Raw genomic sequence first — 55,763 nt, forward strand, 5'->3', positions numbered from 1 at the left:
ACCACTTCTAAATTCTTTCAATATTTCATTGAAATCAAAGTTTATCTCTTGTTCCATTGTCAATCCTTGATATTATTTTATCAGATTGACACGGAATTTCTAACACTCCCATTTGATTTGATTTTTCCATTTAATCAACGACCATTTTATCCTTACATTGCCTACTTGATTAGTAATGTTTTTAATTTGGATATGCTTATGTCTTTTAGAATTTTGAATTTAAGTTTTAATGTTCTAAATGTATATTTAATTTTATACATATTTGTTAAAATATTCAATTTTAACAAAATAAATATATCTTTCGTAATTTTTTGGTTTATTTTTCATTATTTAGGATCTTTTAGAGTACTTAATAACTATCCATATTTAGTAGACAGTTTATCTCTTTCAATAAGTTTATTATTGTTTATAAGTTTAATATTTAAGAATTATAAAACATTTTTTATTATTGCAATTTTTGGTGTAGGTGTAAAGGAACAAGTTTTACCAGTCGTATTGATTTTATTAATATCTATATTTTTAAAATCAAAAATTTATATGAAAGGATTAAATAAAAAAGAATTTACTTTTTTATTTATTACAATTATTTTTTGTTTTATAATTAATTATTATATTAAGCATTATGGATTTTCAAATATTGAACCAGGTTCTAGCATAAAAACAATTTTAGGATGGGGATATACACATTTAACTAATCCATTAGACTTTGTAAGATATCTTGTAGCAATATTTTTAACATTTGGTTCTTTTATATTAATATACTTTATTAATTTTTCTTATAAAGATTTTATAATTAATATTAAGGAAGATTCTTATATGTATTCTTTTTCGCTGGCATTTTTATTTTTTATTTTTGCTTTTCTTGCAGCAAGTGATATGGAAAGAGTCCTGTGGCAAGCATTTCCATTCTTTTGTATTTTCTTTTTAAGTAGTATGGAAAAGTTGAATAAATTTTATATAGCTTTTGGCTTTCTTTTGTCTATTCCTATAATGAGATTAGTATCGCTTATTCCTGAAGCAAGCCAACCTTTACCTTTAATTCGAAAAAGTGATTTGTATATGATCAATGATAAAACTCCTGGTGACACTGTGGGATTATATTCTTGGGTAGCAGAGTACATGGAAATTGGTCAAGTAGCATCATGGGGAATATATATGATATTTATATATTTAATTTTAAATAAAATATATAATTTAACTAAAAATGACCCTAGCCCTCTTTGACTTCGACGGAACTATAACAACAGATGATAGCCTTTTAAAGTTTATTCGATTTGTAGTTGGGGATAGAAGATTTTTACTAGGTCTTGTAGTTTTATCTCCAATGCTTGTTTTATACAAACTAAAGCTAATACCAAACTACAAAGCCAAACAATATATGCTATCTTGGTTTTTTAAAGGTATGAGCAAAGATGCTTTTTTAAAAGTAGCAAATGAATACTCACTGGTACATATAGATAAAATATTAAGACCAAAAGCTATAGAAAAAATAAACTGGCATAAAAATCAAGGTCATAAAATGGTAGTTGTTTCAGCTTCTATTGAGTGTTGGCTTATACCTTGGTGCGAAAAAAATGGTTTAGAACTTCTTGCTACAAAGCTAGAGATAAAAGATGATATTGTAACTGGAAAATTGCTAAGTAAAAACTGCTATGGAGTTGAGAAAGTAAATCGTATTAAAGAACTCTATGATTTAGAAAATTTTGATTATATCTATGCTTATGGTGATAGTAGTGGAGATAAACAAATGCTTGAAATTGCCCATGAAAAGTTTTATAAACCCTTTAGAGATTAAATTAAATAGTTAAAAACTTCAAAGATTAAATTAAAACAAAATAAGAAATAAATTTATTTAAAAGATAAATTAAATGAATAATTTACCAGAAGCATTTATGAAACTCACAAAACCACAAAATAAGCAATAAATTGTTAATATATCTTTTTTAAATAAAGGATATTTTTTTGAATAAACTATATTATAGTTATGAAATGTGTAAAGAAGATACTCAAAAACTAGTAGATATTTCTAAAAGTTTTAAAGCGGATGCATTTTTAAGTATTGCAAGAGGTGGATTAACTCTATCTCATCTTATGTCACAAGCACTTAATCAAAGAAATGTTTTTACTATAAATTCAATATCTTATGATAGAAAAAATCAAAAAGATAGTATAGAGATTTTTAATATTCCAGACTTAAAATCTTATAAAAAAGTTTTGATTATTGATGATATAGTTGATAGTGGTAAAACGATGATAGAAGTTTTTAAAATATTAAATGAAAAATTTCCAAATACAGAGTTTAAATTGGCTACACTTTTTTATAAAAAAACAGCTTTGATAAAACCAGATTTTTATATAAAAGAGACAGATATGTGGATTGAGTTTTTCTGGGAAGTTGATATACAAATTAAAGAAGAGAGATAGATATGATTTTTGATAGACGAGCTAGAATTTTTTTAGCAATTACAGCTTTACTTATGGCAAGCGCAATAGCTTTTGGAGCTTTTGGAGCTCATGGATTAAAAAATATTTTAACTGCAGAGATGTTGAAAGTATTTCATACAGGCGTTGAATATCAGTTTTATAACACTTTTGGATTGTTTATGGCAACAGTTTTGACAATGTTAAGACCATACAATAAAAAATTAAAAGTTGCTCAAATATTAATTTTAATTGGAACACTTATTTTTAGTATATCTTTATATCTTCTTACAATTTTAAATCTTCCAATTTTAGGTGCAATTACACCAATAGGTGGAACTTTACAAATTATTGCATATGTTCTTTTTGCTTATGCAATATTAAAAGATAATCAATAAAAGGAGAAAATAAAAATGGCAGTAAAAGAACATTCACTAGATATTTCAGCAAAACTTGATATGCAAGAGATGAAAAATGCAGTTATTCAAGCACAAAAAGAGATAGATAATAGATACGATTTTAAAGGTATAAGCAAAGAGATAGATTTAAATGTTGGAGCAAAGACTTTAACTCTTATTTCTTCAAGTGATAATAAAATTGATGCAATGCTTGATATTATGATTTCAAAAATGAATAAAAGAGATATAAGTATAAATTCACTTGAAGAGCTTAAAAAAGAGGATAGTAGCGGTGGAAATAGAAAATATAGCTATAAAATAATTGATAGTATAGAAAAAGATGAAGCAAAAAGAATTCAAACAGAGATTAAAAATTTGAAACTAAAAGTAAGTGCTGTAAATCAAGGTGATACAATAAGAGTTACTGGAAAAAATATTGATGATTTACAAGCAGTTATGAGACATTTAAAAAGTTTAGATTTAAAAGCTCCTTTGGTTTTTGATAATTTTAAATAGTGGATTTTTATGAATAACATTATTGAAGATTTAAGAATCAGTCCACTAAAAGAGACAAATTATATAAAACCTTTAAAAGTAAACTTTACTTTAAATGGTATAAAAAAGAGCTGGGAAGCAGTAAGAAGCCATGATAGTGTGGCTGTTTTACTTTATCACAAAGAAAAAGAGTCATTTTTATTTGTAAAACAGTTTAGAGTCCCTGTCTATTTAAATGATAAAAATATCACTTATACTTATGAACTTTGTGCTGGTCTTGTAGATAAAAATATGACTCTTGAAGAGATTGTAAGTGAAGAGATAGATGAGGAGTGTGGTTATAAAGTTGATAAAAAAGATATCAAAAAAATCACCTCTTTTTTTACAAATGTAGGAATTAGTGGAGCAAAACAGCATCTATATTTTGCAACAATTTGTGAAAACCAAAAGCTTCATAGCGGTGGAGGAATAAATGATGAGCAAATAGAGTTGTACTTTTTAAATAAAGATGATATGGATAGTTTTATTTTTGATGAAACAAAAGCAAAAACTCCTGGATTAATTTTTAGTCTATATTGGTTTTTGAAAAATCAAAATGAGCTTGAATTAAAATGAAAATTCTTATTTTATCTCTACTTATAATTTTAAACTCATTTGCTGAAGAAAATCCAAATGATATGGATATTAATAACTCTTTTATTACTAAATATGAGTATGGAAAAATGTTATATAACAACCCTAGAGGAATAGGGTGTAACAACTGTCATGGAGATGATGCAAGAGGTAAAAAACTTGTTGAGTTTAAGCATGTTCAAAATCAAGAAGAGTATTTTTGCTCTTTAATTGCTCCTGATATAAAATATATAGAGTATGATGTTTTTTCAAAAAAAGTTAATTTGAAAAAAAATGATAATCTCAAATTTGAAAAAGATCAAGTTTGTGATAAATTAATCTATAAAGCAAATGTCATGCCTACATATTTTATGGTTGAAGAGGAGATTGAAGCTATTTATTACTATATTCAAAATATGAAGTAGATAAATATAAAAAATAGTATTTTATTTAACTATTTTTTCACAAATATCTACTATTATTTTAAAATCAAAATCTTAAGGAAAAATATGTCTATTTTTAAAAAAACTTCAACTATCTTTTTTATCTCTTTAGCTTCAATCTTTTTTGTCTCTTGTAGTTCTAAAACTCAAGATATAAATGAGATAGCTGTAACTGAATGTACAATTGCGGGAGCAAAAGCTCCACTTTGGGCTTGTGGGAATTATAGTGAAGAGAACAGATTTGTTGCAGTTGGATCTGCTCCTATGTCAAAACTAGGGCATGATTTTAGTAGAAGAGAAGCTTTGGCAAATGCTAGAACAAATTTAGTAAATGATATAGAACTAGAAGTAAAAAACAGAGTTGAAAGCTACATGAATTCAACAGGATTAAAAGAGAGTGAAAGTATAGAAAGAGTTGTAACTATGGTATCAAGACAAACTTCATCTATGACTTTAAAAGAGTCAAAGCAAATAAGTTCTTGGGAAAATCCAAATGATAATTTTATATATATTTTAGTTGCAATTCCAAAAGCAAATATAGAAAAAACAATCAATAGTGAAGTTCAAAAAGCACTAGATTCTTTAGATAAAATATAGGAAAAGAATATGAGATATTTATCTATTTTTTTGATTTTTTTATCAATATTTTTTAGTGCTTGTTCTTCAAAAGATAATACTTTAATAGATACAAAAACTCAACAGCAAAATGCAAAAGAGGCTTTAAGAGGATTATGAGATTAAAATCATCACTTTTTTTTATATTTGTTGTTTTTTTTATCTCTGGATGTAGCCAAAAAGTACTTATAAATAGTACTAAACCAGCTATTATTGATAGAGCTTCAAATACAAAAAAGATTGCAGTTTTAAAGTTTGAAAACGACAATGTAGGACTTTCTACAAAAATTGAATCAGCAATATATAGTGTAAAAGTAGATGATAAATCATATTTTACAGTTATTAGTAAAAATAATAGAGAAAATATTTTAAATGAACAAAAATTTCAATATTCAGGACTTGCAAATAAAACAAACAGTGTTGAAATAGGAGAACTTTTAGGTGCTCAAGCATTAATTAGTGGAAAGATTGATAGTGCAAATGTACAAAGAGATAACTATTATGAAACAAGATATAGATGTGTTGATAGAAAATGTCAATATACACAAGAGTATAGAGTAGCTTGTACAAATGCAAAGTATTCATTAATAGCAAATATTTCAATGATTGATGTACAAAAAGGTGATGTAATATATACAAATAATTACACAAGAAATAGAAGTTATAAAAAGTGTTCAGATGAAAGCGGTGGGTTGCCACAAGAAAATGTAGTTTATGATAGTTTTGCAAAGAGTATTGTAGATGAATTTTTGCCATATATTGCTCCTACAAAGCAAAGTTACTATTTAGAGCTTTTTGATGAACCTGATATTTCATATACAAAAGAGCAAGATCTTCTTTTAGAAAATGGTTTAGAGTATTTGAAACTTGGAGAGTTGGATAGAAGTATGGAGATCTTTAGTAAACTTTTGGATTCAACAAATGATAAATGTTATGTTGCTTCGTATAATTTAGGTGTTATAAAAGAGAGTTTAGGAGAGTATGAAAATGCAAAAGAACTTTATGATTTATCTGATAAATTAACACTAAAACCAAATAAAACTGTAATAGAAGCCATAACTAGAATAAAACAGAGAATTGAAGAAAGAAATAGATTAAACAATCAAATAGAAGCTGAAAAATGAAATATTTATTTCCTATATTTTTTTCAATTTTTTTTGTAGCTTGTTTTGGAATAAACAAAGATGAAATTTCACAAAATAACTCTTTAAAATATCCTTCTTGGTACTTAAACCCACCTTTAAATGACGGAAATATGCTTTATGGAGTTGGAGTTGCGAATACAAAACAAGAGGCTATTTTAAATGCTTTAGATGATTTATCTTCAAGATTAATGCTAACAATACAATCAAATCAAGAGATAAGTTTAAAATCTTTTAGAGATTATAGAGAGTATGTTTCTAAAACTACAATTTTTAATATAAATACAAAGAGTGAAAAATTAACTTTTAAAGATTATAAAATAGAGGATTTTTATAGTTTTCAAAAAGAGATTTTTTATTTGATTAGTATAAAAAAGAGTGATTTAATAAATAGTTTAAATAGTCAAATATCAAATCTTTATGATGAATATGAAATTTTAAAAAGAAGCAATGATGATATTTTAAACAAAAATATAAAATATAAATATCTTTTAGAAAAATTTTATATTAATCTAAACAAAGCAGAACTTTTAGAGAGTTTACAAAATAAAAATATGAGTGAAAATAGATATATAAAAACTATTCAAAAAATAGAAGAAGAGATAAAAAGCAGTATTTCAAAAATAAGTTTTTTTATAAAAAGTGATGATAATTCAGAAATTTTTAAAGAAGTTTTCAAAAATAGCTTAAACAAAAAATCATACAAAGTTGTAGAAAAAAAAGATAGTGAAAATATTTATGAGATAGATTTGAGTTCAAATCAAAGTAAGATTAGACCATCTGGTTTTTTTATTATTGAAAATATTTTAAATATTAAAGTAAAAGATAAAAATAATAGACAATTATCTAGTAAAACTATTGAACTAAAAGGTGCATCATCAAATAACTTTGATGATGCAAAGATTAATCTAATTCAAAAACTAAAAAAATATGAAGAGCAAAATAGTATTTTGCCATTTGAATAAGTAGTCCATATACAAGGGCTTTTTTGATATAATCCACAAAAAATATAATTTAAAAGAGAAAATATGAATGCAATAACAAGAGTAAAAGAAGCAATAGAAGAGATAAAAAAAGGCAATATGGTAATAATGCTAGATGATGAAGATAGAGAAAATGAGGGAGATTTAGTATATTCAGCAGCATTGAGTACTCCAGAGCTTGTAAATTTTATGGTAACTCATGCCAAAGGTTTGGTTTGTGTGAGTGTATCAAGTGAAACAGCAAAAAGGCTTGAACTTTTTCCTATGGTTTCAAATAATACATCATCGTATGAAACAGCTTTTACAGTTTCGGTTGATGATGTAAATGCAGCTACTGGAATTAGTGCAATTGAAAGAGATAATACTATTAAGATTTTAGCAAATCCAATATCTAAAGCTACAGAACTTGTAAGACCAGGGCATATATTTCCACTTATTGCAAAAGATGGTGGAGTATTAGTTCGAACAGGTCATACAGAAGGAAGTGTTGATTTATGTAAGTTAGCTGGATTAAAAGGTGAAGCTGTTATTTGTGAAATTCTAAAAGAAGATGGAACAATGGCAAGAAGAGATGATTTAGATATTTTTGCTGCTAAACATAATTTAAAACAGATTTATATATCAGATTTAGTTGAATATAGACTTGCAAATGAAACTTTAGTTTGTGAAGTTTCTAGTAATGAGATAGAATTCTTTGGTAAGGAAGCTATAAAAAAAGAGTTTAAAGACCATCTTGAAAATATTCATACAGTTATTCTTTTTGGAAAAGAAGAAGATGTAAATCATGTAAAATTTCATACAATAAGACCTGATATTAAAATATTTTTACATGATAATAAACTAAATTCTATGTTAAAAACTATAAACTTTTTACAAAGTAAAGGTGGAGTTTTAATATTTTTAAATAACTCAAATAAAAATCAGGAACTAGAAAAGAACTATGGAATAGGGGCTCAAATACTAAACTCTTTAAAAATTAAAAAAATTAAGCTAATGACAAGTGGAGGAAAACACTCTTTTGTAGGACTTCAAGGTTTTGGTTTAGAGATTTTAGAAGAGATACAAATAGAGGGATAAAAATAATTTTAATTTATAAAATAATTAAATTGTAAATAGTATGAGAGACTTGTGACAAAAATGTGACAAGTTTCTGATAGAATTTTCACAAGGCATAAAAATAGTATTTATACAAGGGAATTAAGATAAAAATGGGGATTTTTACTAAATTTAAACTTACAGAGGTATTAATTACCTTTTTCTATCTCGCTAATATAATTTCTATAAATAAACTACAAAATTTAAAAGTAATCAAATATTTTGCAAATTCAATAAATTATTATAATTTTTTAAAAAACATTAATTTATATAGAGAAATAAAATGAATGATAAAAACCTAGAACTAATATCAGATAAAGATGGATTTTTATTTGAGATAAATGATGAAAGTACTTTAATATTTAAAATTACAGAAATTATAGTTGGCATTAGTATTATTGTTTTTATGTTTTTATTAGGTGCAAGCTTACAAGATACAGGAGTATATAGTTTTAAAAATGCAATAGTGTTAATTATTATTATGTTTGTTTATTTGATTATATTTTTAGTATTTTCTTATAAGAAAAGAAAGATATTATTTTATAAAGATAGATTAGTTCTTCGCATAGGTAATATAAATAAAATAAATATAAGAATAATAGATATTGAGGAGGTATATAAAATACTACCATATCATTTATTATCTAATAACAATTCAAAATTTAATGAAAAAATAAAAAGATGGAATATTATAAGGAAAATTTTATTTACTATATCTTTCCCTATACTTATTTTTATATCTATTCTTTCTTATTTAGTAGATATTATTTTTTACAGAAACTTCGACTTAAAAAGGTATAGATTAATAATTATAGGAAAAACTGATAGTAGTTTTTTGATTGTGACATATAACAAAAATAATGAAGAAAATATAAAAAAATATTTTAAAAATAACATTAATATAAATTTAGAAGAATTAAAACCAAATTATTGGTTTTTCATACCACAAAAAAACAAGAAAGGGTAAAAAATAGCAACATCAGTATTAGAAACTATAATAGTAACACCAGATGATAAACCTGTAAAATAAAATAGTACTTTATTAAAAAGAAATTTTATTATAAATATATCTATATAAAAAAAGCTAAGGATTTATATCCTTAGCTTTTTGCTTATCTAAAACAAAATTTTATTATAACTGTGGACCAGCAGCTGTAAAATCATATTCACTCTCAAGAGTTAAATATTTTTTAAAGTTTTCTATATACATCTCTGCTAATTTTCTTTTTGCTTTGTCATACTCTAGTGGGTCAGACCATGTATATCTAGGAGTTAATACATGAGTATCTACGCCTTTTAGTGTTTTTGGAATTTGTATATTAAATATTGTCATATTTTGGAATTCAGATTCATTTATAGAACCATCTAAAATAGCATTTATACAAGCTCTTGTATTTTTAATACTCATTCTTTTTCCAACACCATAAGGACCACCTGTCCATCCTGTGTTTACTAAAAATACATTTACATTGTGTTCATCTATTTTTTTACCTAAAAGTTCAGCATAAACAGTTGGATTTAGTGGTAAAAATGCCTCTCCAAAACAAGAAGAGAAAGTTGCCATTGGCTCGTTTATTCCTCTTTCAGTTCCTGCTACTTTTGCAGTATAACCACTTAAGAAGTAGTACATAGCTTGTTGTTTATCTAGTTTAGCAACTGGAGGTAAAACACCAAAAGCATCAGCACATAAGAATATAATATTTTTTGGATGCCCACCTCTCATAGATGGAGTGTGATTTTCTATATGATCTATTGGGTAAGAAACTCTTGTATTTTCTGTTTTTGATTTATCAGAATAATCTACAACTCCATTTTCATCTGCAACAACATTTTCTAAAATAGCACCTTTTTTAATAGCACCAAAGATTTCAGGTTCACTTTCTGGGTCTAGATTAATTACTTTTGCATAACAACCACCCTCAAAGTTAAATACTCCATTATCATCCCAACCATGCTCATCATCACCAATTAATGCTCTATTTGGATCTGTTGAAAGCGTAGTTTTTCCTGTTCCAGAAAGTCCAAAGAATAGTGCAGTGTCACCATCTTTTCCAATATTTGCAGAACAGTGCATTGGAAGTTTTCCTTCTAGTGGAAGCCAGTAGTTCATCATAGAGAACACACCTTTTTTCATCTCTCCAGCATACCAAGTCCCACCAATAATAGCTTGATTCTCTTCCACATTAAATATAACATAAACTTCTGAGTGTAACCCATGACTTACATAAGCCATATCAACAGTTTTACATGCATTGTAAATTGTAAAATCAGGTTTAAAGTTTTCAAGCTCCTCTTTTGTAGGAAGGATAAACATATTTTGAATAAAATGAGCTTGCCAAGCAACTTCAGTAATAAATCTTACTGCTCTTCTTGAATCTAATGAAGAACCACAAAAAACATCTGTTACAAAAATATCTTTATTGCTTAGTTGTTTTTTTGAGTTTGCAAGTAGATCAACATAAACCTCTTTTGAAACTTTTCTATTTATATCTCCCCAAGCAATATATTTATTTGATGGGTCTTGATTTACAAAGAACTTATCTTTTGGACTTCTACCTGTAAAAATACCTGTATCAATCATTAAAGCACCAGCTGAAGAGATTTTTGCTTTCTCGTTTTTTACTGCGAAATCGATTAAAAAATCGACATCCGAATTTCTAAATATCGTACCAATGTTTTCTAAACCTAATGAGTCTTTAATATTAGACATAATTCAAATTCCTATTCTAATTTTTAATGCGAAATTTTATCCAAAAAAATATAAAACTTTCTGAAAGATGAGTAAATTTCATAACAAATTGAATATTTCTTATTTTTTATAAAAAAATATAAAAAAAAGCAAAAAAATAGTTGAAAAATATTTCAAAATGTAATATAATTTCAAAAATAATTCAAAAAAAGGAATAAAATGTTTATAGTTGAAGATATTCTTAATAAGTTAAAAAATATTTTAAAAACTGATAGTAAAACAAAAAAAGTTTTTGATAAAGAGTTAGCTGAGGCTTTAGATTTAACTCAAGCAAATTTTGCAACAATGAAAAATAGAGGAAAAATTCCATATACAAATATTTTAAATTTTTGTGCAAAGAGAAAAATTTCAATAAATTGGCTTTTGTATAACCAAAATCCAAACTCTTTAATAGATAGCACTGATAGATACTGGATAAAATATTATCCAACGGTAAATGTAAGTGCTGGAGGTGGAGCTTATGATAGTGAAGATTATTGTGAAAGTTTGGAGCTTCCTGATTGTTTTTTAACTATGTTAGGTGAAAAAGAAAATCTTAAAAATATAGATGCTATCAATGTTGTTGGTGATTCAATGGAACCTACACTAAACTCAAATAATATAATTTTTGTTGATAAAACTAAAAATGATATAAGTAGGGATGGAATCTATGCCTTTACAACAAATCATGGTCTTTTTGTAAAAAGAGTCCAAAAAAGAGTAGATGGACTTTTAGATATTATTTCTGACAATAAAGATTATCCTGTTCAAATTTTAAAAAAAGATGAACTAAATATTTTAGGAAAAGTTATTAGTTCATTTGGAAAAATATATTAAAATAGAGCTTGTAATTTTTGAGAGTTTTGTAGAAATTCAAAACTCTCTTGGTTTGTAAAACCTATTAAATAAACACAGTTAAATTTCAAATTTTTTAAAATATTTTTTAAATCTTCTATATTATTTATAATTATCTGTTCTTTTTCATCTAAAAAAGATATTTTATATTTTGAAACAAATATAGTTTTTGCATATTTAAATTCATTTTTTAGATATGTAATTTCTATAGGAATTAAATTTTTATTTGTTTGGCAAATTATAAAACTATCACTTTTCCCACTCTCTATTGGTTGAAAATCTTTATCAATAAATATTGCTTTAAAGTTTGAATATAGTTTTAGTTTTGAAATATCAATATTTCCTTTAAAAAAATCATAAATATTCAAAAAACTATTCAAATATATTTTAGATAATCTTAATTTTGAAAAGTATATATCCTTGTATGAAAAACTAAGTTCAAATAAAGAGTGTTTTATTAGATTTTTTATACTATTTTCATCTAATTTTTTCTCAAACTCTTTGATATCTGGATAGATGCTCTCTAAAAGTTTCTTATTTTTTGATATTAAAATATCACCATCTTTAATATCATCAATAAATTTAAATGCTTTTTCTATATTTTTAGAGATTAGAAAAATAGGTTTTGTATGATTGTTTTGATATAACTTTAACATATCAAAAGTTTCATCAGTACAAAAATAGGATTTAATTTTTAGAGTAGATAGTTTATATCTTACTATTTTTAATAAAGCTAATTCTAGATTTTTTACTTTTATAAAAGCAATTTCATTATCAATTACTTCAAAATCTTTTTCAAATATAACTGCATAAGCTCCATTTTGTAAAGCTATTTTTAAATCTTCAATATTTTTTGCAATAAACATATCAGAAGTTTTTACTTTGTTTGCATCACTGCTTATATTGTTTATAAAAGAGATAGATGGAGAGTTTAGAAGTTCTCCATCAACTATATCAACTATTGAAGAGATTTTCACTAGCTTATTTTTGTACCAATTTTTTTAGGTTTTTCAGGTCTTATTAGGCTTAATCCATTTTCATCTTTTGCTGCTAAAAGCATTCCTTCACTTAAAAGACCCATTAGTTTAGCAGGTTTTAAGTTTGCAACAACACAAGCTTGAGTTCCAACAAGTTCAGATGCACTATAAAATTCTTTTATTCCTGCAACAACTTGTCTTGGACGATTTTCACCTAAATCAACTTGAAGTTTTAGAAGTTTTGAAGATTTTGGAACTTCAACAGCTTCTATGATAGTTCCAACTTTAATAGTTGTTTCAAAGAATTTATCAATAGTTATAAGATTTAAATCTCCTAAATCAAGAGCTTCAGGCTCAACTTTTGATTCATATTTACTTTCATCTTTTTGTAAAACTGTAATATCTGAAACATCTGGTTGTGCTAGTAAAATATCTTCAACTCTTGGAAATAGGGCATCTATTTTTGTTATTTTTACATCACTTAAAAGTTCATTATTTAATATTAATTTATTATAATTTTGAGTTGATATTTCAATACCTAAACAAGTTGCAATATCTTTTATTTTATGTGGCATTACACTATCAAGAAGTAGAGCAACTTTTGCCATAATGTTTGTAATTAGAGCAACTAAAGCCATAGCTTCATCGTTTTTACCATCTTTTATTAAATTCCATGGTTCATAGTCATTTATAGCTTTGTTTCCAATAGTTAAGATTTTCCAAATCTCTTCTAGGTATCTATTTATTTGCATATTATAAATATAGTTTTCTAGTGTCGATACAATACTATTTACTTCATCAAGCTCTTTTTTATGGAATTTAAGAACATCTTTTGAGCTTACACTAAAGTCAAAATATTTGCCACTCATTCCCATAATTCTATTTAGTAAATTTCCTAAATCATTTCCTAAATCAGAGTTTATTCTATCTAGTAGTGCTTTTTGTGAAAAATCTCCATCTTGCCCAAAAGGAACTTCTCTTAAAAGGAAATATCTAAATGCATCTAATCCATAAGCATCTGCTACCTCTTTTGGATTTACTACATTTCCTTTTGATTTACTCATTTTTTCACCATCTCTAGTCCACCATCCATGAGCAGCAATATGTTTTGGTAGAGGTAAATTTAAGCTCATTAAAAATGCTGGCCAATAAATAGCATGGAATCTTAAAATATCTTTTCCAACTAAATGAATATTTGCCGGCCAAAAATTCATATTTTTTTCAGTCGTTCCATATCCTAAAGCTGTTGTGTAGTTTAAAAGTGCATCAAGCCAAACATACATAACATGTTTTGGTTCATTCATAGATTCAGGAAGCTTAACTCCCCAATCAAAAGAGGTTCTAGAAATTGAAAGATCTTTTAATCCGTTTTTTACAAAATTTACAATCTCATTTTTTTTAGCTCTTGGTAATATGCAATCAGGATTTTCTTCATACCATTTTAAAAGTTTATCTTCATATTTTGATAATTTGAAAAAGTAGCTCTCCTCTTTTACAACTATAGTAGATCTACCACACTCTGGACAAAACTCTCCATCTGCAAGTTGAGATTCTGGAAAAAATGTCTCACAAGGAACACAGTAAAAACCTTCATATTCACCTTTGTAAATATCTTGATTTTGATACATCTTTAAAAAAGCTTGTTGAACACCAACTTTATGCTCTTCATCTGTTGTTCTAATAAATTTGTCGTAAGTTATATCAAAATCATCCCAAAGCGCTCTAAATTTTCCAGAAATCTCATCTGCATACTCTTTTGGAGTTTTTCCTCTAGCTTCAGCACTTTGAGCAATTTTTTGTCCGTGTTCATCAGTTCCTGTTAATAAATATGTATTATGTCCAATTAATCTTGAGTATCTTGCTAGCATATCAGCTATTATTGTTGTGTAAGCATGACCTATGTGTGCTACATCATTTACATAATAAATTGGAGTTGTTATATAAACATTTTTACACTCTTTTTGCATTTTCTACCTTTTTTCTTAAAATTCAAATCCACCACTTGAGCCTTTATTCATTGACTCATAAACGGCTACTACATACTTTTTTCTTAAAACACACTCAAAAAATTGACCACAAGGTTTACAAGAGTTTAGATTTTTTGAGTTTTGGCAAGAGTTTAGTTCTTGTAAAATATCTTCAAGTCTCTCTTCCCATTGGTCTAAATCTTTATTTTCATTAGACATTTTTACTATAAACTTCCAAAACTCTGTTTATTTCGATATTTGATCCAAAAAAACAAGGAGTTGTATCATGAATATGAGTTGTAGGAACTTCTAAAACTCTCTTTTCTCCATCAACAGCAGCTCCTCCAGCTTTTTCAAAAGCTAATGCAAAAGGGAAAACCTCAAAAAGTTGTCTTAATTTCCCTTTTGGTCTATCAGTAGTTCCTGGATAAGAGAAAAGTCCACCACCTTTTAGTAAAATTTGATGTAAGTCAGGAACCATTCCACCGCTGTATCTTAGTCTATATCCATCATTAAAAATATCATCAATTAGCTTTTTATGAAAAGGTGCCCAGCAGTTTTGAGTAGAACCAGGAGCATTTAATTTACCTTTTTCATTAAGTTTAATATTTTGAATAAATTTAAACTCTCCATTTAAAAGTCTGTACATTTTCACATCACTTGTAGCTACAACCATCTCAACTCTTGGACCAAAAACTACATAAATAGAAGCTATTATATTTTTTGCATTGAATTCATTTTTATATATTCCATAAATTGAACCAACACTTAAGTTTACATCAACTAAAGATGAACCATCTAGTGGATCGTAAGCTATTAAATATTCACCAGTTTCATTTATATTTTTTATACTATCTTGCTCTTCACTAACTATTGCTTTTACACTTGAAAGTTTTGAAAAAATCTCTTCAATTATCTCATCACTTTGAATATCTAGTTTAAGTTGAGTATCTCCCGTACTATTTTCGCTTTGAGATTTTCCAGTATCGCCTGTCTCTATTAGATGTTTTATTTTTATACTTGCTTCTTCTATTGCTTTTATTATCTCTTGCATCTATACCCTTTTTGCGTTTTTATCTATCCACTTTATAATTTCAAGTGGGTCATTTAAATCTAAAATATCAAGACTTTTTGGAATATCTTTTTTATTTATACTATCATCAATAGCCAAAGCATTTGAAACCTCAAAATAGCTATCATCTAGCTTATTTCTAAAAATAGAGATTCTAGGAAGTTCTAAAGTTTTAAGTCCTTCAACTAGCAGATAATCAAAATCATTAAAAATAGATATTAACTCATCAATAGTTGAACTATCTTTTTTAAATATAGTTGTTTTATTAGGGCTTACAACTGCAACATCTGCTCCTGTTTGTGAGAACTTAAAAGAGTCTTTTCCCTCTCTATCAAACATAGCTTTATCTTTTGGGTCGTGCTTTACTATGCACACTTTAAAATCACTATCCTGCAAAATACTTGCAACTTTAACAATAGCTGTTGTTTTACCACTATTTGATGGCCCTGAAAATGCCACTACTAATCTTTTTTTATTCATGGTTAGGATTTTATCCAAAGAATTGTTAAACTCTATTTATATAAAAATATATTTTAAAGTGTAGTTTTTGTATAATCGTTCCCTTATATATGAGGAGTTTTAATGAAAAAAGGTTTATTCTTAGTTGCAATTTCAATTTTATTTGTAGCTTGTACACCAAAAAATAGTGCATTTAGATATTTTGATAAAGGTGATATTGAAACAAATGCAGTTAGAAATACAAAAAAAGCTGATATTATAAAAAATGATGCAATAGAAGTTACATTTATGGCAACATATTTAAATAAATTTGATCCAAAAATAAGCCCAAAAGAAGAGAATTTTTTGATTTATATCTATTTTCCAAATTTAGAAGAACAGATAGATTTTACTAAAAATGGATATGAACTTCTTTTAAATGGAAAAACTCCAATATCTATTGAAAAATTAGATAGAGATGATAAAAAGTATGAAGATATGATGCTTAGAAACTTTTGGGGTAGCTACTATTTAGTAAAATTTAGTAATCAAGAGTTGGTACAGAATTTAAATATAACTCTAAAACCAAAATCTAGTGATGCCACACTAAATTTTGAAAAATAGAAGATAGTGAGATTTTATTCTCACTATTTAAATAGTTGTTGTATATATAAAAATTAGCCAAAACTTTTTTTCCATACTCTCTTGTTTCATTATATGAAATCATCTCCATGCTTAAAAATGGTTCAAACTCTGATTTATTTTTAAACAAACCTTTTTGCAATTGACTTCTAGCATATCCAGCTCCACCATTGTAAGCATAGGCGATAAAAAGAGGATTACTATCAAATTGTTTAATTAATGAGTCAAGATGAAAACTTGCATATTGTATATTTTTTTCAGGTAAAAATTGATCATAAATATTGTAATCATCACCTAACTTACTTGCTATATCTTTTGATAAAAATGGCATAATTTGCATTATTCCCATGGCACTTGAAAATGAGATTGAAGATGGAATAAATCTACTTTCTTGTTTTGCAATAGAGTAGATTAAAACTTTTTTATATATTCCATAATTGTTTAATAAATCCTCATAAGGAGTTATAAAATATTGATTTCTAAATCTATTATATCTTTCAAGAATAAAAGCTAAATGTGGTTCCATACTTTTTTGAGTAAAAAGATTTGAATATTTTTCCATCTTTGCATCATCTAAATTTTTTTTGCTATCTTCTGTAACTTCTAGCCAGCTAAAAGCATCGTAAATATCATAAGAACTAGGTTTTATTTTCATATCAATTTTGAAAACTAGATTATCTGGAGTTATATTTAAAAGCTCTTTTGCATATAAAGAGTAGATATTTGCCTCAAAACTTTTTGCTAATTCTTCAAGATAAATAGTATTTTTTGATAGTAAATATAGCCAAAATATTGCTCTATCTTTATCACCTCTTAAAAGTGCTATATCATAAGAGTTGGCAAAAAACTGCTTTGCACTCTCGAATTTACGATTATTTACAGCATTTATACCTAATAAAAATTGAAGATTTGTTGTTAACATTTTTTCAGTTTTTAGGTTATCAAGAGATTTTTGTATATTATTTAATTTTTTATCATAAACAACAGTTCGTAAAAATTTTTCAAAATCTTTATGCATAGCAATTTTATGTAAAAAAGTTGGATTTATAGATTGATTTAAATATTTATATCTATATGCATCACTAACTTCAAAAAAAATTTCTAAAAATTTATCAGTAGAGCCATTTATAAGTTTTTTATAAATATCATTTGATGATATAAGTATAAGATTGTTTTTTAAAGTAGGGTAAGTATCAAGCTTTGATATAAAAAAAGCAAGATCTTCTTTTGATAAGTCAGATGCTTTTTTAAGTGAAGCTAAACCAAGAGCAATACATCTTGAATCGCTATTTTTAAGTTCTAAAATAGAAGCATTGTAGCAAAACCTATCTTCTGGAGATATTTTTTCATTGAATTTTTGTTTAAAGGCTTTATCAAGAAGAGCATTTCTTCCATTTCTCATATCATAAGCTTTTTTTGCATTTTCATAACTTAAATCTTCATTTTCAAGATATTGTAATATAAAAAAATCTTTAGCACTTGATTTTGGTTTTTCTACAAGCCATTCATAAGTTATTTTGAAATCTTTTTGCATAAAATCTGTAGTTATACTATTTGCAAAAAGATTTAGACTAAGTGAAAATAAAAGAGATACTTTAAATATTTTTAACATAAATCTATAGAAGAACTTTTTGTAAAAATGTCTCTAAAAATATAAGAGCAAAAATCAAAATAAGTGGAGCCAAATCCATTCCTCCAAAAGTTGTTGGAATATATTGTCTCATTTTTGCATAAACAGGCTCTGTTAATCTATAAAGCATTTGAACTATTGGATTGTATGGATCTGGTCTAACCCAAGTTAAAAGTGCTGAAATAATAACAATCCACTTGTAAAGAAAAATAACACTAAAAAAAATAGTTAAAAATGAGCTAATAAGTGCATCTATCATTTTGTAATCTCCCCAATATAGTTTTTAATAAATGGATAAATATCTGTTAGATTTGGTCCATTTTCAACACCTGTTAGAATATATCTTAATGGTTTAAATAGATTCTTACCTTTAAGTTCTGTTTTTTGAACAACATAATCTTTTAAATCATCATAATTTTCAAAATATGGTGCATTTTTTAACACTTCTTTGATAGTTTGACTCTCTTGTTCAAAACCTTCAAGAGTAGATTTTTGAGAAAAAATATTATTTAGTTTTGATTTTATCTCTTTTATTGTACTTGCTTCTTCTAAATATAGTTTTGCTAATTTTCCAATATCATTATCTGCAAAACCTAAAATTTTTGATAGTCTCATATCGTCTAATAGTTCTATATGTTTTCTATTTATGAATCTTAGCTTATCAATATCAAATTTTGCTCCACTTTTTGAGACATTTTCTATTTTAAACCATGAAATTGCCTCTTCTAGAGTAAAAATCTCTGTTGGAGTTTTATTTCCCATAAGCACAAGGTAGTTTGCAATTGCACTTGGTAGGAATCCTTCATCAATTAGCCACTTTACACTACTTGCATCATCTCTTTTACTCATTTTTTTACCAGTTTGTGCATTTAAAATGATTGGTAAATGAACATATTTTATCTCTTTTGTATAGCCTAAACTCTCTCTAATGTGTATCTGTTTTGGAGTATTTGAAACATGATCTTCTCCTCTGATTACCATAGATATATCCATTAGCATATCATCAACACTACACGCATAGTTATATGTAGGAGTTTTATCTTGTCTTAAAATAATAAAACTATCAACATCAAAAGGAGCATATTCAAAATCACCTTTTAAAAGGTCAGTAAATTTTATATTATGATTTGGTTTTTTAAGCCTTACTGTAAAAGGTGCATTTGTATTTAAAACAGTTTCATCACTTAAATTCTCACAAAATCCATCATATCTAAAAGCGATACCTTTTTTTATAGACTCTTCTTTTAACTCTTCAAGTTTGCTATCACTACAAAAACAAGCAAAAGCCTTCTTTTGAGTCATAAGTTGAAGAGCCATTTTTTGATGATACTTTAGATTTTCACTTTGATAAAAAACAGATTTATACTCTATTGAAAATAGATTTAGAATCTCTAAAATCTCTTTATCTTTTCCTTCAATATTTCTCTCTTTATCAGTATCTTCAATTCTTATAATAAGCCCTTCATTTAACTGTTTTGATACAATATAGTTAAAAATTGCAACTCGCAAATTTCCTATATGCATATCTCCCGTTGGGCTTGGTGCAAATCTTAGCATAAACTATTTCCTTACAATAAAAAATGTTAAATTATTTAACTCAGTATGAGTTTTTATATAGTTGTTTAAATCTTCTAAACTTAAATTTTGTATTTTTTCTAGTTCAAGTTTTGGATAATCAAGACTTAAACCTTTAAAATCTAGCATAAATGCTCTATTTAATCTTTGTGCTAAAGTTTCAGTTCTTAGTGGTTCACTTCCTAATAAGAAATTTTTTGCAGCATCAAGCTCTTCTTGAGTTACTCCACTTTTTACAAAATCATCAACTAAACTTTTTACAATATTAATAGCTTGAGAAGCACTCTCATTTTTTGTTTGTAAATATCCACTAAAACTTGAGTAAAGCCTATTAATTCCAATATTTGCATAAGCACTATATGCTAAACCTCTTTTTACTCTTATCTCTTCCATTAATCTTGATCCAAATCCAGAACCACCTAAAATAAATGAAGCAACTTTTGCCTTGTAATTATCTTCATCTTTAGCTTTTGCATTAAAATTTGAACCAAAATAGATATATGCTTGTTCTGTCTGTTTTAAAACTTCTTTTTCCTCTTTTTTAGATACAAACTCTATTTTTTGAATATCTTCTTTTTCTCCAACTTTTAGCTCTTTCAAAAGAGGTTTTAAAGCATTTTCTAGCTCAATGAAACTAATATCTCCACCTGCAACAATAGTTAAATTATTTAAAGTTAAAGAGTTTTTTAAAAATTGTTCTATATTTTTTAGTTCAATTTTTGAAATAGACTCTATTGTTCCACTAGCAGGATTTGCCAAAGCAGTTCCACTATAAAGAAGAGCATTTAAACCCTTACTTGCTACATCATCAAAGTAGTTCTCTTTTCTTTTTAAACTACCAATAGCCAAAGTTTTTACTTTTTCTAATGAATTTTCTGATAAATTTGGAGATTGTAAAAGTTCATTTAATGATTTAATTGCAAGATTTGATTTCTCTTTTAAGCTTGAAAGTTCTATTGTAAGAGTTTCAAAACCAACAGCACTATGAATAGTAATAGCATTGTCATCTAAAATCTCTGAAAATTTAACACTTCCTAATTTTTTTGTTCCTTCATTTAAAACTCTAGCTGATAAGCTAGCAAGTCCTAAATTTTGATTATCTTTTATATATCCAGAATTTTTAAAAATTAGTTGTAAATTTAAAATTGGAAGCGATTTTTGTTCTTCAAAAATCACTGGAATATCAACATTATTTATATTTATATGTTTTATTGTTGCACTCATTAAACTTCCTTGTAATAGTAAAAAAATATATAAAATATATCTTGTTTTCATTTTGTTAGAATCTCTCTAATATATTATAAGCAGTATCTCTTTTTGCAGGAATTTCGCCTATATCTTTTATTAATCTTATCATTTCATCTTGATTCATTCTATTTGCTGCACCAGCTGCTTTTACAACATTCTCTTCCATCATAGTGCTTCCTAAATCATTTGCTCCAAACTTAAGAGCCATTTGTCCAATATATGAGCCTTGAGTAACCCAAGAGCTTTGAAGATTTGCAAAATTATCTAAATATAGTCTTGAAACTGCTAAGAGTCTTAAATATCTATTTGAAGATTGTGTTTTTATTTCGGGATGTTCTTCCATTAATTTTGTATTTTCACCTTGAAAACTCCACATAATAAATGCTCTAAATCCACCAGTCTCATCTTGTAATTTTCTAATCAAATCCCAATGTTCAATAATCTCTTCATCTGTTTCAACAGTTCCAAACATCATTGTTGCAGTTGTTTTCATTCCAATAGAGTGTGCTAGTCTATGAACTTCTAACCACTCTTGTGTATCCATTTTTTTTGGAGCAATTATATCTCTTACTCTATCGCTTAAAATCTCAGCTCCAGCTCCTGGAATTGAGCTTAAACCTTTTGCTTGAAGTCTTTTTAAAACTTCTAGTATTGAGATTTTTGAAACTTTTGCTATAAAATCAATTTCAATAGATGAAAAACCGTGAATTGTAATTTGTGGATATTTTGTATGAATGTGGTTGACTAACTCTTCATAATAATCAATTTTCAAATTTGGATGAACTCCACCTTGAAAAAGTATTTGAGTTCCACCAATTGCTAAAAGTTCTTCTATTTTTTCATCAATTTCATCAAATTTTAAAACATAACTATCATTATCTTTTTTGTGTCTAAAAAAAGCACAAAACTTGCAATCAACCCAACATACATTTGTATAGTTTATATTTCTATCTACTATAAAAGTAGTTAGTTTTTCTTTATGAAGCTCATCTTTTTTTGCACTTGCCATCTTCGCTAAATCTAACAAAGATGCATTTTTTATTAAATCAAGTGCATCTTCTTTACTTAATCTTTTTTTTAAATCAAGCGATACTTTTTTTGTCATTAGAAACTAGTTCCAAAAGAGAACTCAAAACTTGATGTGTCATCACCTGGTTTATCACCAATTGGTTTAGCAAATATTAATTGTAAAGGACCCATTGGAGAAATCCACTCTAGTAAAGCTCCTGTTCCTGATCTTTTTATCTCACTAAAGCTATTTTGACCTATCATACCATAATCATAAAATAGTCCCCATCTCATTTTTGCAGATGGAACTAGAGGGAAACTAATTTCTGCTTGATTTGACCACATTTTTTCATAAGGGTCTTGATAATATCCAGATTCATTATTTGGGAATGCATAAGATTTATATCCTCTTAAAGTTTTTGGACCTCCAAGATATAAAGAGTCTCCTTGATTTATTTGACCTTCATCTATTAACATTTTTGCTTGAGTTTTAAATCTTAAAATCCAGTCAAGCTCTGTTAAATCTTCTAAAGAGTAGAAATATCTAAAATTTACCCCTGGTTTAATATATTTTGAATCTCCACCAACTCCTGCATATTCAACAGAAGCCCCAGCTTTTATACCAGCTGTTGGAAAATAAAAATCATTTGTACTATCATAGTTTATGTAAGGTGTAATAGAGCTATTTGTATAGTCTTGATCTGTATATAATCTTTGACCAGCTGGTGCTGTAAATCCACTTTGATAATTATAAACCTCTTTTATGAAATCAAGTCCATATCTAGCACCAACATATGTATTTCTTACTACCTCTTTCCCCGCTGCAACAGAGAAACCTTTTGTTTTTACATCAGAATCATAGTGACTTCTTCTATACTCAATTTTTGTTGAGTGAGCTTCAACTTCACCATTATAGTCGCTATCATTTATAGCAGGATTTTTAAGAGCTACTTCGTATCTATTTGATCTTTTTGATAAATCACCACTTAAAGAGAGAGTAAGGCCACTTCCAAAAATATTTGTATCACTTACAGATCCGTTTATCATTAATTTATCATAAGAACCATATCCCCCACCTAGCATAATACTTCCAGTTGGTGCTTCTGTTACTTTTACAGATAAATCCATTTTATCTTCACTTATTCTTTTCTCTTCAATTTGAACATCTTCAAAGAAGCTAGATCTTTTTAACTTACTTTTTGCATCTTTTAAATCTGTAAGATTATACATATCACCAGGTGCTAAATATACATCTCTTCTTACAACTCTATCAAGAGTTCTTGCATTTCCAGATATTTTTACATCATTTATATATACTTGTTGCCCTGGAACAACACTAAAAATAACATCAACTCTATGCTCAGCTTCATTTTTCTTTAAATCAAATTTAACTTCTGCATAGGCATAACCCTTATCAGCAACCAAAGTTCTAATATACTCTTGATCATCTCTTAATTTTTTAATATTAAATGTTCTATCAACTTTTAATTTTAAATCTGAATAAATCTCTTCAGGATCTACAATTGAAGAGTCCAAAAAGATTTTTATATCATTTGTAGTATATTTTTCACCCTCTTTAACAAAGAAGTCAAGTTTTGCTTGATTTGAAGCAAAATCTATATCTAAAAATGGCTCTTTTACATCTGCATCTAAGTAACCTTTTTCAAAATATAGGTCATTTATTCTTCTTGCATCATATTTTAGTTGATCAATTTTCATTTCACCATCACTTTGACCAAACCACCAAGAAGCAAACTCTTTCTCTTTATTTGCAGTAACTTTTTTAAAGTCACTTCCATCTAGTTCACTAGCACCGTGATATTTTGCTTCTCTTATGATAATCTCATCACCTTTATTTACATTAAAAGTAAGTTTTATAGAAGAATCATTTAATTTCTCTGTTTCAACTTCAACAACAGAGTTTATAAACCCTTCACTAGATAACATTCCTAAAAGTTGTTCTTTTGCCTCTTTAACTCTTTTTTCACTATACATAGAACCTTTGTTTAGCTTTAATACTTTTTTAATAGCATCTGTATCTTCACTTCTAGTTTTATAACCTTTTATATCAACATTTGCAATTGAAGGTTTCTCTTTAAAGATAATTTTGATATTTCCATTATCATTATCTATTACTATATCATCAAAGTAACCATAGCTGTAAAATTTAATTAATGCTTCATTTAGCTTGTTACTATCTAAGCTATCACCAGCTCTCATTCCCAAAGTCTCTTCTAAAACTTGTGGCGATACTTTACTTACATTTAAGTATTCAATAGATTTGATGCTACTTGCACTCAAAACAGTAGCACAAGCTAAAGATAAAAAAGTTATTCGATTTTTCACAAATGTCCTTGTTGTCAAAATAAAGCAATAATATACCGAAATATAGTTTATATAAATCTAAAGTAAGCTATAATTTTGGCAAAATTACTAAAAAAAGGTTAAATTTGAACATTGGAATTATTGGTTTAGGACTTATGGGTGGTTCTTTGGCAAAGGCTGTTAAAAGATATGGTATTTCAAAAAAGGTTTATGGATTTACAAATAGTGAAAAAAACAAAAAAGAGATAGAAGAGTTAGGACTTGTTGATGAGCTTGTTGATTTGGAAACTTTAAAAAAAGTTTCAGACGTTATTATTTTATCTATTCCTGTTGATGCTATTATTTCTATGTTTCCTAATTTTTTAGATATAAATGAGAAAACAACTATTATAGATATGGGTTCAACTAAAGAGTATATTGTAAAAAATATTCCTCCTAAAATAAGAAAAAATTTTATAGCAGCACATCCAATGACAGGAACAGAGAAAAATGGACCAAAAGCTGCAATTGATAATCTATATGAGGGCAAAACTGTAGTTTTATGTGATTTGGAAGATAATGCAAATATGCATGTTAATAAAGCTTTTAAGATTTTTCAAGAAATAGGCATGAGAATTGTGGTTATGAATAGTCATGAACACGATGTAAATGCTTGTTACATATCACATTTACCTCATTTAATATCATTTTCCTTAGCAAATACTGTTATGAGTCATCAAAATCCAAAAGAGATTATTGCACTTGCTGCTGGAGGATTTAAAGATATGAGTAGAATTGCAAAATCAAGCCCAAGAATGTGGGGAGATATTTTTAAGCAAAATAGAGAAAATATGCTAGAAAGTATTAAATCTTTTGAAGATCAAATGAATGAAGCTAAAAAAATGATTGAAGAAGAGAGATATGAAGATTTAGAAAATTGGATGAAAAAAGCAAATAGTTTACATGAAATATTATAAGCTTTGATATATATCATCTTATAAGTAAAAAAGATTAAATATAATCCTTTTTATTTAAAAAGGATAGCTATGTTTAATTGGTTATTTAGAAAAAAAGAGAAAAGAAAAAGAGAAAAAACTTATGTTTGCAAACATTGTAAGCTTACATGTGAAACTTGTACTACAATGTTTTGCTACTCTTGCTACTCAAATCCTGGAAATCCTTGTCCTAGATGTAAAAAAACAAATCTTATGGAAAAAGAGTAGTCTATTTTGTCTTTAAGATAAAACTCTTCTATTTTCAACTTTTTTGATATCACTAAAATTATCTAAATAGTCCAAATAACAAACAAGATATTTTCTACTTAAATCAAATCTCTGTTTAAAGTTAAAAATCTCTATAAAACCATCTTGTTTGATAATCTCTCTCATAGATTTTATAATCTTATTTAAACTTTGGCTATGAATAAAAAGATTGTGTTGAAGCCTTATTACATCTTTTTTTGCTGTAAGTGATTTTAAAATATCATCTCCAAGTTTTCTATCAATATCTAAATCATCATAGATATTATAAGGTGCTGTTGGAGTTATATCTTCACTTTTCAATCTATCTAAAAATATATTTTCAAGCTCTTTTGTAATATCCTCTTTTATATTTGCATTTTTATAAAGTTGCCCCTCTTTTACTAAAAAGCCATTTTGTACCAAATCAGTTAAAGCACTATTTATAAACTCAATACTAGCCCAAGGAACTCTTAAATTTATAGATGAGCTTGAAAGTAGGGCATAAGAGTTTTTTATATAGATATTTTTTATAAATTCAACTATCTCATCTTTTGTTTTTATGGGATAGATAACTAACTCTTTTTTATCTACAAAAACATCTTCTAAAGAGTTTGCAAACTCTAAAGACTCATCATGACTTAGAGCAAATCTTTGAGTTGAAGATACTACTCCTAAACCTCTTTTATGAGCTTCTAAAAGTATTTTAAAAGCATTTTTAAAATCTTTTTTATAAAGATTTTTCAAAAGATCTCTTTTTTGATTTTTATTCATTGGGTCATATATTGGATTTAAAATAACCCCACCACAAATAGTATCATTTGCACTTCTTAAAATAACTTTTTCTCCAAAAACAGTAAATATCTTTTCATCCGTTTTTAGTGTTGCAAAACCATCTTCAAGTGATGTTAAAGAGTCAAAAAGTAGAACTTTTACATCTATTTTTTTAGCTCCAATAAACAAAGTATATGTTTGATTATGGTTTAGTTTTTTGTTTTTTAAACATTTAAAAGAGATATCAATTGTATCAAAACCTCTTAAAAACCCCTTTTTTGTAATAATATCTCCTCTTTGAAGTGAGTTTATATCAATTGAAGCTAGGTTTAGTGCAGCTCTAGAAGAGATATTTGCTTCTATTGCGTTTTGATTATGTACTTGAATATTTTTTATTTTTGTCTCTTTTTGTAAATGAGGAATAAAAACCTTCTCTTCAAGCTCAATTTTTTTACCTAAAACAGTTCCTGTTACAACTGTTCCACTACCTTTTACACTAAATACTCTATCAACATAAAATCTAAAAAAGTTCTCTTCATTTTTTGTGCTATTTGAGATTGTAAATAGAGTATTTTTTAAATCTTCAATAGATTTTTCATCATAAATAGATACAGCTTTTATAAATTTGATATTAAATTCAAACTCATTTAAAAACTCTACAATTTTTAACTCTTGCTCTTTTAATGTTTTTTCATCAACTAAATCTTTTTTTGTAATTACTAAAATAAGATTTTTTATTCCCAAAAGTGATAAAATCTCAATATGCTCAATAGTTTGTGGCATAAGTCCCTCTTTAGCACTTACAACTAACATTACATAGTCAAATCCAAAAGCTCCAGCAATCATATTTTTAATAAGTTTTTCATGACCTGGAACATCAATAAATGCAATATTTCTCTCAGCTCTTGTAAGATTTGAGAAGCTTAAATCTATTGTTATTCCTCTTTGTTTCTCTTCATTTGTGCTATCACCTTCAAAACCATTTAAAGCGCGAATTAGTGCAGTTTTTCCATGGTCAATATGACCAGCAGTTCCAATTATAATATTAGACATTTTTAAACTCTTTTTTTAGTATCTCTTCAATAATAGCTATATCTTTTTCTAATATTGTTCTAAAATCAAGCAGTACTTTGTCATTTTCAATTCTACTTATGATTAGATTTTTTCTTAAAATTTTTTCTATCTCATTTGCTTTTAGGTTTTTATATTCAAGGCTTAAAGCAATAGTAGGGATTTTTTTATTTGGAGTTGTACCACCACCAACCATTGTAGAGCTTTTTATTACTTCACATTTTATAAAGTTATCTATACTATTTTTTAAAATATTTGCTCTTTGTTCTAAAATTTCAAGTTTTGTATTTAGCATTTTTAGAGTTGGAATTTTATCTAACTCATTTTTTAAATAGATATTCAAACTCTCTTCTAAAAGTGCTAAAGTAATTTTATCAACTCTTAACATTCTTAAGAGTTGGTTTTTTTTCAATTTTGCTATTAACTCTTTTTTCCCAACTATAATTCCAGCTTGAACACTTCCTAAAAGTTTATCTCCTGAGAAACTAAGCAAACTTGGATTTGATTTCATAAGTTCAAGAATAGAAGGCTCATCTTTGCTTAAATTAAAAGGTAAATCAAAAATATGTCCACTTCCCATATCAAAATAGTCTATTAAGCCATTTTTTTGTGCTAGTTTTGATATATCTTCAAAGCTAACTTCACTAAAAAACCCTTCAATACTATAGTTTGATTTATGAACCTTCATAAGCATAGCTGTATTTTCATTTATAGCATTTTCATAATCTCTTAAATGAGTCTTATTTGTAGTTCCAATCTCTTTTAATATAGCTCCACTTTGAACCATAACCTCAGGAACTCTAAAACTTCCACCAATTTCAACAAGCTCTCCACGGCTAAGAACTGCCTCTTTATTTTTACAAAATGTATTAAGGATTAGAAAAACAGCACTTGCATTGTTGTTTACAACTAAAGCATCTTCACAAGAAGTGAGTGCTTGTAGAGATTTTGTGATGTGTTCGTATCTCTCTCCTCTTTTTCCCTCTTCTAAACTATATTCAAGATTGTTATAAGATGTTGCTATTGTTATTGCATTTTTAAATAGGCTCTCATCAAGCAAACTTCTTCCTAAGTTTGTATGAACAATAATTCCAGTTGCGTTTATAACTGGTTTTAGTGAAGATTGTGTAAGATTTTCGTACTTTCTTAAAACATTTGAAATAAGAGTTTGTTCATCAAAACTATCTATCTTTTTATTTAATATTTCAACTCTCAGATTTTCTAAAACTTCTTTTGTGATTTTTGTTATTAAAGTTTTTGATAATCCTTCAAAAGCTTTGTTTGTGATAAACTTATCAACCTTTGGAATGGATTTTAGTAACATTATAGACCTTTTATACTATTTTAAAGAGTATTATTATACTATTTTAATCTTATGGAGAGTTTGTGTATCTGGTGAGCACCACAGGCTTCAACCCTGATTGGCGGTCTTTGTGTAAATACCGCGGGAGGTTCGATTCCTCCACTTTCTCGCCATAAAGAAAATTGTAAAACTACGATAAAATAGCACTTTTAGTGCTAATACTTTTAAGAATAATCAAAAAAAATCTAATTTAAAATCTAATTTAAAAAGTTAAAAATGTACTATTTTAAACCTTTTTTATGTCAAGTTATGCCAACATTGTTGGGAAAATTGTTGGGAAGAAAAAGGCACTCATGGGATTAGAAAAAACAGGTACACCAGGTGTATACAAAAGAGAAGGAATTAAAGATATTACTTATTACATCAGATACCGAAAAAATGGTAAAGTTGTAGATGAAAAAGTTGGCTCAAAATCAGATGGAACTAATATAACAAAAGCTAAAAAAATACTATTGAAAAGACAATTAAATACAGAAGAAAATGAAGTAGTAACTACAAGTTTATCTAGAAAATCATTAAATGAATTAGCTTCTATTTATTTTGATAAATTTGATTTGTTGGAACAAAAAGAAAAAGATTTAGAAAAAGAAGATAAACAGCATAAAGATAAACCAGCTATAAATAGAGAAAAAAGTATGTATAAGATATTTTGGCAAGGTTGGGATTTGTCTATTTTAGAATTTAATAAGATACAACAAAAACATTTTGTAGATAGAATTAATGAGATTAGAAATTTTACATATATAAAAAATAACAAAGAGGTAAAATATTCAAATAAATATATTTTTAATGCAATAATATTAATTAAAAGTATGATTAATCATACAAATGTGGATTATAATCCACTCTTAATCCATCCTAAGAAAAGTCTCAAAGAAGAACAAGATTTAAAAGATATCTATAAAGATTTAAAAAAGAAAATAGAACCTAGGACAAGCTATTTTGAACCTGATGAGATAAAACTACTATTGGAAACTTTAAAAGAAAAACCTAGTCATTTCCAAGGTTATATTATTTGTCTCATTATGGCTACAACTGGAATGAGACCTGATTCAGTTTTGAACTTAAAAATAAAAGATTTTGACATTAGAAGTAAAACCATAAATACTTATGATTTTAAAAGAAAGATGTATTACAAGTGTAACTTAACTCAAAAAGTAGAAGAAGAAGTTTTAAAACTATCTATCAATAGAAATGCTGATGAATATTTGCTAGTTTCAGAACATACAAAAGGGCTTACAAAACTTCCAAATGTTCCAAAATATTTAAACAAAACGATTGATCAACTATTTAATAATAATAGGTTTAATAATAATAAAAATGTCTTATACACATTAAGACATTCATTTGCTACAAATCTTGTTAAAGGGAAAAAGGGAATTGATGGAAAATATATAATTGAGCCTGTGAGTATATTTAAAATACAGAAGCTTTTAAATCATGCTAATATTGAAACAACAATAAAACATTATTTAAAATTTGCACCTGATTTTGCTATTGATTCCATAGCAGCTTTTGAGAAATATATTTTATAATTTCCCAAGAGCTGTAATATATTTTGCAAGATTTTCAAGTGGAAATAAAACAAGTCCACCATTTTTAGAATAAGAAGGTAGAGCAGATTTCTCTTGAATCCTTCTATTTAGTGTTCTTATAGAAATACCAAGCTCATTTGCTACTTCTTGTTTTGATAACATCATTTTATTATACTTTTTGTATAAAGTTACAAATACTAAATTGCTTTCATTTGCACTCATTTTTCCCTCCTTGCTTAACTTCTTCAACCCAAAAACAAGTATATTTATCATGTTTTAAAGATTCTTTTTGTGCTGCATCTGCAAAATCATCTGCTTCTTTTTTTGTTTTAAAAGTTTTAACTACAAAAGGTGGAGAAAAGATATCACCTTGAAGTACATAGTATTCTTTATTTATTCCACTAAAATCACCTTTACATAATCTAGTTACTTCATTTAGCATATATTTTCCTTTTCTAAAGAGAAATACTTAAATGCTTCATCAAACATTTCTTTTATAGTAGTTTTTTCTGAATGAAAAACACTATTGCAATATGCTTCTTCATAAAACCAAACAGCCATCTGTTTTGACTTATAATTTGTATCTATTTGCACCTTAAATCCCCAACCACCTTTTCCAACTTGATACCCTTTTACTAAGCAATAATCTAATATTACTTTTTCAAGTTCTGCAAATCTATCATCAAACTGTTCAACAACTTCAAAATACTCTTCAATCTTACTATCTCTTGTCATCCAATTAAATTCAAAATCCAATAAATCAGAAATTCTTTGATGATGTAATTTCATTCCATATTTATGATGATATTGAGCAACTTGAAATTCATCACCTTTTTCAAGCAAAAAGTATTGATTGTATTGCCAGTCTTTTTTTAGCTTTAGTTTTGTTCCAAATTGCATTTTATATCTCCTCGCAAAAATAGTTTTTACTACTCTTGAATTTATTAAATTCATCAAAAGAATAAATCTTTTTAGTATTACTTCCGTTTCTATTTTTATAAAGTTCAAAACCTTGTTCTCTTTTTATAAATACAATATGAGCATTTTCTATTTTTTCAGTAACGCTCATTGAAGCCATTTTTTTTAAACTTTTAATTATTAATATTTTTGACATTTTATATTTCCTTTTTTTTATTTTTTTGTTTAAAAATTCTGAAAGTTTCTTTTTCCGTAGAAGTATAAGAACTCCAGTTATAGGGAATAGAAACAAAACAACCTATATCGCATTTTTTATCCGAATCTCTATCCCCACAATTATCTTTAGAATTTGCATGGCAACAAAACCTATCTTCATAATATGCACAACTGCCACAAGTTAAATTTATTGGGTAAACTTTTTTTCTAACTAATTTATATTTATCAACTGATCCTATTGATTGATACCAGGCTTTTCTCCATCCTTTTTCAGGAATAAAGCCAAATAAAATAAATTCCCCTGTTTTAAATTTTTCTGTTAATTCTTTGTTTTGTTTAGGTTGTCTTATATCAAAAATAAATTCACAAACAACCTGTGGTTTTGTATTTCTCATTTTTATACCTCTTCAATAGTGATTTTGTATTTTTTATCTTTTTTAAAAGTTGGTGTTAAACCTTTTTTTGCATTTGTAAAATAAAAATTAGCTTCAATATAATCAAATTTTAGAGAATATTCAAAATCATCAACTACTCCATAATCAACAATCTTTTCAAAAGTTTTTGTAATATTTTCAGTAGTAAGTTGTTCATCTTTTACTAAATCATCAACTTTAAAACTTGCTTCTAAATTTCCCGTGTGAAAATTTTCATTAAATGTTTCTACTTGATCAACTAAATCTTTTTCAGCATCTTCATATTTTTGCAATACAATATTTGTTTCTTCTTTCTCGCTTTTAGGTTCTTGCATATTTTGATATCTTGATAGTTCTATAGAGAATCTATAAATTTTATTTTCTAAAAGATTGGATGCTACCTTAATCCAATTATCACCTAAACCTTTTAAAACATTTAAATTTTTTTTAGTAGTTTTAAGTGTAAACTGTAAATTATCTGGAGATTGAATAATCCCTTGTTCTTTATTTATTTGTTCTATTATGCAATAGTATGTTTTATCTTCACTAAACGGTTCATAACATCTTCCATCTAGTAAAAAATTTAATTCAGTTAGCATACGATAGTTATAAACAAAACTAAAAGTTCCAAAATATTGAGTTCTTAATCCAATAGGTTCTTTATACTCTTTTATATCATCTCTAGTAATATCACCATCACTATATTTTTTATAAACCTCTTTTTGAACTGTTTTATCTTTTACTCTTGAAATTTCATCCATTACAGATAGTGGAATATCTTTTTTGCTTTGTTCTATATCTTCCAGGATGTCATCATCAAGTTTTAAAGAACTAAAAGCTTTTGAAATGTAACTATCAGATTTACCTAGCTTTTTTGCCAAATCAGATTTTTTCTCATATCTTCCAGTTTCCCAAAGCTTTACAATATGTTTTGCAGTTTCAAAATCTGTTAAATCGTTTCTTTGGATGTTCTCAATCAAAGTAAGCTCTTCTACTTTCTCATCTGTAGTATCAAGAATATATGCTTTTATTGTCTTAGCTTCATTATGTAAATGAGCTTTATATCTTCTTTCACCACTTGTGATCATATATCCATCATCTTTTTTAACTACAGTTATAGGTTGAAGTAATCCATGCTCTTTGATAGTAGATGCTAGTTCTTCAATATCTACAAAAGATTTTCTTGGTTGATTTGGATTTGGATATACTTTTGATATTTCAAGCTCACTAAAAGGACTTATTCCAGTTGTTCTTGTTTTACCAGCTGTTACACTAGCTATTTTTGATAGGTCCATATATTCACCTTTATTTTATTAATTTTTGTAAATTTAGCTCTTTGTATTTTGGATTTTCACTCCAGCTTCCATCTTCTAAATAGTGAACTTCTTGTTTTGTATTTTTGCAATATCCAACAACTGGATATATACCACCTTGATTGACTTCTAGAATTTCTATTTCACTACTTGTACCATCTAGCCAAATTTGACCTATTTTAATCTTTTTCATTTTTATACTCTAGCAATTCAGTATTTTCATAAATATTACCTATGATTTTATTGCAATTCTCATGTATATCATCCATAAAAAATAATTCTGCAAAACTTCCACCATGTCTATTATCTAAATATGTAGCAACTCTAAAACTAGCACTTTCTTCATGCCAAATAACTTCATGAATTTCCCCATCATCATAAAAAGATTGAAGCAAATCACCCTCGTAAATCTCAACTCCATTTTTATCTTTAAATCCAGTGTATTGCATAATTTTAAAACTATCTTGATTCATAAGATTATTATAAACTTCAGCATCAAGGTTTGCTTTAAAAACTGTACCTAAAAAATTAATTGCAAATTCTTCATTATCTAGAAAACATTGCTCATATTCATTCCAAGCCCTAAATTTAATCTCTCTATTTGATAAGCTCATCTCTTAATCCTCTTATTTCATCAATCGCTTTTGTATCATTTGATTCAAAAACTGATTTACCATCTGCTAAAACTGATTTATAAGTTTTTCTCTGTCTTATGATAGTTTTTAGTAAAGTGCTATTGTTGTTTTGTATAGCAGCTTCAACACTTGTAAAATCTTTTTGTAGTGGATGAATATTGTTTAAGACCATATCTATAGTTTTATTCCCAACTTCACCCAAAATAGCTTCAAATGTTTTAAATCCAATTATTTCTGTTACACTCTCACTAATTGGAACTAATATTTTATTTGCCTTGCTCATAGCAATTCTATTTATATCACTATCAAATCCACCTACATCAACAATTAAATACCCTTGATAATTCTCAAATATCTCTAAAAGCTCTGTTGTATCTTGTGGCTGTATTACATCTAACTTTTGATTTTCACAAAGTGAATTTATGAAAAATAGTGTTTGTTGAAAATCTAAATCTATGATAGTCACTTTCTCACCTTTTTCTAAAAGTGAATGAGCTAAGTTCCAAGCAAGAGTTGATTTTCCAACTCCACCTTTTGTATGTGCTACTGTAATAATCATTTTTATATTCCTTGTTTGAGTTTTTTTGATTTTTTTATGATTGCATCATTTATTTTTATCACTTGCAAAGCAGTTTCTTTTAAACTTTCATCTATATAAGCATATTTTTGATTTAGTCTTACAAGTTCAGCTCTTGAGACAAGCATTAAATTACTAAGGCTTACATTGAGAGTGTTTTTATCTTTAAAAATCACACAGTAACCTTTAGGTATTTTTCCGTGTCTATTTTCCCAAATATACACATGAAGCATTTGCCACTTGTTTGGCTCTGCAACTTTGATGTGCATATAAGAGTTCCCATTTTTATCTTTTCTCGTTGAAATACTTCCAGCTTTTCTTGTATTTGCTGGTACATTACCTGGTCCAAAAGAAGTTTTATTTGCTCCTGTAAGTCCTTTTGTTCCTTTATTTGCTGGAATACTTCCTTTTTTGAAACAACCATTATTAGGACAAACAAGTCCAATTTTTCTACATTTTTGGCTTAAATTTTTAATACTTACTTCAGTTTTAAACTTATCATTAAAAAGTTCTGCAAGTTTTTTTCTTGGAGTTGCTTCATGTTTTTTTAAAAAATCTTCATGTATTTTTAAATATTTCATAATCAATCCTGATATAGACTTTTTCCACCTGGATATTTTTTCTTATAACTAAACATTTCAGCTTTTAAAGATAAATCTGCAATGCTTATAACCTTGTCTGCAATATTACATATTGCATTTGCTTTTTTAAGCTCCTGGCTTATATCTGCACCTTCATTAGGATCAACTATATTTTGTAATTGTTCAAATAGTATTTTGTTTAAGTTATCGAAATTATCGTTTTTCTTTTTTTCTATTTCAACATTTACTTCTTTAGATTGATTTTGTGTTGGAAGCTTTTTTTCAATAAATAAATCTCTTATTTCTCCTGGTAAATCAGATAGCTTTGTCATATTAGGTAAATATGTTTTACCTTTGTATTGCATATATCCATTATTATCTATAATGATACCTCTAGCAAGAATACTTGTTTTAGATGGAATCACATCAAATTCGCTGTTTATTGCAGCTGCTTTTTCAAAACGTTCATAGTTCATTTTTATTCCTTTTTTGGTGTATTTAGTATTTGAATGTGAAAATACTTATGAAAGAGCAAAAGCACCAGAAACGGAAGCACTTGCTGTTATGAATAATTTTGTCAAAAATAATAATTTTATAAATCTACAGAAATATTTTTTGTAAACTTTTTGTTTTAACTTTTGCTCTTACATAAGTATTTTTTTAATTAGAAGTAGCCCTTGAAGGAAGTAGGGCTACAATTTTTTAGGTTCTAAAGTTTTAACTCTACAAAAAACTTTACCTTGCTGATGATATTGGTTCAAATTAAGCATCTTCGATATCTAAAAAAAGGAGTAGTTGGCTTGAACCATCGCACCAACTTTTTTAAATCATAAATGATTCAACGCCTTCACAACTTTGACAAACATCATCTGTAAGTTGTCTTACTGTATTTTCGATTATTTCATCTAATTTATAACAAACTAAATTTGCTATAAATCCTTGACCATCTACTGCTTCAAGAAATAGTTCACAATCAAATTCAACTTCAAGCTTTAAATCGTTTTTATAAACAGGAAGTTTAAAGTGAATAAATCTAGGGATTTCATAGTTTGTATTCCCAGCTTTTACTTCAGCATCTATTGTAAATGCTTTGAGGGTATTTCTTTGAACACTTTGAAAGTTTTTACTAGCTTGAAGATTTTCAGCTATTTCTATAATATCCATGTTAGCTGCTTTTTCTCCATTTAATCCAACTATGCAACTTTCTAGTCTTTTTAAGATTCTAATAAAATCCTTTTGGCTTAAATCTTTATCTAGACATCTTCTAAACTCTTCAAAATTGTTTGTATATAAAAGCTCCATTTGACAATAAGAGTCACCATAATCAGCTTTTTCAGCTGTTGAATAATTAAATACTGCTTTTATTCCATTATTATTAAAAAATATCTTTGTGCCAGGTGTTTTATATTCTTTTATAAAATTTATAAAATCACCTTTATTTAAAATAGATTGATTTAATACATGCCTATCTATTTTATGTCTAAATTTTTCACCTCTATTATCTTCAACAATTTTATAATCTTGATGGATAACCTCTCTACCATCTCCTAGTATTGCAACTGGTTTTAAATCGCCTTTGAAGGCATTAAAAAATTCTTTTATCATTTACTTTCCTTATTAATCTTTAAAAACCATAACTGTTTGGTCAGGTCTATTTCTTGTAGGCAAAAATGTCTTTTGATTGACAAAAAATGCACCAGATATTTTGTTTGCTGGTAAAGTAGCTTTTGTAGAACCTGTTAAAGTGACTATTTCATCATTTGATTTTGTTATTTCAATAACTATAGAAATAGATGATTTTTTATCATTTAAATAGGTTGCTTTAACTGCTTTTTGCAAATTTTCAGCAGCTTGTCTTGTAAGCTCTCCACCACCAATACTTTTCATAGCTTCAATAAGAACTTCTATTTCACCTGGGTGTATTTCAGCACTTGCACTCATATTGATCCTTTATTATTTTTAATTGAGTTTCCACTCTAAAGTGTCCTATTCTAACTAGGGGAATCAAAATAGGACACATTACAATGGAAATATGCATAAGAGAACCTTTGTTATAATCTAGTTGCAAAAAAAATTTATACACAAAGGCTCACTTATGGATAATTCATTATCGAAATTTGAAATAAAGTATTGGTATCACATAGTCATGGTTGTTTCAGCTTTTATGCTAATTTATTCTCTTACTGTACCACTTGTTGATATAGAGAATTCAGCTGTACAAAAGCTATCTTTAGGGGCTTTCTTGATTGGTTTAGGAGAGTGGATAAATCATCCTCTACAAACTAAGATTTATCCACCTTCTTATCATATGCCTAACGGTGGCGTAGTGACTGGACATCCAAGAAAAAATAGCTTTATAGGAATACTTTTTGTTGTTGTGGGTATTTGTCTTGTTATTTTTGGATGTTTTACAATTTAAAATATATTTTTTATAATCTTCTTTTGATTTAAAAGGAATAAATCTACCTTCTACAATCATTGAAGATTTACTTTCATGCTCCATTTTTCTTCTATTTTCTATTGAACTCATTGTATTTCTTCTGTTTCCATAACAAGCGTTACTTTTTTAATTACTTTCTTATCTTGATAGTATCCACTAAAAAAATCATTAATATCATCATCATTCATTTCTATTTTCACAAAGCCATTTTTCTTTTTTGTACTACCTTGAATTTGCATAAGATTTTTTCCATGAACAATTTGAAGTTCTTTTTTCATATATTTCTCCTATTTACTATTGAATCACCAAATTTGGTAACTCAAATATAAATAGTTCCTGCAGTTTTCTTTTCTTGGTATGCAGTACAAAACCAAATCGAGTTTATGGATTACTCTCAACCCCTAGATGCTTCACTATTTTCTATCTAGTTTAGTGGCTCATTTAGATTCAACTTGAATCAAGGCTCTCGCCTAAAGCAAAATTTTATTTACTTGTTTAAAATAGTACATTATGTACAATTAAATAAAACTTAAATAAGTACATTTTGTACATTATATTTAAAATATATGATATTATTTTTGGAAAAATTAATAAAAAGGATTTTATGATTAGACTGTTTTTAGAATAATATTAATAAAAATTGATATTTTTTGTTATATTTGAATAAATTAGTATGAATATTGATACATTTATATATTTTTTAAGTTTAGGTATAACTAATTTATATTAGAATGTTTTACATGAAAAACTAATTGATTGTTTTAGTTATTCATATTTGTTCCTTTGGCTGTAAGAAGTGAAGAGCTTACAATACATAAAGGTTATTTAATTTTCATGTTATAAATCGAAGTTTAGCAGAAAGCCACTATGTAGTGGCTTTTTTTTTGCCTAGTGATTAAAGAGAAGTGGCAATACCCAGACCCATTCCGAACCTGGTAGTCAAGCATTTCATCGCTAATGATACTGCATTTTTCAAATGTGGGAAAGTAGGACATTGCAAAAGGGTACTGCTAAAACTTTGGTTCCTCCCTGCAAGCATTTGTTACTCGTTTGGAGGCTAATATAATGCTTTAAATAGGAGGCAAATAACAATGAAAACAAATAACCTCAGATACCTATTAGGTATCCTAATAATTTATGTGACAGTAGCTTGGTGCTTATATGTAGGAGCACCATTAATTTTAGGTACTATTCTTTTTGGCTACATAAGAAAAAGTAGAGATAATAAAACGCTAGCTAGCAGTTTTATGAAAAACATTATAGACACTCTTCACAATAGTCTATAGTTAGTTTCCCAGCTTAGGCTGGGTTTTTAATTTTCCCGCGGGAAATTATTATCTAAATTTTTACAATAGTTCCTGTTGCAAAAACTGATAGAATAGAACCATTGTTTGCATTATTATAAGTATGTTCTATTTTTACTCCAATTACTGCGTTACAATCTTCCATATATGCTTTTGTTTTTAGGTCTTCAATTATTTCAATATTAGCTTTTTCTAAAGCTTCCTCTATTGATTGTATTCTACCACCTACAATATTTCTGATTGAAGCAAATAAGTCTTTTACAATATTTAGCCCATACACACATTGAGAAGATATAACACCAACTCTTTTTTCTATAGGTTGATTTATAGTAGTTTCTGTAGTTATTAATATACTATCAAGTATTTGTTTATTATTTTTAATTTCTTCAATTTTAACTGTTCTTAATTTATTTATATTGCCTTTCTCTAAGCAATCAGGGCAAAATCCATTTGTCATTAAATCAGATTGTAAAACTTCTCCACATTCTTTACACATTCCCATATATTGTCTCCTTTTTTAAAATAATTTATAAATATTATAAACTATAATAGCTATCACAGTCAGAATAAAAGCAACTTTCATCTTAAATAATAGATGTTCAAAATGCAATTTATCTTCCTATCATCTTTAGTCTAGCAGCTCTATTGTTCTTTTTAGAGCTTACTACATGAACTACTTTATGACAAATTAATCTATCATTTGTATCTTTATCATCTTTTCTAATTGTTTTTATCTTAAAATTTTCATTTGTGTTAAAAGGTATAAAATTTATAAGATAGTTTTCATCATCTTCATAAAATACTTTTATAGCACTCTCTTCATCTATTCTATAATAAACCATATCTCCATTTTGCACTTTTGCAAATGGATCTATTATTACTATATCTCCATCATATATCTCTGTTGCCATGCTGTCCCCACAAGCAACAACAGCATATAGGTCTTTATTCCATTCCCCTTCATGGATAAAAGTTTTCATATTATCTTCCTGTAAACAATTTATTTCTATACCACCACATGATGCAGTTGATATAATAGGAACAGGCTTTACTGATGATTTTGCTTCTCCAAATAAAGAAGAAGCATCACTATTAGTTAATTTTAAAACAAAATCTATAAATTCAGGAGAAGGTGTTCTTTCTCCTTTTCTATATTTACCAATACTTTCTTTGCTTATTTTATATCCAAATTTATTTTCTAAATCTTGAGATAATTTAATATTAGTTATAGAATTTTTTCTCAACAAAGTATCTAATTTATTTTCAAACAATTAAAATCCTTTTATAATATGTACAAATTGTACTTAGAATATATGTACATTATGTAATTATTTAAGTTTCATTTAAAAGTACATAATGTACAATTCAAAATGAAAAAAGAAGAATTAAAAAAAATATTATCAAAATACTATTCTAAATTTACTATTGAATCGATACTTTCAGGACGAAGAAGACCTTCTATCGGAAAAAGAATAGTTTTAAATACCGAATTTAATATTCCAATTTTAGCTTGGGAAGATATCAAATCTTATCTAAGTGACAATTTATCATCTATTGAAGATAAAAACCAATTACAAAAGGAGAATTAAGAGTAATGAAATTATTTAAAAAAGAAAAAAATGAAACACTAACAGAAATTTCTGAAGCAATCAAAGAGCTTCAACAACTTCAACATGATGTTGAATATATACCAGTTAAAGAGTAAGCAATGAATGAAGCTATACATATCCTAAGAAATTTCAAAGTTGAAAAAAAAGAAAAATTAAAAAAGCTTGATGTATCAAATATGAGAGATATGCAAACAATCATAAAAGATACAAAAGATTATCTTGAAAAACTTAAAAGAGGTATTGCAAATGGCTAACACAACTCAAGAAAATATTTTAATCTATTTGCAAAATGGAAATGCAATATCTCCAGCAATAGCAGCTCATGAATTTAATTGCTATTGTTTAGCTGCAGTTATAAAAAAACTTCGAGACAAGGAAATTAAAATACTTGCAAGAGAAATTCCAGATACAAGAACTAAAGAATATTATATGGAGCTAAAAAATGAACAATAATTTAAATATTGAAAAAGCAGTTCTTAGCTCAATATTTTTTGATGGTGACAATCTTTACACAGCAAAAGAGCTTTTAGCCCCAAAAGATTTTTATTTTCCAGCTCACCAAAAAATATATGATGCAATGTTAAAACTTCATAGTGAAGATATGCCTATTGATGAAGATTTTATAAGAAAAAGAGTTAGCTCAAGTGATGTTAATGATAATGTATTGCTTGATATATTAGCTGCAAATCCTATATCAAATATCAAAGCTTATGTAAAAGATATAAAAGATAGTGCTATTAAAAGAGAGCTTGTATGTTTAGCAACAACTATCAAGAAAGTAGCTATTGAAGAAGATATGAGTTCTGCTCAAGCAGTCGCAACAGTTGAAGATGAATTGTATAAAATAACAGATACCTCAAAAACTTACAAAAGTAGAGATATCTCAGAAATAGTTGCATCATTTGAAATAAGACATCAAAAGGCATCAACACCTGAGGGAAAAGATAGAATTATTTATACAGGTATAACTAATTTTGATAATAAGTTTGGTGGGTTTGAACCTGGCAAATTTATAGTTATTGGTGCAAGACCATCTATGGGAAAATCTAGTTTGGCATTTCAAATAGCTTTACATAACATTAAAAGAAACAAAGGTGTTGTAATTGATAGTTTAGAAATGAGTAGTGAAGATGCTCTAATGAGAATGATTGCTCAAGAAAATCAAGAAAGCATAAGTGATTTGCTATCTGGATATATAAAAGATTTAAATAGTTTTAAAAAAACATTGAAGTATTTTAGTAATAATAAATATCTCCATATAGATGACAAAGTTCTTACTTTTAGTCAATTAAAATCAAAATTCTTAAAAATCAAAAGAGCAAGAGATAAAGCTGGACTTCCAACTAATGTTTGGATTGTTGATCATATTGGATTTGCAAAATTAAATCCAAATAAAAAAAGACATGAAGAGTTAGGTATTGGAAGCAAGATGTTTCAAGCATTAGCTAAAGAGTTAAATATAACTGTTATAGCTTTATCTCAATTAAATCGTGGAGTTACTGAAAGAAAAGGATTATCTAAAAATAGACCACAGCTTAGTGATTTAAAAGAGTGTGGAAGTTTAGAAGAAGATGCTGATGCTGTTTTGTTCCCTCATAGAGATAGTTACTATGAAAAAGCTGAAAAGAATGAAATAGAAGCTGATGTAAATAAAGCAAATATTTTACTGCTTAAAAATAGAAATGGCAGAACAGGTGTGATTAGCTGTGACTTTAAAGGCTCTACAAACAGTTTTGGAAGTTTTCCACATATAGAGCTTGTATATGCTTCTAAAGAAGATTCAAGCAATGTAGTGGGTGAAATTCCTGGTATAGATATGTAAAGGTAAAAAATGAAAATGAAAAAAGTAATAGTTAAAAAAGAAGATTTAAAAGATTGTAGCAAATGCAATGCAGTTAGAGAAATAAACAATGAGTTGCATTGTAGTTTGAATATGAAAGATGAACAAACATTTAGCAGTTATTCTAAAGTTACATTTAAACCTTGTGCTTGGTTTAAGCCTAAAGTTATAAAAGTAGGTATAACTAATGAAGCCTAGACAACATGGAGTTTATGTACCTAGCGATTATTATAGAGAGCTAAAGTTTAAAAAGAACAATAGACCTAAGGCTAGAGCTTTTATGGAATATTATGATGATATGGACTTGGGTGAGCATAATAGTGTTAGATTTTATGCAACTAGTTGGGGAATTGCTGTTGGTACTGCTCATGGTTGGATAGATGATTTTAAAAGAGAAATAGATAAATATTATGCAACTAGACAGCTTAGAAGTGATGGACACTATAGCTATGCAAAAAATGAGAATGAACGAACTGAACAAAATCAAATGAACAAAAAAGAGCTTTCAAATACTGATAATATAGATACTTCTAAAGTTAGTAATGAACAAACTGAACAAAATCAAATGAACAAAGCATTAAATGCTTCTATATCTAAAGATATATATGTCGAATCTAAAGATATCGACAAAGATAAATCTTTTACTAAAAATAAAATAGTTTATTCAAATAAGTTTGAAATGTGTTGGCAAGAGTATGATAAAAAAAAGGGTAACAAACCAAAAGCATTTAATATATTTGAGAAAAAATTAAAAGGAATAGACCATGATTTAATTATTGAAGCAATAAGAGAATACAAAGCAACAAAAGAAGAGTGGAGAGATTTAAAAGATTTTGATGGTTTTTTAAATGGAATGATAGATATTTATTTACCAAAAAGAGCTTGGGTATTAGATAAGCATGGTAATAAACATATAGGACACTTCTATGATAGTAAAAATTTATTTATCAGTAATGAACAATTAAAACTTACTCTTGAAAGTAAAAGTATCACAGAGTATATATCTAGTAAAAGGTTTGGATATATTTCATGAGTTCTATTCCAAATAGCTTATTAGATTATGCAAATCAAATAGAAAAGAAATATAACATAGACAGCAGCGTAGTAAAAGAAATATTATCAAATCTTCCTTCTTTGAAAATTGGTTATGAGTTAGCATTTATAGTTGAAAAAAAGTTAGGTTTAAGATCAAAGTATTTTAGTGATGCTTATTCAAAAGGATATTCAATTAAAGCTGATATGTTTAAAGAGCATGAGCATTTATATGTAAAACTTGATGATCAGATTAAAAAGCTTTTGGAAAATAATTATATATGCTGCAAGATATCTAAAGATGAAATTTCAGAATTTGATTTTGTAATTTCATTAACTAAAAATACATTATTAGGATTTTATAAATGAGTAAAAGAATATGTCCTATACATGGGTTGTGGAATAAAACAGATTTGCAACAAAGATGCCCAAAATGCAAAACAACTCGCAATAAAAATTATGATAAAAAAGAGAGAAATCAAGAATCAAATAAATTTTATCATAGTACAGAATGGAAAAAAGTTAGAGTTGTTGTATTAAACAGCAATCCTTTTTGTGTTGGATGTGGACAAGTTGCAGACACAGTTGACCATAAAGTTGCAATAAAAGATGGAGGTTCAAAATTAGATTTGAATAATTTACAATCAATGTGTAGAAGTTGTCACAACAAAAAAGAAAACAAGGAAGGGAACAGATGGTAAAAGTATTTGGGAGGGTAGGTCAAATTACTACAGTTGAAAGCAATACTACACCGACCTTCCTCTTAAAATTTTACAAAATCCATTTTCAAGGGGTGGGGTTAAATGGAAAACATTGAAGCTATAAAAGATTTAGTTGAAAATACAAAACGCTCATATCGTTCAATAGCTCAAGAATTTGGAACGAATCACACTCAAATCATAAATTTAGTCAAAATTCATAATTGGAATGTTGAGCATAGGATTTCCAAAAATTCCAATATTTCCACAACTACAACAAAACCACATAGTGCAATATTGGGTAAAACTGCATTACGAAAAATTGAAGAAATAAAAAAAGAGTTAGGAAAACAATATTCTCCAGTTGATGAACCATTGATTGTTATGTATGCAAAAAGTTATGAGAGATATATTGAATTAGAAGAAAAACTTGGTTTAGGAGTTGATGGAATAATTGCATATAGCACAAAAACTGGTTCGCAATACATGGCACCTATGTTTACTGCAACACTTGCTATCCAAAAAAACCTAGTGACTATTGCAAATCAGTTAGGTTTATCTATTGCATCAAGAAAAAAACTAGGCATTAACTTTAGAAAAGAAGATGATGGACAAACATCTATTTTTGATTTTGCAGCAGAACTATCAGTACAGGATGATGATTTAGATGATATTTAATGGTCAAGAAGTTCATGCTTATTATGAAAAAACATTTGAAAGGCATCAAAGAGATTTAGCAGTAGTTAAATCTGGAGCTAAACCACACCTTAGATTTAATAAAAAACTAGGATTAGCATATATTAAAATTATTGAAAGTCTTAAGCATTATAAAGGCGAATTGGCTGGTCAAAATATTAAACTAGAAGCTTGGCAAAAGAAATCTATTTGCATTGCCTTTGGATGGGAAAAAAGAAATAGTCAAGGCAAATGGGTAAGAAGATTTAATACTGTATTCTTTTTTATTCCTAGAAAAAATGGAAAAACATTACTAGCTTCAGCAATTACAATAGCTGATTCTATTATCAGATATGAGATGGGTGGAGAAGTTATAATATTTGCTACAAAAAATAAACAAGCAAAGCTAGCCTGGACTGGTGTAGAACAAATGGTCAAAGCTCATAAAGAGCTAAAAGATGATTGTAAGACTACTTATGGTGTTATTAAAATGCAAAAAACTGATACAACATTTTCAACACTTGGAAGAGATTCTGATACAGAAGATGGTTCAAATCCAACTATTGGTGTTGCAGATGAGCTACATGCACATCCTGATAATTCACTTTGGGAAGTTGTGGAGTCTGGTCAAGGGAGTAGGACACAGCCTTTAATGTTTGGAATTACAACAGCTGGACCAAATATTTTAAGTCCAGGATTTAATTTATACGAATACGGTAAAAGTGTTCTTGAAGAAAGAATTGAAGATGATAGTTTTTTTGCTTTTATTGCAGAACCTGACAAAGATGATGATCCATTTGAAGAACTTACTTGGGCAAAAGCAAATCCAAACTATGGAATATCAGTTTCAAAAGATTATATGGAAAGACAAGCAAAACAAGCATATGAAAGACCAGAGTTAAAGAATAACTTTTTAATTAAAAATCTAAATTTTTGGACAAATAGTGCTGAAGCATTTATTCCTTATGAGAGTTGGAAAGCATGTGCTGGAGAAATAATAGACTTTTCTATTCCAGGTGTTATTCCTATATTAGTACAAGGATTTGACCTTTCAATTTCAGATGACTTTTCATCTAAAGCAAATGTATATAAATTTGAAAATAAATATTATGTTAAAAGTAAACACTATATTCCAAAAAAGAATATAGATGAAAGAGAAAGAACTCTAAAAGTGCCACTTCTTAGTTGGGTAAATCAAGGTTGGATTACAGCAACACCAGGTGCAACTATTGATTATGATTTTATATATGAAGATATACAAAAAGATATTGATACTCTTTATGGAACTAAAGCCGTTGTTTATGATCCATGGAAAGCAAAACATTTAGTTAAAAGATTAGATGAAAATGGCTATGAAGACCATATTCCATTAAGGCAAGGATTTGCTTCAATATCCTCTCCAACAAAATTCTTTTTAGATTTAATTAAAGAAGGTAATCTTGTACATGAAAATGACCCAGTATTAAATTGGATGGTATCAAATCTTACAATTATTACAGATGCTACAGGAAATATAAAACCTGATAAAACAAATCCAAACAAAAAAATTGATGGTCCAGCTGCTATAATAAATGCTCTTTCATATTTTGAAGCTACACAAGAAGAGAAGGCAGTAAGTGTTTATGAAACAAGAGGTTTAAGAACCTTTTAGAATTTCCCGTGGGAAATTTCCAAAATATTTTCCATTTTTCCAACGCCGACTTAAGTCGGCGGCAATTTTATAAACTTCTCTCATGGAAAAAATTAAAACACTAATAAAGATATTATTTTTCTTATTACTTATTTCGACAATAACATCTATTGGAACATATATTTCATTTGGATTTGAGATTTTTAAATATACACTTGGTTTAACTTATATAGCAAGCTCTTTATTTATTTTTTCTCAATTTGTCCTAATTATGCTTGAGACTGAGAAATTATGAGAAATTTATTAAGCCCTTTCATGTCAGCTGAAGAAAATATTAGTGTTAGCAATTCAAAATTTTTAAATATATTTTCACGTGATAGTAAAGTTAATTCTTCTAATGCTCAAAAAATTGCAGATGTATTTGCTTGTGTAAATCTCAAAGCAAACACATTAGCAACAATACCTTTGAAAGTATATAAATATACAGAAAAAGGTAAAGAAGAGTTTAGAACTCATTCTTTATATAGATTACTCAGAAAAGAACCAAATCCAATCATTACTTATTATGAATGGGCAAAGATGATCTCTCAAGATTTAGATTTAAGAGGTAATCATTATTCTCAAATAGTTAAAAATGGACTTGGTGAAATAGTGGCTTTATACCCTTTAAAAGCTGACAATATGTCAGTTGAATTCGTTAATAAAAATAATAAATCAGAAAAAATATACAAATATGGTGGAGCATCAATTCCTAGTGATAGAATTTTGCATTTTATTGATATACCAGACTCAGAAGGTCTTATTGGTATATCAAAAATTACTTATGCAAGAAACACTTTAGAATTTGCAAATAATGCTTCTATTCATGGAAATCAACTATTTAAAAATCAAGCAACTCCTTCAGGAGCATTTATACATCCTGGACAATTAAATGATGATGCTTTCAATCGATTAAAAGAAGATTTAGAAAAACAATATATTGGACTCGAAAAAGCTGGAAAACCTTTATTGCTAGAAGATGGGCTTACTTTTTCGGCTATTTCTATTTCAAATAGTGATTCACAATGGCTAGAAAGTAGGAAATTAAACAGAGAAAATATTGCTTCTATTTTTGGAGTATCTCCATCTATGATTGGTGATTCTTCTGCTTCCTCTTATGGGAATTTAGAACAGAAATATTTAGAGTTTCAGACAACTACTGTACTAGCACTTTTAACTGCGATTGAACAAAAGCTTTGGCAAAAACTATTATCACCTAATGAAAAAGATAATTTGATAATCAAATTCAATACTAATGCACTATTAAGAGCTGATGCTAAATCAAAAGCTGAATATTTCAAAACTATGTGGGGAATTGGTGCATTGTCTCCAAATGAAATAAGAAGTACTGAAGACTTAAATGCTTATGAGGGTGGAGATGAATATTTTATGCAACTTTCTTATGCTCCTGTGAGCAAAATAATAAGTGGTGAAGCTGCAAAAGATTTTAAAAATTTCCCACGGGAAAAAAAGGATAGTGAAAATGAATGAAATATTGATTTATGGAGAAATAGGTTACTGGGGAGTTACAGCAACTTCTGTTAGAGATCAACTATCACAGATGAATGGAGATGTGACTGTAAAAATTGATAGCCCAGGTGGTAGTGTGTTTGAAGGAATATCTATTTTTAATGCACTAAAAGAATATAGTAAAGGTAAAGTTGAAATAGTTATTGAGTCAATAGCTGCTTCAATAGCTTCATATATTGCGCTAGCTGGTGATGTAATAAAAGCTCATGATAATTCTACTTTTATGATTCATAATGCTTGGGCATTTACTTATGGCGATGGAAATGAATTAAGAAAAACAGCAAGTATTCTAGATGGACTTACTTCTCTTATTGCAAAAAAATACATCTCAAAAACTGGAAAATCTACAGAAGAAATCAAATACAAAATGGATGATGAGTCTTATTTCTTTGGAAGTGAGATTTTAGATTTTGGTTTTTGTGATGAAATGATTTCAACTGAAGATGAAAACACTAAAGATGAATATGTTGCACTTTCAAGAGAGAAGTTTAAAGCTGCTTGTAAAACTGCAAGTGAGAAGTATTCAACTGATGAGTTCGTGCAAGCTGTTGCAAAACTCACTAAAGATGGTGTTTTAAATGCAGTTGAAGAAGAGCCAACGGTGGTACTTGATTGTACTAAACAAAAACAAAGAAGTAGAGCACTTCAAATTTTAGAAATGGAGATAAAGTAATGGAAAAATTATTAGAAATGATGAATCTTAGAGCTGAAAAGCTTAAAGAAATGAAAGCTTTAAATTTAGCACATCCTACAATGGATGAAGCAACTGAAACAAAATATAATGATTTAAACAATGAAGTTAAAGCATTAAATAGAAATATTGACATAGCAAATGCTGAAAATGCATTAAGAAATCAAGTTGATCCAGTTATTACAGATGATAAAAAAGATATTAAAGAAGATACTTCTATGAAAGCTTTATTTGCTTATGCTAGAACTGGGAAAATAGACCCACAAAATGCAGTAACTATTGGTGGTACTGCAAATGGTGCTGTATTAATTCCTGAACAATATGCAAATGCTATTTTAAGTGAGTTGCCAAAACTGGTTGCTATGAGAAAATTTGCAACTGTTGTTAAAACGTCTGGAACATTTAATATGCCAATTGGTGGTGCAACTCCTGTTTTTGGATGGGTTGATGAGAATACTGATTATCCAACACCAGACTTATCATTTACAAATAAAACATTAGAAGCATTTAAATCTGGTGGAATTATTACAGTTTCGGAAGAGTTATTAGCTGATGAAAGCTTTAAGCTAGAAGTACACTTAAGAGAAAAAATATCTGAAGGAATAGCATTAGCTGAAAATGTCGCATTCATATCTGGGGATGGAGTTAAAAAGCCTAAAGGTATTTCAAAAGATATTACTTTAATTGAAACAGTTTCAGCATTAGACACTATTACAATTACTGATGTAGAAGATACATATCTAAAAGTTCCTGCAAGTGCTAGAAAACAAGGCTCTTGGATTATTTCAGATAAATTCTATCAAGCAATTTTTAGAATGAAAGACAGTACAGGAAATTATATCTTGAGAGATGGTTCAAATGGTATCCCGTCAACTATACTTGGAAGACCTTTCGAAATTGATGAAACTATGGCTGGTGCAACTGGTGAGCCTTTAGCAATATTTGGAAAAATATCAGATTACAATATTGGAGATAGGGGCGAAATGGCTATTCAAAGGCTCGATGAAAAATATGCTGATAAAGGTTTAATAGGTTTCAAAGTTTATAAAAGAACTGATGGAAAATTAGCTATTGCAAAGAATGTTGCTATGCTGAAAAATGCATAAGGATAACTTATGACTAAAGTTAAAGTACTTCTTCCTTTTGTTCAAGGTAAAAAATCATTTGGTTTTGGTGAAACATTACCATTAGATCCAAAGTTGGCTTATTCTTTAGCTAAAAAAGGAGTTGTTGAATTCTTAAATAAAAAAGAGTTCACAGCTTTAGATGAGCAAATTAAAAAAGATGAGCAAGAAGCAATAGAAGAAAAAGAAGAGCAAGAAAGACAAGTAGCTGCTATTTTGGAAAAAGATTTTCTTGAAAACAAGAGAAAAACTTTGCAAACAGAGATTGATTCTATTACTCATATTCTAGGTGATGCACAAAGTTATTATAAGAACTATATAGATTTAGTTAATGATTTAAAAGATGATGATAAAAAACAAGAACCACCTTTAAATAAAGAAGATGGCAATAAGGGAGAAGAAGAGAAATGATAATTCTAAAAGTAGCACCTGAGCAAGAAGATGTTAACAAAATATTATCTTTAGATGAAGCAAAAGAGTTTATTAGAGTCTCTGATAATGAAGAGGATAAGGATATACAATCTTTTATAAATTCTGCAATCGCTGAAGCTGAAGGCATAACAAATAGACAATTTGCAAAAGCTACTTATGAATTATATTTATCAAATTTCCCACGGGAAAATTTTAAATTCCCTAAAAATCCAATTCAAGAGATTGTATCAATTGAATATATGGATTTAGAAGGAAATTATCAAACAATAGATCAATCAGGTTATTATCTTTTTACAAGATATGAAGTAGGACATATTGTTTTTAATATTTTCCCTAGTTTTAAAATTAAAAATCATATGAAAGCTGTAAAAATCACTTTTACAAGTGGTTATTTAAAAGATTTTCCAAATGATTTAAAGCAATGGCTGAAGGTAAAAGTTTCAACTTTATTTGAGTTTAGAGAAGAGATTGTATCTGGAACTATCATTTCTAAAACAAAACATGTTGATTCCATTTTGCAAAGATATAGGATAAGAAATTAATGAGAGCTGGTACTTTAAGACATAAAATTATATTTCAAAAAAAAGCAAATATAAAAGATGCAACAGGACAAGCAAAAGAAACTTGGCAAAATGAATTTACAACTAAAGCTTCAATCCAAACAATTAGTGGCAAAGAGGAATTTTTGAGTAATCAAAACTTTCAAACTATGACTCATAAACTGAGAGTTAGATATTCAAAATTAATTAATTCTAAACAAAGAATTTTATTTGGAAATAGAGTATTTGAAATCATTTCAGCACCAATGAATATATTTGAGAAAAATAAAGAGTTAGAAATTTTAGTGAAGGAGATAGTATGAGTATTAATTTTAATTTTGAAAACGAAAAACTACTTGATTCACTCAAACAATTTCCAAAGAATATTCAAAAAAATATTTTAGTTGGTGCTGTAAGAGCAGCTACAAAACCACTAGTAGAAGCTGCAAAAGATTATGTTCCTGTTGATAAAGGTATTTTAAAAAAATCTATTGGAGTTCATAGAAAAAAGACTAAAGATAAAAATCAGGTTTGGTTTACTGTATCTCCTAGAAGAGGTGGGAAATATGATGGTTTTTATGGACACATGATTGAAAATGGAACTTCAAAAATGGCTGCTCAACCTTTTTTAAGACCAGCTTTTGAAAGTCAGGATAATGCATCAATAGATGCAGCAACAAAATATATGGCTGATAGAATTGATAAAGAGATTGAAAAGGCTAAAAAATGATTGAAATCTCTATTTATTCTTGCTTATCAAGTGATAGTAAAATTTCCTCTTTAGTGGAAGATAGAATATATCCTTTGACTGCTCCTGAGGGTACTATTGCTCCATATATTACATACCAAAACATAATTGATACTGCATTAACTTCAGTACAAGGAGAGAATTACGCACAAAAAACAAGATTTCAAATTGATATATTTGATAAAGAATATTTAAAAGTTTTAGAGATTGCTGGTGCTGTTAAAAATGCTCTATTTGGTTTAGAAGATACGGTTTATAACTTTTCATCAAGAGATATTCCAATTGAACCTGATACGGGACTTTATAGACGGTTAATAGATTTTAAAATAAATAATTAAAGAAAGAGGAAAAATGTCAAAAGTATTAAGTAAATCACCTGAAGTATCAGGAATAAAAATAAATATAGATGCGGTTACAAATGGTGTAGCAAGTGGAACTCCAAAAGCAATTGGGCATGTTGACTCTGTTGGTTCTGTAATTGATAAATCAAGAAATGTACAAAAATATACTCCAATAAATGATTTGGATTATGAAGAGATTGTATCAATGGGTTCTTTGACTCAAGCTGCTTTTTCTATGACAGTTCTATATGATCCAGAGTCAGTAGAAGGTATAAATATGATAGAAAGTGCAATTGATGGAAATACAGAAGTTCAATTTACTTTAGAGTTTAACAATAAAAAAACTGATGCTGGAAAAGGAACAACAATTAAGCAAATTTGTAAAGTTGCAACTTTTAAAGTAGATGGTGAAATTAATGGCAAGTATAAAGCTTCTTTTAGTGCTGAAAGAATTGGTTCTTCTGAAGTAACTCCAGCTTCATAAAAAAAATAGAGGGAATTTCCCTCTAAATAAAAAAATAAAAGGAAAAAGTAAATATGGCTAAAAATATTTTAGATTTATGTTTGATTAAAAGAGGAGCTTTTAAGCCTTTGGCTTTAGGTGGAGATATTGAAATAACTATTAGAGAATTAACAATTTCTGAGACTCAAGAATTTATGAGAAAAAGAGAAGAAGGAACTCAGCAAGATGCTATAAATTATGCTGTTAGTTGCTCAATGGTTGAACCAACGTTTTTTACTGAAGAACAATTAAAAGATTTAAATGCAGTTGGTTTTTCACTAATTCAAGAAATCTTTTCAGAAATTGCAGTTATTGGAAAAACAAAAAAAGAGAGAGCAGAACATTTTGCAAAATTAGAAAAAATAATTAAAGAAAAAACAGAGTCTTCAAAAGAAAAGGAAGCTGATTCTGAAAAAAAGTAGCAAGAGAGAATAAGTTTTTATTCAAGCTTGCTTTAAATCTTCATAGAACAGTTGAAGAATTAAAGCAAACAATGAGCTATAGAGAGTTTTTAGATTGGCAAATTTATTATCAAGATGAGCCATTTTTCCCAGATAGAGTTGAGTTGCAAATCGCAAGATTAGGACAAATAACAAGTCTAACTGGAATGGGAAAAATTGATGTACCAAAAGATTTTTTCATTATCAGTAGTGATTTTAAATCAAAAGATGAAGAGAAAAAAGGCGACTTAGAAAGTCAAATAAAAGCAATGTTTGGAGTAAAAGAGTAATGGCACAAAGTATTGGAACTGTATTAATTGATGTACAAGCAAACACACAAAAACTTGTAGAAGGTTTTAATAAGGCTGAACAAAAAGTTAATAGTTCAATTTCTACTATGAAAACTTCTGTTGTTGCTCTAACTTCTGCATATTTATCTTTTGAAGCAATTACTGGTAGTGGAAAACAGTTTTTACAGCAAGCAGAAGCTTTAACAAATGCAAATTCTAGATTAAAACTAGTAACTTCAAGTACTCAAGAGCTTCTAAATGTTCAAAAGCAATTATTTGAAATATCAAATAAGTCAAAAACTGGATATTTAGAAACTATTGATTTATTTACAAGCATAAAAAATAGCTCTAAAGAATACAATATTGAACAAAGTAAAATTTTAACAATTACTGAAGCAATAACGAAATCAACTATTTTAAGTGGACAAAGTAGTGCTGCAACTCAAGCTGCTTTAACTCAACTTGGTCAGGCATTTAATTCAAACTTTCAAAGCGTAGGACAAGAGTTAGGAAGTCTAAGAGAACAAGCTCCTAGGCTTTATAAAGCTATGGTTGAAGGAATGGGAGTTTCTTCTGCTAAATTTAAGAAAATGGCAGAAGATGGAGAGTTGTCAACTGAAATGATTGTTGAAGCATTATTAAAAGCTTCAAGAACTATTGATACAGAATTTGGTTCTATAACAGCAACTGCTGGACACGCACTAACGACTCTATCAAATGAATATTTAAAAGTTGTTGGTAGTTTAGATAGCAAATTTCAAATTTCAAATTCAGCAATAGAGAGTCTAAATTTAATAACTAGTGCTATATCAAAGATAAGTAACAGTTTAGAAGATTTAAGTTCTGAAGAGATAGAAAACATAACTGCATATGTTAAAAATATGGGTATAGCTCTTGTTGGTAGTTATACTGCTTTAAAAACTATACAAGGTGCTTATAGTGTTTACAATAATATTTTAGAATCAAACAATAAAGTAAATAAATTAAACATAGACATTGAAAATGCAAAAACAAAAGCAATTGTTCTTGGTGAGCAAGCTGTAAAAGCTAGAAAACTTGCAGATGAAGCTAAAAATACAGCTCAAGTGTCAGGTTTATTATTAGCTGAAAATCACTATAAAGCTTTAAATAAAGAAGCAATAGCTTTAGAAACAGCAGCTAAAAAACAACAAGCATATAGCTATCAGCTTGAAGCAACTAGAAAAGGTTTTAATCTAGCAGCAGTTGGAGCAAATGTTTTAAGAGGTGCATTAACAACTATTCCTTTTATGGCTATAAGCATGGGAATAGGTGCAATAGCTACATCTCTATTGACAGCTTCAAATGCGAGCGAAACATTAGAATCAACAATAAAATCAACAAGTGAAGAGTTATCAAAACTCACTAAAAATCAGCTTGAATATAGAAAATCATTAGTTGAAACAGAGTTGATTCAAGCTAGACTTGATTTAGCAAATGCAAAAGCAAAAGCTTCAAATGGCTCATTAAAAGATAAAAGCTATGCTGATGAAATGTCTTTAAAATTTGAAGAATTAACTAAAACTAGTAGAAATGTAAAACAGGCATTAGATGATATAGGAAAAGCAAAATTAGATTTAGATTCAAAAACAACTAGTGCAAAACAAAAACCAATAGTTCGTGATGATACTGCGATTATTAAATTAATGGGTAACGAGCTTGCAAAATTTAATTTAGAAATTGATGATAATGTTAAAAAATTAAAAGAAGCTGGTGCTACTGAAGCTGAAATTAATAAGTATAAAATAGAAGCATTAAAAGATTTTAAAGATAAAAATAAAAAAGAAGTTAACGAGCTAAATAAAGCTTATGTAGATATATCTCAAATTGGTATGAGTGAGTATGATAAATCATTAGTTGAAATTACTGAAAAAACTAAATCTTGGCTTGAAGCTGGTGTTAGAACAAATGATGCTTTAATAGCTCAAAGTAAATTAATAGATGAACTAAATAATAAAAAAGCTATTGATACAGCAAAAGAAGATTTATCTTTTTATGAAAGATTGGTTCAATTAAAATCAGATTCTTACGAAAAAGAGATAGAACTAGCAAATATTTCTTTTTCTCAAAAAGCTTTAGATATTCAAGGGTTAGATAAGCCTATTGAAGATAAGCAAAAACTCCTGGAGCTTGAAACACAAATCTATAATAAGACATTAGATAGATTATCAGTTGAAAATCAAATCAATGCTCTTGATGAAGCTTCAAGCTATTATCAAGATATGCTAGAGTCACAAATTGAGCTACTTGATGCAACTGGTGACTGGAATAGCAACCTTACAGGAACAGCTGCATCTTTAGCTGATATTGCAAGTGCAACTGGAAAATTATCAAAATTAAATCTTACAAATTTAGCAGCTGAAAATAAATTAAATACAAAATATGCAAAAGATAAATTAAAGTATGCAGATAATGAAAATAAATTAAAAGAGCTTGATATCAAATATTCAAAAGATAAAGCTACTTTAGAACAAAAAAATATAAATGCAACTTTACTTGGATATTCAAATATTGCTGGAGCTCTAAGCAGTATGTATGATGAAGGTTCAAAAGAAGCA

At 27.6% G+C, this 55,763-nt stretch carries 71 protein-coding genes, 1 tRNA gene and 1 rRNA gene (1 of these 73 running past the window's edge); 43 read left to right on the forward strand and 30 right to left on the reverse strand.

Features of this window, described 5'->3' with window-relative positions:
* Positions 1-198 precede the first annotated feature (198 nt).
* The 13 genes from AC5LG6_RS09815 (at position 199) to AC5LG6_RS09875 (ending at position 9,171) form a co-directional block, all read left to right on the forward strand.
* Positions 199-1,224, forward strand: coding sequence for a hypothetical protein (locus tag AC5LG6_RS09815; protein ID WP_498586407.1), 1,026 nt, complete (start codon positions 199-201; stop codon positions 1,222-1,224).
* Entirely contained in the window at positions 1,205-1,795 is a 591-nt protein-coding gene (locus tag AC5LG6_RS09820; protein WP_498586408.1) for an HAD-IB family hydrolase, read from the forward strand. The genes AC5LG6_RS09815 and AC5LG6_RS09820 overlap by 20 nt, the downstream gene beginning before the upstream one ends.
* 194 nt (positions 1,796-1,989) lie before the next feature.
* Complete coding sequence (locus AC5LG6_RS09825; protein ID WP_066166155.1) at positions 1,990-2,424, forward strand: phosphoribosyltransferase; 435 nt, start codon at positions 1,990-1,992, stop codon at positions 2,422-2,424.
* A 2-nt stretch (positions 2,425-2,426) separates the two neighbouring features.
* Positions 2,427-2,819 (forward strand): DUF423 domain-containing protein, encoded by a 393-nt coding sequence (locus AC5LG6_RS09830; RefSeq protein ID WP_498586410.1) that lies wholly within the window; start codon positions 2,427-2,429, stop codon positions 2,817-2,819.
* Between the two features lie 15 nt (positions 2,820-2,834).
* Positions 2,835-3,335 carry a YajQ family cyclic di-GMP-binding protein gene (locus AC5LG6_RS09835; RefSeq protein ID WP_066222715.1) on the forward strand — a complete coding sequence of 167 codons (501 nt, stop codon included), beginning with the start codon at positions 2,835-2,837 and terminating at the stop codon, positions 3,333-3,335.
* Positions 3,336-3,344: 9 nt separating this feature from the next.
* Entirely contained in the window at positions 3,345-3,929 is a 585-nt protein-coding gene (locus AC5LG6_RS09840; protein ID WP_066153529.1) for an NUDIX hydrolase, read from the forward strand.
* On the forward strand, positions 3,926-4,351 hold the full coding sequence (locus tag AC5LG6_RS09845; RefSeq protein ID WP_066166095.1) for a c-type cytochrome: 426 nt from the start codon (positions 3,926-3,928) through the stop codon (positions 4,349-4,351). Before AC5LG6_RS09840 ends, AC5LG6_RS09845 begins: the two co-directional genes overlap by 4 nt.
* Positions 4,352-4,435: 84 nt before the next feature.
* Positions 4,436-4,966 (forward strand): LPP20 family lipoprotein, encoded by a 531-nt coding sequence (locus tag AC5LG6_RS09850; protein ID WP_066166099.1) that lies wholly within the window; start codon positions 4,436-4,438, stop codon positions 4,964-4,966.
* Positions 4,967-4,975: 9 nt separating this feature from the next.
* Positions 4,976-5,104 carry a hypothetical protein gene (locus tag AC5LG6_RS09855; RefSeq protein WP_260879777.1) on the forward strand — a complete coding sequence of 43 codons (129 nt, stop codon included), beginning with the start codon at positions 4,976-4,978 and terminating at the stop codon, positions 5,102-5,104.
* Complete coding sequence (locus AC5LG6_RS09860; RefSeq protein WP_498586411.1) at positions 5,101-6,108, forward strand: tetratricopeptide repeat protein; 1,008 nt, start codon at positions 5,101-5,103, stop codon at positions 6,106-6,108. The genes AC5LG6_RS09855 and AC5LG6_RS09860 overlap by 4 nt, the downstream gene beginning before the upstream one ends.
* The gene (locus AC5LG6_RS09865; RefSeq protein WP_498586413.1) at positions 6,105-7,091 is read left to right on the forward strand and encodes an LPP20 family lipoprotein; all 987 of its coding nucleotides are present in this window, start codon (positions 6,105-6,107) and stop codon (positions 7,089-7,091) included. The genes AC5LG6_RS09860 and AC5LG6_RS09865 overlap by 4 nt, the downstream gene beginning before the upstream one ends.
* Before the next feature lie 63 nt (positions 7,092-7,154).
* Positions 7,155-8,186: a bifunctional 3,4-dihydroxy-2-butanone 4-phosphate synthase/GTP cyclohydrolase II gene (locus AC5LG6_RS09870; RefSeq protein WP_498586414.1), complete on the forward strand. Its 1,032-nt coding sequence runs from the start codon at positions 7,155-7,157 to the stop codon at positions 8,184-8,186.
* A gap of 301 nt (positions 8,187-8,487) precedes the next feature.
* Positions 8,488-9,171 (forward strand): hypothetical protein, encoded by a 684-nt coding sequence (locus tag AC5LG6_RS09875; protein WP_260879769.1) that lies wholly within the window; start codon positions 8,488-8,490, stop codon positions 9,169-9,171.
* A gap of 165 nt (positions 9,172-9,336) precedes the next feature.
* Here AC5LG6_RS09875 and pckA read toward each other — a convergent pair whose 3' ends face one another.
* Positions 9,337-10,914 (reverse strand): phosphoenolpyruvate carboxykinase (ATP), encoded by a 1,578-nt coding sequence (pckA, locus tag AC5LG6_RS09880; protein ID WP_498586416.1) that lies wholly within the window; start codon positions 10,912-10,914, stop codon positions 9,337-9,339.
* Between the two features lie 198 nt (positions 10,915-11,112).
* On the opposite strand from pckA, the gene AC5LG6_RS09885 reads away from it, so the two are divergent.
* Positions 11,113-11,769 (forward strand): LexA family transcriptional regulator, encoded by a 657-nt coding sequence (locus AC5LG6_RS09885; RefSeq protein ID WP_498586418.1) that lies wholly within the window; start codon positions 11,113-11,115, stop codon positions 11,767-11,769.
* Here the strand turns inward: AC5LG6_RS09885 and AC5LG6_RS09890 are convergent.
* The 5 genes from AC5LG6_RS09890 to mobB are packed head-to-tail and all read right to left on the reverse strand — an operon-like array spanning position 11,766 to position 16,283.
* Positions 11,766-12,764, reverse strand: coding sequence for a peptidoglycan synthetase (locus AC5LG6_RS09890; RefSeq protein WP_260920815.1), 999 nt, complete (start codon positions 12,762-12,764; stop codon positions 11,766-11,768). The genes AC5LG6_RS09885 and AC5LG6_RS09890 overlap by 4 nt on opposite strands.
* The gene (gene metG / locus AC5LG6_RS09895; RefSeq protein WP_434280303.1) at positions 12,764-14,731 is read right to left on the reverse strand and encodes a methionine--tRNA ligase; all 1,968 of its coding nucleotides are present in this window, start codon (positions 14,729-14,731) and stop codon (positions 12,764-12,766) included. The genes AC5LG6_RS09890 and metG overlap by 1 nt, the downstream gene beginning before the upstream one ends.
* Positions 14,732-14,746: 15 nt before the next feature.
* Positions 14,747-14,950, reverse strand: a complete 204-nt coding sequence (locus AC5LG6_RS09900) for a hypothetical protein (RefSeq protein WP_260931299.1) — start codon at positions 14,948-14,950, stop codon at positions 14,747-14,749.
* The gene (locus tag AC5LG6_RS09905; RefSeq protein WP_498586419.1) at positions 14,943-15,785 is read right to left on the reverse strand and encodes a class 1 fructose-bisphosphatase; all 843 of its coding nucleotides are present in this window, start codon (positions 15,783-15,785) and stop codon (positions 14,943-14,945) included. The genes AC5LG6_RS09900 and AC5LG6_RS09905 overlap by 8 nt, the downstream gene beginning before the upstream one ends.
* Positions 15,786-16,283, reverse strand: coding sequence for a molybdopterin-guanine dinucleotide biosynthesis protein B (gene mobB / locus AC5LG6_RS09910; RefSeq protein WP_260895342.1), 498 nt, complete (start codon positions 16,281-16,283; stop codon positions 15,786-15,788).
* Between the two features lie 102 nt (positions 16,284-16,385).
* Here mobB and AC5LG6_RS09915 point away from each other — a divergent pair, with 102 nt between their 5' ends.
* Complete coding sequence (locus tag AC5LG6_RS09915; protein ID WP_066346259.1) at positions 16,386-16,865, forward strand: hypothetical protein; 480 nt, start codon at positions 16,386-16,388, stop codon at positions 16,863-16,865.
* Here AC5LG6_RS09915 and AC5LG6_RS09920 read toward each other — a convergent pair.
* The 6 genes from AC5LG6_RS09920 to bamA are packed head-to-tail and all read right to left on the reverse strand — an operon-like array spanning position 16,834 to position 24,690.
* Complete coding sequence (locus tag AC5LG6_RS09920) at positions 16,834-18,495, reverse strand: lytic transglycosylase domain-containing protein (RefSeq protein ID WP_498586421.1); 1,662 nt, start codon at positions 18,493-18,495, stop codon at positions 16,834-16,836. The two genes, AC5LG6_RS09915 and AC5LG6_RS09920, sit on opposite strands and share 32 nt — an antisense overlap.
* 4 nt (positions 18,496-18,499) lie before the next feature.
* Positions 18,500-18,772, reverse strand: coding sequence for a YggT family protein (locus AC5LG6_RS09925; protein ID WP_066153616.1), 273 nt, complete (start codon positions 18,770-18,772; stop codon positions 18,500-18,502).
* Positions 18,769-20,070 (reverse strand): glutamate--tRNA ligase, encoded by a 1,302-nt coding sequence (gltX, locus tag AC5LG6_RS09930; protein WP_187472492.1) that lies wholly within the window; start codon positions 20,068-20,070, stop codon positions 18,769-18,771. The genes AC5LG6_RS09925 and gltX overlap by 4 nt, the downstream gene beginning before the upstream one ends.
* A gap of 3 nt (positions 20,071-20,073) precedes the next feature.
* A complete protein-coding gene (locus AC5LG6_RS09935) occupies positions 20,074-21,312 on the reverse strand; it encodes a M16 family metallopeptidase (RefSeq protein WP_498586423.1) in 1,239 nt (412 codons plus the stop codon).
* 55 nt (positions 21,313-21,367) lie between these two features.
* Positions 21,368-22,441, reverse strand: coding sequence for a dehypoxanthine futalosine cyclase (locus tag AC5LG6_RS09940; protein ID WP_498586425.1), 1,074 nt, complete (start codon positions 22,439-22,441; stop codon positions 21,368-21,370).
* On the reverse strand, positions 22,441-24,690 hold the full coding sequence (gene bamA, locus AC5LG6_RS09945; protein WP_187472490.1) for an outer membrane protein assembly factor BamA: 2,250 nt from the start codon (positions 24,688-24,690) through the stop codon (positions 22,441-22,443). Before bamA ends, AC5LG6_RS09940 begins: the two co-directional genes overlap by 1 nt.
* A 104-nt stretch (positions 24,691-24,794) precedes the next feature.
* Between bamA and AC5LG6_RS09950 the strand changes: the two genes are divergently transcribed.
* Positions 24,795-25,625, forward strand: a complete 831-nt coding sequence (locus AC5LG6_RS09950; protein WP_066222766.1) for a prephenate dehydrogenase — start codon at positions 24,795-24,797, stop codon at positions 25,623-25,625.
* 69 nt (positions 25,626-25,694) lie between these two features.
* Complete coding sequence (locus AC5LG6_RS09955) at positions 25,695-25,871, forward strand: hypothetical protein (protein WP_165786924.1); 177 nt, start codon at positions 25,695-25,697, stop codon at positions 25,869-25,871.
* A 12-nt stretch (positions 25,872-25,883) separates the two neighbouring features.
* On the opposite strand, the gene selB is transcribed toward AC5LG6_RS09955, so the two are convergent.
* Both selB and selA read right to left on the reverse strand, forming a co-directional pair.
* The gene (gene selB / locus AC5LG6_RS09960) at positions 25,884-27,713 is read right to left on the reverse strand and encodes a selenocysteine-specific translation elongation factor (RefSeq protein ID WP_498586427.1); all 1,830 of its coding nucleotides are present in this window, start codon (positions 27,711-27,713) and stop codon (positions 25,884-25,886) included.
* Positions 27,706-29,058: an L-seryl-tRNA(Sec) selenium transferase gene (gene selA, locus AC5LG6_RS09965; RefSeq protein WP_498586476.1), complete on the reverse strand. Its 1,353-nt coding sequence runs from the start codon at positions 29,056-29,058 to the stop codon at positions 27,706-27,708. Before selA ends, selB begins: the two co-directional genes overlap by 8 nt.
* 50 nt (positions 29,059-29,108) lie before the next feature.
* Here selA and AC5LG6_RS09970 point away from each other — a divergent pair.
* Positions 29,109-29,207: transfer RNA gene (locus tag AC5LG6_RS09970), tRNA-Sec, on the forward strand.
* 126 nt (positions 29,208-29,333) lie between these two features.
* The gene (locus tag AC5LG6_RS09975; RefSeq protein ID WP_498586428.1) at positions 29,334-30,629 is read left to right on the forward strand and encodes a tyrosine-type recombinase/integrase; all 1,296 of its coding nucleotides are present in this window, start codon (positions 29,334-29,336) and stop codon (positions 30,627-30,629) included.
* On the opposite strand, the gene AC5LG6_RS09980 is transcribed toward AC5LG6_RS09975, so the two are convergent.
* The 13 genes from AC5LG6_RS09980 to AC5LG6_RS10040 all read right to left on the reverse strand — a co-directional run bounded on the left by AC5LG6_RS09980 (position 30,624) and on the right by AC5LG6_RS10040 (position 37,223).
* Positions 30,624-30,851 carry a helix-turn-helix domain-containing protein gene (locus AC5LG6_RS09980; protein WP_498586429.1) on the reverse strand — a complete coding sequence of 76 codons (228 nt, stop codon included), beginning with the start codon at positions 30,849-30,851 and terminating at the stop codon, positions 30,624-30,626. The genes AC5LG6_RS09975 and AC5LG6_RS09980 overlap by 6 nt on opposite strands.
* On the reverse strand, positions 30,838-31,071 hold the full coding sequence (locus tag AC5LG6_RS09985) for a hypothetical protein (RefSeq protein WP_498586430.1): 234 nt from the start codon (positions 31,069-31,071) through the stop codon (positions 30,838-30,840). The genes AC5LG6_RS09980 and AC5LG6_RS09985 overlap by 14 nt, the downstream gene beginning before the upstream one ends.
* Positions 31,065-31,529: a hypothetical protein gene (locus AC5LG6_RS09990; protein WP_498586432.1), complete on the reverse strand. Its 465-nt coding sequence runs from the start codon at positions 31,527-31,529 to the stop codon at positions 31,065-31,067. Before AC5LG6_RS09990 ends, AC5LG6_RS09985 begins: the two co-directional genes overlap by 7 nt.
* A 1-nt stretch (position 31,530) precedes the next feature.
* Positions 31,531-31,743, reverse strand: a complete 213-nt coding sequence (locus AC5LG6_RS09995) for a hypothetical protein (RefSeq protein WP_498586433.1) — start codon at positions 31,741-31,743, stop codon at positions 31,531-31,533.
* 1 nt (position 31,744) lies between these two features.
* Entirely contained in the window at positions 31,745-32,158 is a 414-nt protein-coding gene (locus AC5LG6_RS10000; RefSeq protein ID WP_498586434.1) for a hypothetical protein, read from the reverse strand.
* Between the two features lie 2 nt (positions 32,159-32,160).
* Entirely contained in the window at positions 32,161-33,471 is a 1,311-nt protein-coding gene (locus AC5LG6_RS10005; RefSeq protein WP_498586435.1) for a ParB/RepB/Spo0J family partition protein, read from the reverse strand.
* A gap of 10 nt (positions 33,472-33,481) precedes the next feature.
* The gene (locus tag AC5LG6_RS10010) at positions 33,482-33,682 is read right to left on the reverse strand and encodes a hypothetical protein (protein WP_498586436.1); all 201 of its coding nucleotides are present in this window, start codon (positions 33,680-33,682) and stop codon (positions 33,482-33,484) included.
* On the reverse strand, positions 33,669-34,103 hold the full coding sequence (locus AC5LG6_RS10015; protein ID WP_498586438.1) for a YopX family protein: 435 nt from the start codon (positions 34,101-34,103) through the stop codon (positions 33,669-33,671). The genes AC5LG6_RS10010 and AC5LG6_RS10015 overlap by 14 nt, the downstream gene beginning before the upstream one ends.
* Positions 34,087-34,683: an AAA family ATPase gene (locus AC5LG6_RS10020; RefSeq protein WP_498586439.1), complete on the reverse strand. Its 597-nt coding sequence runs from the start codon at positions 34,681-34,683 to the stop codon at positions 34,087-34,089. Before AC5LG6_RS10020 ends, AC5LG6_RS10015 begins: the two co-directional genes overlap by 17 nt.
* A gap of 2 nt (positions 34,684-34,685) precedes the next feature.
* The gene (locus AC5LG6_RS10025; RefSeq protein ID WP_498586441.1) at positions 34,686-35,282 is read right to left on the reverse strand and encodes an HNH endonuclease signature motif containing protein; all 597 of its coding nucleotides are present in this window, start codon (positions 35,280-35,282) and stop codon (positions 34,686-34,688) included.
* 2 nt (positions 35,283-35,284) lie between these two features.
* On the reverse strand, positions 35,285-35,758 hold the full coding sequence (locus AC5LG6_RS10030; protein WP_498586443.1) for a hypothetical protein: 474 nt from the start codon (positions 35,756-35,758) through the stop codon (positions 35,285-35,287).
* Between the two features lie 346 nt (positions 35,759-36,104).
* Positions 36,105-36,887, reverse strand: coding sequence for a DUF2303 family protein (locus AC5LG6_RS10035; protein ID WP_498586444.1), 783 nt, complete (start codon positions 36,885-36,887; stop codon positions 36,105-36,107).
* A 12-nt stretch (positions 36,888-36,899) separates the two neighbouring features.
* Positions 36,900-37,223 (reverse strand): YfdP family phage-associated protein, encoded by a 324-nt coding sequence (locus AC5LG6_RS10040; protein ID WP_141048228.1) that lies wholly within the window; start codon positions 37,221-37,223, stop codon positions 36,900-36,902.
* A gap of 223 nt (positions 37,224-37,446) precedes the next feature.
* Here AC5LG6_RS10040 and AC5LG6_RS10045 point away from each other — a divergent pair, with 223 nt between their 5' ends.
* Positions 37,447-37,701 (forward strand): hypothetical protein, encoded by a 255-nt coding sequence (locus tag AC5LG6_RS10045; RefSeq protein ID WP_498586445.1) that lies wholly within the window; start codon positions 37,447-37,449, stop codon positions 37,699-37,701.
* Positions 37,702-37,808: 107 nt separating this feature from the next.
* Here AC5LG6_RS10045 and AC5LG6_RS10050 read toward each other — a convergent pair whose 3' ends face one another.
* Positions 37,809-38,000, reverse strand: a complete 192-nt coding sequence (locus tag AC5LG6_RS10050) for a hypothetical protein (RefSeq protein ID WP_498586446.1) — start codon at positions 37,998-38,000, stop codon at positions 37,809-37,811.
* A gap of 609 nt (positions 38,001-38,609) precedes the next feature.
* On the opposite strand from AC5LG6_RS10050, the gene rrf reads away from it, so the two are divergent.
* Positions 38,610-38,725, forward strand: a 5S ribosomal RNA gene (gene rrf / locus AC5LG6_RS10055).
* A 335-nt stretch (positions 38,726-39,060) separates the two neighbouring features.
* Here rrf and AC5LG6_RS10060 read toward each other — a convergent pair.
* Both AC5LG6_RS10060 and AC5LG6_RS10065 read right to left on the reverse strand, forming a co-directional pair.
* On the reverse strand, positions 39,061-39,528 hold the full coding sequence (locus tag AC5LG6_RS10060; protein ID WP_498586447.1) for a YbjQ family protein: 468 nt from the start codon (positions 39,526-39,528) through the stop codon (positions 39,061-39,063).
* A gap of 109 nt (positions 39,529-39,637) precedes the next feature.
* Positions 39,638-40,297, reverse strand: a complete 660-nt coding sequence (locus AC5LG6_RS10065; RefSeq protein WP_498586448.1) for a S24 family peptidase — start codon at positions 40,295-40,297, stop codon at positions 39,638-39,640.
* Between the two features lie 99 nt (positions 40,298-40,396).
* Between AC5LG6_RS10065 and AC5LG6_RS10070 the strand changes: the two genes are divergently transcribed.
* The 22 genes from AC5LG6_RS10070 to AC5LG6_RS10175 all read left to right on the forward strand — a co-directional run.
* Positions 40,397-40,615 (forward strand): hypothetical protein, encoded by a 219-nt coding sequence (locus AC5LG6_RS10070; protein WP_498586449.1) that lies wholly within the window; start codon positions 40,397-40,399, stop codon positions 40,613-40,615.
* A gap of 119 nt (positions 40,616-40,734) precedes the next feature.
* A complete protein-coding gene (locus tag AC5LG6_RS10075) occupies positions 40,735-40,890 on the forward strand; it encodes a hypothetical protein (protein WP_498586450.1) in 156 nt (51 codons plus the stop codon).
* Positions 40,883-41,089 (forward strand): hypothetical protein, encoded by a 207-nt coding sequence (locus AC5LG6_RS10080; RefSeq protein WP_498586451.1) that lies wholly within the window; start codon positions 40,883-40,885, stop codon positions 41,087-41,089. Before AC5LG6_RS10075 ends, AC5LG6_RS10080 begins: the two co-directional genes overlap by 8 nt.
* Positions 41,079-42,458, forward strand: coding sequence for a DnaB-like helicase C-terminal domain-containing protein (locus tag AC5LG6_RS10085; protein ID WP_498586452.1), 1,380 nt, complete (start codon positions 41,079-41,081; stop codon positions 42,456-42,458). Before AC5LG6_RS10080 ends, AC5LG6_RS10085 begins: the two co-directional genes overlap by 11 nt.
* Positions 42,459-42,473: 15 nt before the next feature.
* Positions 42,474-42,674 carry a hypothetical protein gene (locus tag AC5LG6_RS10090; protein WP_498586453.1) on the forward strand — a complete coding sequence of 67 codons (201 nt, stop codon included), beginning with the start codon at positions 42,474-42,476 and terminating at the stop codon, positions 42,672-42,674.
* A complete protein-coding gene (locus AC5LG6_RS10095) occupies positions 42,664-43,509 on the forward strand; it encodes an LvrA C-terminal domain-related protein (RefSeq protein WP_498586454.1) in 846 nt (281 codons plus the stop codon). The genes AC5LG6_RS10090 and AC5LG6_RS10095 overlap by 11 nt, the downstream gene beginning before the upstream one ends.
* On the forward strand, positions 43,506-43,877 hold the full coding sequence (locus tag AC5LG6_RS10100; protein WP_498586455.1) for a hypothetical protein: 372 nt from the start codon (positions 43,506-43,508) through the stop codon (positions 43,875-43,877). The genes AC5LG6_RS10095 and AC5LG6_RS10100 overlap by 4 nt, the downstream gene beginning before the upstream one ends.
* A complete protein-coding gene (locus AC5LG6_RS10105; RefSeq protein WP_498586456.1) occupies positions 43,874-44,209 on the forward strand; it encodes an HNH endonuclease in 336 nt (111 codons plus the stop codon). The genes AC5LG6_RS10100 and AC5LG6_RS10105 overlap by 4 nt, the downstream gene beginning before the upstream one ends.
* Before the next feature lie 294 nt (positions 44,210-44,503).
* Entirely contained in the window at positions 44,504-44,884 is a 381-nt protein-coding gene (locus AC5LG6_RS10110) for a P27 family phage terminase small subunit (RefSeq protein ID WP_498586457.1), read from the forward strand.
* Positions 44,874-46,532, forward strand: a complete 1,659-nt coding sequence (locus tag AC5LG6_RS10115; protein ID WP_498586458.1) for a terminase large subunit — start codon at positions 44,874-44,876, stop codon at positions 46,530-46,532. The genes AC5LG6_RS10110 and AC5LG6_RS10115 overlap by 11 nt, the downstream gene beginning before the upstream one ends.
* A gap of 270 nt (positions 46,533-46,802) precedes the next feature.
* Complete coding sequence (locus AC5LG6_RS10120) at positions 46,803-48,041, forward strand: phage portal protein (protein WP_498586459.1); 1,239 nt, start codon at positions 46,803-46,805, stop codon at positions 48,039-48,041.
* A complete protein-coding gene (locus AC5LG6_RS10125; protein WP_498586461.1) occupies positions 48,034-48,753 on the forward strand; it encodes a head maturation protease, ClpP-related in 720 nt (239 codons plus the stop codon). Before AC5LG6_RS10120 ends, AC5LG6_RS10125 begins: the two co-directional genes overlap by 8 nt.
* Positions 48,753-49,877, forward strand: a complete 1,125-nt coding sequence (locus tag AC5LG6_RS10130; RefSeq protein ID WP_498586462.1) for a phage major capsid protein — start codon at positions 48,753-48,755, stop codon at positions 49,875-49,877. The genes AC5LG6_RS10125 and AC5LG6_RS10130 overlap by 1 nt, the downstream gene beginning before the upstream one ends.
* A 9-nt stretch (positions 49,878-49,886) precedes the next feature.
* Positions 49,887-50,306: a hypothetical protein gene (locus tag AC5LG6_RS10135; RefSeq protein WP_498586463.1), complete on the forward strand. Its 420-nt coding sequence runs from the start codon at positions 49,887-49,889 to the stop codon at positions 50,304-50,306.
* Positions 50,303-50,869: a head-tail connector protein gene (locus AC5LG6_RS10140; protein WP_498586465.1), complete on the forward strand. Its 567-nt coding sequence runs from the start codon at positions 50,303-50,305 to the stop codon at positions 50,867-50,869. Before AC5LG6_RS10135 ends, AC5LG6_RS10140 begins: the two co-directional genes overlap by 4 nt.
* Positions 50,869-51,189: a phage head closure protein gene (locus AC5LG6_RS10145; RefSeq protein ID WP_498586467.1), complete on the forward strand. Its 321-nt coding sequence runs from the start codon at positions 50,869-50,871 to the stop codon at positions 51,187-51,189. Before AC5LG6_RS10140 ends, AC5LG6_RS10145 begins: the two co-directional genes overlap by 1 nt.
* Positions 51,186-51,596: an HK97-gp10 family putative phage morphogenesis protein gene (locus AC5LG6_RS10150; RefSeq protein WP_498586468.1), complete on the forward strand. Its 411-nt coding sequence runs from the start codon at positions 51,186-51,188 to the stop codon at positions 51,594-51,596. Before AC5LG6_RS10145 ends, AC5LG6_RS10150 begins: the two co-directional genes overlap by 4 nt.
* The gene (locus AC5LG6_RS10155; RefSeq protein ID WP_498586469.1) at positions 51,593-51,952 is read left to right on the forward strand and encodes a DUF3168 domain-containing protein; all 360 of its coding nucleotides are present in this window, start codon (positions 51,593-51,595) and stop codon (positions 51,950-51,952) included. The genes AC5LG6_RS10150 and AC5LG6_RS10155 overlap by 4 nt, the downstream gene beginning before the upstream one ends.
* A 13-nt stretch (positions 51,953-51,965) precedes the next feature.
* Positions 51,966-52,439: a hypothetical protein gene (locus AC5LG6_RS10160; RefSeq protein ID WP_498586470.1), complete on the forward strand. Its 474-nt coding sequence runs from the start codon at positions 51,966-51,968 to the stop codon at positions 52,437-52,439.
* 53 nt (positions 52,440-52,492) lie between these two features.
* Positions 52,493-52,879: a hypothetical protein gene (locus tag AC5LG6_RS10165; RefSeq protein ID WP_498586471.1), complete on the forward strand. Its 387-nt coding sequence runs from the start codon at positions 52,493-52,495 to the stop codon at positions 52,877-52,879.
* Positions 52,880-52,950: 71 nt separating this feature from the next.
* Positions 52,951-53,187: a phage tail assembly protein T gene (locus tag AC5LG6_RS10170; RefSeq protein ID WP_498586473.1), complete on the forward strand. Its 237-nt coding sequence runs from the start codon at positions 52,951-52,953 to the stop codon at positions 53,185-53,187.
* Positions 53,187-55,763 carry part of the coding region annotated (locus AC5LG6_RS10175) for a tape measure protein (protein WP_498586474.1) on the forward strand (this coding region is incomplete at its 3' end). Its footprint extends 2,259 nt past the window's final position, so 2,577 of the 4,836 annotated nt are shown. The genes AC5LG6_RS10170 and AC5LG6_RS10175, both read left to right, overlap by 1 nt.

The organism is Arcobacter thermotolerans (assembly GCF_983172305.1).

Bases quoted from the DNA above. Each gene is read 5' to 3' on its own strand.
- selB (WP_498586427.1), bottom strand. From the start codon at position 27,713: ATGTCTAATATTATAATTGGAACTGCTGGTCATATTGACCATGGAAAA.
- AC5LG6_RS10080 (WP_498586451.1), top strand. From the start codon at position 40,883: ATGGCTAACACAACTCAAGAAAATATTTTAATCTATTTGCAAAATGGA.
- AC5LG6_RS09825 (WP_066166155.1), top strand. From the start codon at position 1,990: ATGTGTAAAGAAGATACTCAAAAACTAGTAGATATTTCTAAAAGTTTT.
- AC5LG6_RS09920 (WP_498586421.1), bottom strand. From the start codon at position 18,495: ATGTTAAAAATATTTAAAGTATCTCTTTTATTTTCACTTAGTCTAAAT.
- AC5LG6_RS10155 (WP_498586469.1), top strand. From the start codon at position 51,593: ATGATTGAAATCTCTATTTATTCTTGCTTATCAAGTGATAGTAAAATT.
- AC5LG6_RS09815 (WP_498586407.1), top strand. From the start codon at position 199: ATGTCTTTTAGAATTTTGAATTTAAGTTTTAATGTTCTAAATGTATAT.
- AC5LG6_RS10085 (WP_498586452.1), top strand. From the start codon at position 41,079: ATGAACAATAATTTAAATATTGAAAAAGCAGTTCTTAGCTCAATATTT.
- AC5LG6_RS09885 (WP_498586418.1), top strand. From the start codon at position 11,113: ATGTTTATAGTTGAAGATATTCTTAATAAGTTAAAAAATATTTTAAAA.
- AC5LG6_RS09840 (WP_066153529.1), top strand. From the start codon at position 3,345: ATGAATAACATTATTGAAGATTTAAGAATCAGTCCACTAAAAGAGACA.
- AC5LG6_RS09870 (WP_498586414.1), top strand. From the start codon at position 7,155: ATGAATGCAATAACAAGAGTAAAAGAAGCAATAGAAGAGATAAAAAAA.
- AC5LG6_RS10020 (WP_498586439.1), bottom strand. From the start codon at position 34,683: ATGATTATTACAGTAGCACATACAAAAGGTGGAGTTGGAAAATCAACT.
- AC5LG6_RS09875 (WP_260879769.1), top strand. From the start codon at position 8,488: ATGAATGATAAAAACCTAGAACTAATATCAGATAAAGATGGATTTTTA.
- AC5LG6_RS09850 (WP_066166099.1), top strand. From the start codon at position 4,436: ATGTCTATTTTTAAAAAAACTTCAACTATCTTTTTTATCTCTTTAGCT.
- AC5LG6_RS09905 (WP_498586419.1), bottom strand. From the start codon at position 15,785: ATGCAAGAGATAATAAAAGCAATAGAAGAAGCAAGTATAAAAATAAAA.
- AC5LG6_RS10135 (WP_498586463.1), top strand. From the start codon at position 49,887: ATGACTAAAGTTAAAGTACTTCTTCCTTTTGTTCAAGGTAAAAAATCA.
- AC5LG6_RS09915 (WP_066346259.1), top strand. From the start codon at position 16,386: ATGAAAAAAGGTTTATTCTTAGTTGCAATTTCAATTTTATTTGTAGCT.
- AC5LG6_RS10030 (WP_498586443.1), bottom strand. From the start codon at position 35,758: ATGAACTATGAACGTTTTGAAAAAGCAGCTGCAATAAACAGCGAATTT.
- AC5LG6_RS10050 (WP_498586446.1), bottom strand. From the start codon at position 38,000: ATGAAAAAAGAACTTCAAATTGTTCATGGAAAAAATCTTATGCAAATT.
- AC5LG6_RS10130 (WP_498586462.1), top strand. From the start codon at position 48,753: ATGGAAAAATTATTAGAAATGATGAATCTTAGAGCTGAAAAGCTTAAA.
- AC5LG6_RS10000 (WP_498586434.1), bottom strand. From the start codon at position 32,158: ATGAGAAATACAAAACCACAGGTTGTTTGTGAATTTATTTTTGATATA.
- AC5LG6_RS09855 (WP_260879777.1), top strand. From the start codon at position 4,976: ATGAGATATTTATCTATTTTTTTGATTTTTTTATCAATATTTTTTAGT.
- AC5LG6_RS09830 (WP_498586410.1), top strand. From the start codon at position 2,427: ATGATTTTTGATAGACGAGCTAGAATTTTTTTAGCAATTACAGCTTTA.
- AC5LG6_RS10170 (WP_498586473.1), top strand. From the start codon at position 52,951: ATGAGCTATAGAGAGTTTTTAGATTGGCAAATTTATTATCAAGATGAG.
- AC5LG6_RS10100 (WP_498586455.1), top strand. From the start codon at position 43,506: ATGAGTTCTATTCCAAATAGCTTATTAGATTATGCAAATCAAATAGAA.
- AC5LG6_RS10015 (WP_498586438.1), bottom strand. From the start codon at position 34,103: ATGAGCTTATCAAATAGAGAGATTAAATTTAGGGCTTGGAATGAATAT.
- AC5LG6_RS09935 (WP_498586423.1), bottom strand. From the start codon at position 21,312: ATGAGTGCAACAATAAAACATATAAATATAAATAATGTTGATATTCCA.
- AC5LG6_RS10070 (WP_498586449.1), top strand. From the start codon at position 40,397: ATGAAAAAAGAAGAATTAAAAAAAATATTATCAAAATACTATTCTAAA.
- AC5LG6_RS10040 (WP_141048228.1), bottom strand. From the start codon at position 37,223: ATGAGTGCAAGTGCTGAAATACACCCAGGTGAAATAGAAGTTCTTATT.
- AC5LG6_RS09990 (WP_498586432.1), bottom strand. From the start codon at position 31,529: ATGCAATTTGGAACAAAACTAAAGCTAAAAAAAGACTGGCAATACAAT.
- AC5LG6_RS09865 (WP_498586413.1), top strand. From the start codon at position 6,105: ATGAAATATTTATTTCCTATATTTTTTTCAATTTTTTTTGTAGCTTGT.
- mobB (WP_260895342.1), bottom strand. From the start codon at position 16,283: ATGAATAAAAAAAGATTAGTAGTGGCATTTTCAGGGCCATCAAATAGT.
- AC5LG6_RS10005 (WP_498586435.1), bottom strand. From the start codon at position 33,471: ATGGACCTATCAAAAATAGCTAGTGTAACAGCTGGTAAAACAAGAACA.
- AC5LG6_RS09835 (WP_066222715.1), top strand. From the start codon at position 2,835: ATGGCAGTAAAAGAACATTCACTAGATATTTCAGCAAAACTTGATATG.
- AC5LG6_RS10140 (WP_498586465.1), top strand. From the start codon at position 50,303: ATGATAATTCTAAAAGTAGCACCTGAGCAAGAAGATGTTAACAAAATA.
- AC5LG6_RS09900 (WP_260931299.1), bottom strand. From the start codon at position 14,950: ATGTCTAATGAAAATAAAGATTTAGACCAATGGGAAGAGAGACTTGAA.
- AC5LG6_RS09940 (WP_498586425.1), bottom strand. From the start codon at position 22,441: ATGACAAAAAAAGTATCGCTTGATTTAAAAAAAAGATTAAGTAAAGAA.
- AC5LG6_RS10150 (WP_498586468.1), top strand. From the start codon at position 51,186: ATGAGTATTAATTTTAATTTTGAAAACGAAAAACTACTTGATTCACTC.
- AC5LG6_RS09980 (WP_498586429.1), bottom strand. From the start codon at position 30,851: ATGAGTGCAAATGAAAGCAATTTAGTATTTGTAACTTTATACAAAAAG.
- AC5LG6_RS09820 (WP_498586408.1), top strand. From the start codon at position 1,205: ATGACCCTAGCCCTCTTTGACTTCGACGGAACTATAACAACAGATGAT.
- AC5LG6_RS09925 (WP_066153616.1), bottom strand. From the start codon at position 18,772: ATGATAGATGCACTTATTAGCTCATTTTTAACTATTTTTTTTAGTGTT.
- AC5LG6_RS10125 (WP_498586461.1), top strand. From the start codon at position 48,034: ATGAATGAAATATTGATTTATGGAGAAATAGGTTACTGGGGAGTTACA.
- pckA (WP_498586416.1), bottom strand. From the start codon at position 10,914: ATGTCTAATATTAAAGACTCATTAGGTTTAGAAAACATTGGTACGATA.
- AC5LG6_RS09845 (WP_066166095.1), top strand. From the start codon at position 3,926: ATGAAAATTCTTATTTTATCTCTACTTATAATTTTAAACTCATTTGCT.
- AC5LG6_RS10120 (WP_498586459.1), top strand. From the start codon at position 46,803: ATGAGAAATTTATTAAGCCCTTTCATGTCAGCTGAAGAAAATATTAGT.
- AC5LG6_RS09955 (WP_165786924.1), top strand. From the start codon at position 25,695: ATGTTTAATTGGTTATTTAGAAAAAAAGAGAAAAGAAAAAGAGAAAAA.
- AC5LG6_RS10010 (WP_498586436.1), bottom strand. From the start codon at position 33,682: ATGAAAAAGATTAAAATAGGTCAAATTTGGCTAGATGGTACAAGTAGT.
- AC5LG6_RS10165 (WP_498586471.1), top strand. From the start codon at position 52,493: ATGGCTAAAAATATTTTAGATTTATGTTTGATTAAAAGAGGAGCTTTT.
- AC5LG6_RS09985 (WP_498586430.1), bottom strand. From the start codon at position 31,071: ATGCTAAATGAAGTAACTAGATTATGTAAAGGTGATTTTAGTGGAATA.
- AC5LG6_RS10095 (WP_498586454.1), top strand. From the start codon at position 42,664: ATGAAGCCTAGACAACATGGAGTTTATGTACCTAGCGATTATTATAGA.
- AC5LG6_RS09860 (WP_498586411.1), top strand. From the start codon at position 5,101: ATGAGATTAAAATCATCACTTTTTTTTATATTTGTTGTTTTTTTTATC.
- AC5LG6_RS10145 (WP_498586467.1), top strand. From the start codon at position 50,869: ATGAGAGCTGGTACTTTAAGACATAAAATTATATTTCAAAAAAAAGCA.
- AC5LG6_RS10090 (WP_498586453.1), top strand. From the start codon at position 42,474: ATGAAAAAAGTAATAGTTAAAAAAGAAGATTTAAAAGATTGTAGCAAA.
- AC5LG6_RS10045 (WP_498586445.1), top strand. From the start codon at position 37,447: ATGCTAATTTATTCTCTTACTGTACCACTTGTTGATATAGAGAATTCA.
- AC5LG6_RS09995 (WP_498586433.1), bottom strand. From the start codon at position 31,743: ATGTCAAAAATATTAATAATTAAAAGTTTAAAAAAAATGGCTTCAATG.
- AC5LG6_RS10025 (WP_498586441.1), bottom strand. From the start codon at position 35,282: ATGAAATATTTAAAAATACATGAAGATTTTTTAAAAAAACATGAAGCA.
- AC5LG6_RS10075 (WP_498586450.1), top strand. From the start codon at position 40,735: ATGAATGAAGCTATACATATCCTAAGAAATTTCAAAGTTGAAAAAAAA.
- AC5LG6_RS10060 (WP_498586447.1), bottom strand. From the start codon at position 39,528: ATGGGAATGTGTAAAGAATGTGGAGAAGTTTTACAATCTGATTTAATG.
- metG (WP_434280303.1), bottom strand. From the start codon at position 14,731: ATGCAAAAAGAGTGTAAAAATGTTTATATAACAACTCCAATTTATTAT.
- AC5LG6_RS10035 (WP_498586444.1), bottom strand. From the start codon at position 36,887: ATGATAAAAGAATTTTTTAATGCCTTCAAAGGCGATTTAAAACCAGTT.
- AC5LG6_RS10105 (WP_498586456.1), top strand. From the start codon at position 43,874: ATGAGTAAAAGAATATGTCCTATACATGGGTTGTGGAATAAAACAGAT.
- AC5LG6_RS10160 (WP_498586470.1), top strand. From the start codon at position 51,966: ATGTCAAAAGTATTAAGTAAATCACCTGAAGTATCAGGAATAAAAATA.
- AC5LG6_RS09975 (WP_498586428.1), top strand. From the start codon at position 29,334: ATGTCAAGTTATGCCAACATTGTTGGGAAAATTGTTGGGAAGAAAAAG.
- AC5LG6_RS10115 (WP_498586458.1), top strand. From the start codon at position 44,874: ATGATATTTAATGGTCAAGAAGTTCATGCTTATTATGAAAAAACATTT.
- gltX (WP_187472492.1), bottom strand. From the start codon at position 20,070: ATGCTAAGATTTGCACCAAGCCCAACGGGAGATATGCATATAGGAAAT.